The 56,050-nt window shown below is 67.1% G+C and carries 50 protein-coding genes and 2 pseudogenes (2 of these 52 running past the window's edge); 26 read left to right on the top strand and 26 right to left on the bottom strand.

The features are described from left to right. Positions 1-1,143, bottom strand: partial view of a dual-specificity RNA methyltransferase RlmN gene (rlmN, locus tag P0M04_RS17485; protein ID WP_259447883.1) — the 5' portion only. Its footprint begins 30 nt before the window's first position; only the first 1,143 of its 1,173 coding nucleotides appear in the window; its start codon is at positions 1,141-1,143; the stop codon falls past the left edge of the window. A 118-nt stretch (positions 1,144-1,261) separates the two neighbouring features. After that, complete coding sequence (ndk, locus tag P0M04_RS17480) at positions 1,262-1,687, bottom strand: nucleoside-diphosphate kinase (protein ID WP_047824070.1); 426 nt, start codon at positions 1,685-1,687, stop codon at positions 1,262-1,264. A 265-nt stretch (positions 1,688-1,952) separates the two neighbouring features. On the opposite strand from ndk, the gene P0M04_RS17475 reads away from it, so the two are divergent. From P0M04_RS17475 to P0M04_RS17460, 4 genes are all read left to right on the top strand, one after another. Beyond that, positions 1,953-2,636 carry a Bax inhibitor-1/YccA family protein gene (locus tag P0M04_RS17475; RefSeq protein ID WP_259447805.1) on the top strand — a complete coding sequence of 228 codons (684 nt, stop codon included), beginning with the start codon at positions 1,953-1,955 and terminating at the stop codon, positions 2,634-2,636. A 184-nt stretch (positions 2,637-2,820) separates the two neighbouring features. Then, the gene (locus P0M04_RS17470; RefSeq protein ID WP_259447806.1) at positions 2,821-3,171 is read left to right on the top strand and encodes a hypothetical protein; all 351 of its coding nucleotides are present in this window, start codon (positions 2,821-2,823) and stop codon (positions 3,169-3,171) included. 85 nt (positions 3,172-3,256) lie between these two features. Beyond that, positions 3,257-5,257, top strand: coding sequence for a TonB-dependent receptor (locus P0M04_RS17465; RefSeq protein WP_259447807.1), 2,001 nt, complete (start codon positions 3,257-3,259; stop codon positions 5,255-5,257). A gap of 353 nt (positions 5,258-5,610) precedes the next feature. Beyond that, positions 5,611-8,139 (top strand): hybrid sensor histidine kinase/response regulator, encoded by a 2,529-nt coding sequence (locus P0M04_RS17460; protein ID WP_281042036.1) that lies wholly within the window; start codon positions 5,611-5,613, stop codon positions 8,137-8,139. Here P0M04_RS17460 and rlmD read toward each other — a convergent pair. From rlmD to P0M04_RS17415, 9 genes are all read right to left on the bottom strand, one after another. Continuing rightward, positions 8,113-9,528, bottom strand: a complete 1,416-nt coding sequence (rlmD, locus tag P0M04_RS17455; RefSeq protein ID WP_259447809.1) for a 23S rRNA (uracil(1939)-C(5))-methyltransferase RlmD — start codon at positions 9,526-9,528, stop codon at positions 8,113-8,115. The genes P0M04_RS17460 and rlmD overlap by 27 nt on opposite strands. A gap of 168 nt (positions 9,529-9,696) precedes the next feature. Further along, positions 9,697-10,710 (bottom strand): RNA polymerase sigma factor RpoS, encoded by a 1,014-nt coding sequence (gene rpoS / locus P0M04_RS17450; RefSeq protein WP_259447810.1) that lies wholly within the window; start codon positions 10,708-10,710, stop codon positions 9,697-9,699. A 9-nt stretch (positions 10,711-10,719) separates the two neighbouring features. Next, entirely contained in the window at positions 10,720-11,628 is a 909-nt protein-coding gene (locus P0M04_RS17445) for a peptidoglycan DD-metalloendopeptidase family protein (RefSeq protein ID WP_259447811.1), read from the bottom strand. Between the two features lie 32 nt (positions 11,629-11,660). After that, positions 11,661-12,515, bottom strand: a complete 855-nt coding sequence (locus P0M04_RS17440; RefSeq protein WP_259447812.1) for a protein-L-isoaspartate(D-aspartate) O-methyltransferase — start codon at positions 12,513-12,515, stop codon at positions 11,661-11,663. After that, positions 12,512-13,249 (bottom strand): 5'/3'-nucleotidase SurE, encoded by a 738-nt coding sequence (surE, locus tag P0M04_RS17435; RefSeq protein ID WP_259447813.1) that lies wholly within the window; start codon positions 13,247-13,249, stop codon positions 12,512-12,514. Before surE ends, P0M04_RS17440 begins: the two co-directional genes overlap by 4 nt. An 82-nt stretch (positions 13,250-13,331) precedes the next feature. After that, positions 13,332-14,843, bottom strand: coding sequence for a hypothetical protein (locus P0M04_RS17430; protein WP_259447814.1), 1,512 nt, complete (start codon positions 14,841-14,843; stop codon positions 13,332-13,334). A gap of 8 nt (positions 14,844-14,851) precedes the next feature. Continuing rightward, positions 14,852-15,460 (bottom strand): toll/interleukin-1 receptor domain-containing protein, encoded by a 609-nt coding sequence (locus tag P0M04_RS17425; protein WP_259447815.1) that lies wholly within the window; start codon positions 15,458-15,460, stop codon positions 14,852-14,854. Between the two features lie 259 nt (positions 15,461-15,719). Then, positions 15,720-17,765 (bottom strand): DNA repair helicase YoaA, encoded by a 2,046-nt coding sequence (gene yoaA, locus P0M04_RS17420; RefSeq protein ID WP_259447816.1) that lies wholly within the window; start codon positions 17,763-17,765, stop codon positions 15,720-15,722. A gap of 43 nt (positions 17,766-17,808) precedes the next feature. Continuing rightward, positions 17,809-18,009, bottom strand: a complete 201-nt coding sequence (locus P0M04_RS17415) for a YdcH family protein (protein ID WP_056132203.1) — start codon at positions 18,007-18,009, stop codon at positions 17,809-17,811. Between the two features lie 179 nt (positions 18,010-18,188). Here P0M04_RS17415 and P0M04_RS17410 point away from each other — a divergent pair, with 179 nt between their 5' ends. Further along, the gene (locus P0M04_RS17410) at positions 18,189-18,959 is read left to right on the top strand and encodes a PP2C family protein-serine/threonine phosphatase (RefSeq protein WP_259447817.1); all 771 of its coding nucleotides are present in this window, start codon (positions 18,189-18,191) and stop codon (positions 18,957-18,959) included. A gap of 39 nt (positions 18,960-18,998) precedes the next feature. On the opposite strand, the gene P0M04_RS17405 is transcribed toward P0M04_RS17410, so the two are convergent. The 6 genes from P0M04_RS17405 to P0M04_RS17380 all read right to left on the bottom strand — a co-directional run bounded on the left by P0M04_RS17405 (position 18,999) and on the right by P0M04_RS17380 (position 27,096). Continuing rightward, positions 18,999-19,670 carry a hypothetical protein gene (locus P0M04_RS17405; RefSeq protein ID WP_259447818.1) on the bottom strand — a complete coding sequence of 224 codons (672 nt, stop codon included), beginning with the start codon at positions 19,668-19,670 and terminating at the stop codon, positions 18,999-19,001. A 17-nt stretch (positions 19,671-19,687) separates the two neighbouring features. Further along, positions 19,688-20,785 carry a cell division protein ZapE gene (zapE, locus tag P0M04_RS17400; protein ID WP_259447819.1) on the bottom strand — a complete coding sequence of 366 codons (1,098 nt, stop codon included), beginning with the start codon at positions 20,783-20,785 and terminating at the stop codon, positions 19,688-19,690. Positions 20,786-20,864: 79 nt separating this feature from the next. Then, positions 20,865-22,298, bottom strand: coding sequence for a dihydrolipoyl dehydrogenase (gene lpdA, locus P0M04_RS17395; RefSeq protein ID WP_259447820.1), 1,434 nt, complete (start codon positions 22,296-22,298; stop codon positions 20,865-20,867). A gap of 203 nt (positions 22,299-22,501) precedes the next feature. Beyond that, the gene (locus P0M04_RS17390; RefSeq protein WP_259447884.1) at positions 22,502-22,843 is read right to left on the bottom strand and encodes a PspC domain-containing protein; all 342 of its coding nucleotides are present in this window, start codon (positions 22,841-22,843) and stop codon (positions 22,502-22,504) included. Between the two features lie 61 nt (positions 22,844-22,904). Continuing rightward, positions 22,905-24,170, bottom strand: coding sequence for a 2-oxoglutarate dehydrogenase complex dihydrolipoyllysine-residue succinyltransferase (odhB, locus tag P0M04_RS17385; protein WP_259447821.1), 1,266 nt, complete (start codon positions 24,168-24,170; stop codon positions 22,905-22,907). A 70-nt stretch (positions 24,171-24,240) separates the two neighbouring features. After that, the gene (locus P0M04_RS17380) at positions 24,241-27,096 is read right to left on the bottom strand and encodes a 2-oxoglutarate dehydrogenase E1 component (RefSeq protein WP_259447822.1); all 2,856 of its coding nucleotides are present in this window, start codon (positions 27,094-27,096) and stop codon (positions 24,241-24,243) included. Between the two features lie 299 nt (positions 27,097-27,395). Here P0M04_RS17380 and P0M04_RS17375 point away from each other — a divergent pair, with 299 nt between their 5' ends. Genes P0M04_RS17375 through P0M04_RS17355 form a run of 5 tightly spaced genes read left to right on the top strand, consistent with a single transcriptional unit; the run spans position 27,396 to position 31,762 of the window. Then, entirely contained in the window at positions 27,396-28,055 is a 660-nt protein-coding gene (locus P0M04_RS17375; RefSeq protein ID WP_259447823.1) for a PepSY-associated TM helix domain-containing protein, read from the top strand. Positions 28,056-28,078: 23 nt separating this feature from the next. Continuing rightward, positions 28,079-28,591, top strand: coding sequence for a DUF2271 domain-containing protein (locus P0M04_RS17370; RefSeq protein ID WP_259447824.1), 513 nt, complete (start codon positions 28,079-28,081; stop codon positions 28,589-28,591). Positions 28,592-28,601: 10 nt separating this feature from the next. After that, positions 28,602-29,414, top strand: coding sequence for a DUF4198 domain-containing protein (locus P0M04_RS17365; protein WP_259447825.1), 813 nt, complete (start codon positions 28,602-28,604; stop codon positions 29,412-29,414). A gap of 3 nt (positions 29,415-29,417) precedes the next feature. Beyond that, on the top strand, positions 29,418-30,419 hold the full coding sequence (locus P0M04_RS17360; RefSeq protein WP_259447826.1) for an FAD:protein FMN transferase: 1,002 nt from the start codon (positions 29,418-29,420) through the stop codon (positions 30,417-30,419). Then, positions 30,416-31,762, top strand: a complete 1,347-nt coding sequence (locus P0M04_RS17355) for a sulfite reductase subunit alpha (RefSeq protein ID WP_307727051.1) — start codon at positions 30,416-30,418, stop codon at positions 31,760-31,762. The genes P0M04_RS17360 and P0M04_RS17355 overlap by 4 nt, the downstream gene beginning before the upstream one ends. A 4-nt stretch (positions 31,763-31,766) precedes the next feature. Here P0M04_RS17355 and P0M04_RS17350 read toward each other — a convergent pair whose 3' ends face one another. After that, positions 31,767-33,209, bottom strand: a complete 1,443-nt coding sequence (locus tag P0M04_RS17350; RefSeq protein WP_259447828.1) for a carboxylesterase/lipase family protein — start codon at positions 33,207-33,209, stop codon at positions 31,767-31,769. Between the two features lie 214 nt (positions 33,210-33,423). Between P0M04_RS17350 and P0M04_RS17345 the strand changes: the two genes are divergently transcribed. The 4 genes from P0M04_RS17345 (at position 33,424) to P0M04_RS17330 (ending at position 39,215) form a co-directional block, all read left to right on the top strand. After that, positions 33,424-35,139 carry a methyl-accepting chemotaxis protein gene (locus P0M04_RS17345; RefSeq protein WP_259447829.1) on the top strand — a complete coding sequence of 572 codons (1,716 nt, stop codon included), beginning with the start codon at positions 33,424-33,426 and terminating at the stop codon, positions 35,137-35,139. A 1-nt stretch (position 35,140) separates the two neighbouring features. Beyond that, positions 35,141-36,385, top strand: a complete 1,245-nt coding sequence (locus P0M04_RS17340) for a chemotaxis protein CheW (RefSeq protein WP_259447830.1) — start codon at positions 35,141-35,143, stop codon at positions 36,383-36,385. 69 nt (positions 36,386-36,454) lie between these two features. Further along, a complete protein-coding gene (locus tag P0M04_RS17335; protein WP_259447831.1) occupies positions 36,455-37,660 on the top strand; it encodes an SGNH/GDSL hydrolase family protein in 1,206 nt (401 codons plus the stop codon). 142 nt (positions 37,661-37,802) lie between these two features. Then, positions 37,803-39,215, top strand: a complete 1,413-nt coding sequence (locus tag P0M04_RS17330) for an OmpP1/FadL family transporter (protein WP_259447832.1) — start codon at positions 37,803-37,805, stop codon at positions 39,213-39,215. A gap of 63 nt (positions 39,216-39,278) precedes the next feature. Here P0M04_RS17330 and P0M04_RS17325 read toward each other — a convergent pair whose 3' ends face one another. Beyond that, complete coding sequence (locus P0M04_RS17325; protein WP_259447833.1) at positions 39,279-40,718, bottom strand: methyl-accepting chemotaxis protein; 1,440 nt, start codon at positions 40,716-40,718, stop codon at positions 39,279-39,281. Between the two features lie 262 nt (positions 40,719-40,980). On the opposite strand from P0M04_RS17325, the pseudogene P0M04_RS32800 reads away from it, so the two are divergent. The 6 genes and pseudogenes from P0M04_RS32800 to P0M04_RS17300 form a co-directional block, all read left to right on the top strand. Continuing rightward, positions 40,981-41,883 (top strand): annotated as a pseudogene (locus tag P0M04_RS32800) (HAMP domain-containing protein); the annotation flags it as partial. Next, a pseudogene (locus tag P0M04_RS32885) lies at positions 41,766-42,332 on the top strand (ATP-binding protein); the annotation flags it as partial. The pseudogenes P0M04_RS32800 and P0M04_RS32885, both read left to right, overlap by 118 nt. 109 nt (positions 42,333-42,441) lie before the next feature. Next, positions 42,442-43,119: a response regulator gene (locus P0M04_RS17315; protein WP_259447835.1), complete on the top strand. Its 678-nt coding sequence runs from the start codon at positions 42,442-42,444 to the stop codon at positions 43,117-43,119. Positions 43,120-43,207: 88 nt separating this feature from the next. Then, on the top strand, positions 43,208-43,672 hold the full coding sequence (locus P0M04_RS17310) for a hypothetical protein (protein ID WP_259447836.1): 465 nt from the start codon (positions 43,208-43,210) through the stop codon (positions 43,670-43,672). 55 nt (positions 43,673-43,727) lie between these two features. Continuing rightward, positions 43,728-43,931 (top strand): oxidoreductase-like domain-containing protein, encoded by a 204-nt coding sequence (locus tag P0M04_RS17305; protein WP_259447837.1) that lies wholly within the window; start codon positions 43,728-43,730, stop codon positions 43,929-43,931. Continuing rightward, positions 43,928-44,443, top strand: coding sequence for an arsinothricin resistance N-acetyltransferase ArsN1 family B (locus P0M04_RS17300; protein ID WP_259447838.1), 516 nt, complete (start codon positions 43,928-43,930; stop codon positions 44,441-44,443). The genes P0M04_RS17305 and P0M04_RS17300 overlap by 4 nt, the downstream gene beginning before the upstream one ends. On the opposite strand, the gene P0M04_RS17295 is transcribed toward P0M04_RS17300, so the two are convergent. Genes P0M04_RS17295 through P0M04_RS17285 form a run of 3 tightly spaced genes read right to left on the bottom strand, consistent with a single transcriptional unit; the run spans position 44,440 to position 47,419 of the window. Further along, positions 44,440-44,757: an ArsR/SmtB family transcription factor gene (locus tag P0M04_RS17295; protein ID WP_259447839.1), complete on the bottom strand. Its 318-nt coding sequence runs from the start codon at positions 44,755-44,757 to the stop codon at positions 44,440-44,442. The two genes, P0M04_RS17300 and P0M04_RS17295, sit on opposite strands and share 4 nt — an antisense overlap. Before the next feature lie 35 nt (positions 44,758-44,792). Beyond that, entirely contained in the window at positions 44,793-46,001 is a 1,209-nt protein-coding gene (locus P0M04_RS17290) for an MFS transporter (RefSeq protein ID WP_259447840.1), read from the bottom strand. Between the two features lie 11 nt (positions 46,002-46,012). Beyond that, complete coding sequence (locus P0M04_RS17285; protein ID WP_259447841.1) at positions 46,013-47,419, bottom strand: FAD-dependent oxidoreductase; 1,407 nt, start codon at positions 47,417-47,419, stop codon at positions 46,013-46,015. A 176-nt stretch (positions 47,420-47,595) separates the two neighbouring features. Between P0M04_RS17285 and P0M04_RS17280 the strand changes: the two genes are divergently transcribed. The 5 genes from P0M04_RS17280 (at position 47,596) to P0M04_RS17260 (ending at position 50,973) form a co-directional block, all read left to right on the top strand. After that, positions 47,596-47,910 carry an ArsR/SmtB family transcription factor gene (locus P0M04_RS17280; protein WP_259447842.1) on the top strand — a complete coding sequence of 105 codons (315 nt, stop codon included), beginning with the start codon at positions 47,596-47,598 and terminating at the stop codon, positions 47,908-47,910. Between the two features lie 14 nt (positions 47,911-47,924). After that, entirely contained in the window at positions 47,925-48,404 is a 480-nt protein-coding gene (locus P0M04_RS17275) for an arsenate reductase ArsC (protein WP_259447843.1), read from the top strand. Beyond that, on the top strand, positions 48,404-49,684 hold the full coding sequence (locus P0M04_RS17270; RefSeq protein WP_259447844.1) for an arsenic transporter: 1,281 nt from the start codon (positions 48,404-48,406) through the stop codon (positions 49,682-49,684). Before P0M04_RS17275 ends, P0M04_RS17270 begins: the two co-directional genes overlap by 1 nt. Before the next feature lie 11 nt (positions 49,685-49,695). After that, a complete protein-coding gene (gene arsH / locus P0M04_RS17265) occupies positions 49,696-50,403 on the top strand; it encodes an arsenical resistance protein ArsH (RefSeq protein ID WP_259447845.1) in 708 nt (235 codons plus the stop codon). An 84-nt stretch (positions 50,404-50,487) separates the two neighbouring features. After that, entirely contained in the window at positions 50,488-50,973 is a 486-nt protein-coding gene (locus P0M04_RS17260) for a DUF421 domain-containing protein (RefSeq protein WP_259447846.1), read from the top strand. Between the two features lie 3 nt (positions 50,974-50,976). On the opposite strand, the gene P0M04_RS17255 is transcribed toward P0M04_RS17260, so the two are convergent. Continuing rightward, the gene (locus P0M04_RS17255; protein ID WP_281042035.1) at positions 50,977-51,939 is read right to left on the bottom strand and encodes a hypothetical protein; all 963 of its coding nucleotides are present in this window, start codon (positions 51,937-51,939) and stop codon (positions 50,977-50,979) included. A gap of 173 nt (positions 51,940-52,112) precedes the next feature. Between P0M04_RS17255 and P0M04_RS17250 the strand changes: the two genes are divergently transcribed. Then, the gene (locus P0M04_RS17250) at positions 52,113-52,709 is read left to right on the top strand and encodes a CHRD domain-containing protein (RefSeq protein WP_259447848.1); all 597 of its coding nucleotides are present in this window, start codon (positions 52,113-52,115) and stop codon (positions 52,707-52,709) included. A gap of 25 nt (positions 52,710-52,734) precedes the next feature. Here P0M04_RS17250 and gluQRS read toward each other — a convergent pair whose 3' ends face one another. The 3 genes in view from gluQRS to P0M04_RS17235 are tightly spaced (at most 10 nt apart) and all read right to left on the bottom strand, a layout consistent with a single transcriptional unit that may run on beyond the window. After that, positions 52,735-53,628 (bottom strand): tRNA glutamyl-Q(34) synthetase GluQRS, encoded by an 894-nt coding sequence (gene gluQRS, locus P0M04_RS17245; protein ID WP_259447849.1) that lies wholly within the window; start codon positions 53,626-53,628, stop codon positions 52,735-52,737. A gap of 10 nt (positions 53,629-53,638) precedes the next feature. Beyond that, on the bottom strand, positions 53,639-55,657 hold the full coding sequence (locus P0M04_RS17240; protein WP_259447850.1) for a putative bifunctional diguanylate cyclase/phosphodiesterase: 2,019 nt from the start codon (positions 55,655-55,657) through the stop codon (positions 53,639-53,641). Next, positions 55,654-56,050 carry the 3' portion of a heme NO-binding domain-containing protein gene (locus P0M04_RS17235; RefSeq protein ID WP_259447851.1) on the bottom strand. It continues 146 nt past the right edge of the window, so 397 of the gene's 543 nt are visible here — the last part of the coding sequence; the start codon falls outside the window, past its right edge — the gene reads right to left on this strand; its stop codon occupies positions 55,654-55,656. The genes P0M04_RS17240 and P0M04_RS17235 overlap by 4 nt, the downstream gene beginning before the upstream one ends.

The raw sequence follows: 56,050 nt of genomic DNA, 5'->3' as shown, positions 1-56,050 counted from the left end.
GTTAGGGCCGAATTTTTGCTGGTATTCGGCCATCTTGCTCATGCGCTCGTTTACGCGGGTACGGTCCTTGACCTCGCCCGCCAGCTGGCCGCAGGCGGCGTCGATGTCGTCGCCGCGCGTCTTGCGGATCGTCGTGACGAGGCCGGCGTCCATCAGCACCTGGGCAAACGCCTTGATGCGCGGGTTCTTCGAGCGCACGAGGCCGGATTCCGGGAACGGGTTGAACGGAATCAGGTTGAACTTGCACGACACGCCGACGACCGGATCATTGACGAGGGCGACCAGTTCGCGCGCATGCTCGTCCGTGTCGTTGACGCCGTCCAGCATGCAGTATTCGAACGTGATGAAGTCGCGCGGGGCAAATTCCAGGTAGCGCTTGCACGCGGCCATCAGCTCGCGCAGCGGGTATTTCTTGTTCAGCGGCACGAGCATGTCGCGCAGCGGGTCGTTCGAACCGTGCAGCGACACGGCCAGCGCCACCGGGCATTCCTGCGACAGCTTGTCCATGTTCGGCACGACGCCCGACGTCGACACGGTCACGCGGCGGCGCGACAGGCCGTACGCGTTATCGTCCAGCATCAGCTTGAGCGCGGTGACGGTCGGATCGAAGTTCAGCAGCGGCTCGCCCATGCCCATCATGACGACGTTCGTGATCTGGCGCTCGCCCTTCGGCCCCGGCTCGATGCCCTTCGTGCGGCGCAGTTCGAACTCGGCCATCCACAGCTGGCCGATGATCTCGGACACGCTGAGGTTGCGGTTGAAGCCCTGCTTGCCCGTCGAGCAGAAGCGGCAGTTGACGGCGCAGCCGGCCTGCGTGGAGATGCACAGCGTGCCGCGCGTCTCTTCCGGGATGAACACGGTTTCGACGGCATTGCCGTTGCCGACGTCCACGAGCCATTTGCGGGTGCCGTCGCTCGACGTGTGGTCGCTGATGATCGCCGGGGAACGGACTTCGGCGCGCGTCTTGAGTTTTTCGCGCAGCGACTTCGCCAGGTCGGTCATGTCGTCGAAGTTGGCGACGCCGAACTGGTGGATCCAGCGCTGCAGCTGTTTCGCGCGGAACGGCTTCTCCCCCAACTCGGCGCAGTAAGCGACGAGCTGCGCGGGATCGAAGTCCAGCAAGTTGGTGAGAGTTGCCATGATTGAATCCTGTGCCTTCAAAATAAGTCCCGCCCGCCGGGCTCTTCGAGCATGGGCGAGCGGGATATTGCAATGTTAAACCGGCCTGAGGCCGATCAACACAAATAATTGCTACTAAAGATTAACGCGAGTAGACGTTCAGTGCCGGGAAGTAGTAAGCGATCTCGACAGCTGCGGTCTCGGCGGCGTCCGAACCGTGCACGGCGTTGGCGTCGATCGAGTCGGCGAAGTCGGCGCGGATGGTGCCCTTGTCGGCTTTCTTCGGATCGGTTGCGCCCATCAGTTCGCGGTTCTTGGCAATCGCGCCTTCGCCTTCCAGCACCTGGATCATGACCGGGCCCGAGATCATGAAGTCGACGAGATCCTTGAAGAACGGACGCTCTTTGTGGACAGCGTAGAAACCTTCGGCTTCGGCGCGCGACAGCTGGGCCATACGGGCAGCGACGATCTTCAGGCCTGCGCCTTCGAAACGGCTGTAGATTTGGCCGATCACGTTTTTAGCGACTGCGTCAGGTTTGATGATCGACAGGGTGCGTTCGATTGCCATTTAAAAACTCCAATAAAAAGAAAGGTTTAAATCGAGATTTGGGAACTCAATCAACCTTCTATTTTACCATACATCCGTCATCCTACCGATATTGCGTGGGAGGGAGGCCGGATGATACAGTGACAATGATGAGTCCTCGTCCATATGGGGCGCGCGCCGGACCTTATGCAAGACTTAAAACTTGCGTTTCCGGCACATTGCCCCTGTTGACGCCAGGTCCAGTCCCCATATGGGGAGCAAAGCGATTTCTTCCAACGGAGGCATTATGATTCCCAGCCTGCAGAAAACCTACGACGTCTCGGCCATCCAGGCCACGCGTCACCGCGTGCTGCGCAACACTTACTGGTTGCTGGCACTGTCCATGGTCCCGACGGTGCTCGGCGCATACATCGGCCTGCAAATGGCCCTGCCGATCTTTGCCGGCGGCATGGGCGTGATCCTGTTCCTCGCCATCGCGTTCGGCTTCATCTTCGCGATCGAGAAGACCAAGAACTCGGCGGCCGGCGTACCGATCCTGCTCGGCTTCACGTTCTTCATGGGCTTGTGGCTGACCCCGCTGCTGCGCTTCACGCTCGGCTTCAGCAATGGCGGCACCCTGATCATGACCGCGTTCGCCGGTACCGCGGCCGTGTTCGCCACGATGGCGACGATCGCGACGGTGTCCAAGCGCGATTTCTCGGGCATGGGCAGCTGGCTGTTCGCCGGCGCCATCGTCGTGATCCTGGCCGGCCTGGCCAACGTGTTCCTGCACCTGCCGGCGCTGATGCTGGTCGTGTCGGTGCTCGCGATGGTGATCTTCTCCGCCTTCATCCTGTTCGACGTGAACCGGATCGTGAACGGCGGCGAGACCAACTACATCAGCGCGACACTGGCCATCTATCTGGACATCTACAACGTGTTCACGAGCATGCTGCAACTGCTGGGCATCGGCTTCGGCAACCGCGACTGATCCCCACCGCTCGCATCGACGAGCCGGCCTGCGGGCCGGCTTTTTTATTGCCCAAGACCGGGGTCAGAGCCCGGTTTTTGGAAACATCCGGCGCGCAATGGGCGGACAGCAGCTTACCGAAAGTATGATTGGCAGAACCGCACGGCCCTGCGTACAATATCCGTTCGCTTTCGATCCCGTCCCCATGTCCCGTAGCCTGGTCCACGTATTGCTGTCGCTGCTGCTGCTCGTTTCGCAGCAGTTGTCGGTCGGACACGGCTATACGCACTGGGCGGAGGCCGCCGACACGCTCGTCCAGCAGACCGCAGCCACGGCGGACACCGACGACGGCACCGGCAAGCTGCCCAAGCCCGGCCTGCACGACCTGTGCGGCCAGTGCGCGGCCAGCGCCCAGATCGCGTTTGCGCTGCCTTCCTCGCTGCGGCAATTCGTCCCGGCCGAGCTGGCCTATGCCGCGCCCGCCGTGCCGGCCACTCCGGGCATCTGCCTGCTCACGACCTGCCCGTTCCAGTCGCGCGCACCCCCTCAAGCCTGATAACACCTCCCGCTGTTTCCCGTACCGCCCGGCACGTCCCGGCGGTATGGGCCGTTATCCATTCGCTTGAGATTGTAGAAAAATCATGAAAATCGAACGTACGCTGCTCGCCAGCGCGCTCCTGCTCGCCTTCCACCCGGCCGTCCGCGCCGACGATCAAGAAACCATCAACGACGGCAAGATCCAGCAGGTCGTCGTCACGGCCAGCCCGTTGCGCAACGGCGAAGGCGACCAGATCCTGACGCCGGCGAAAGTGCTCGCGGGCGACGAGTTGCGTGACAAAGTCGGCAGCTCGCTGGGCGAGACGCTGCAGAACGAACTGGGCGTATCCGCCTCCGCATTCGGCGCAGGTGCGTCGCGCCCCATCATCCGCGGCATGGAAGGCTCGCGCGTAAAGATGCTGGAAAACGGGATGGCGACGTCCGACGTGTCCGGCCTGTCGAACGACCACGCCGTCGCGTCCGAAGGGGCCGTCGCGCGCCAGATCGAGATCCTGCGCGGCCCCGCCGCCCTGCTGTACGGCTCGGGCGCCATCGGCGGCCTCGTCAACGTCGTCAACGAACGCATCCCGACCGCGCTGGAACCGAAGGTGACGGGCCAGGTCGAGTCGCGCCTGAGCACGGTCGACAACGGCAAGGACATGTCCGGCACGCTGGACGGATCCGTCGGCAAGTTCGGCCTGCACCTGGACGGCAACCTGCGCAATACGGACGACTACCAGATTCCCGACCTGCGCGTGGCGAACGACCCGACGTCGCGCATGAACCGCCTGCCGAATTCCGATACGAAGGAGCGCAACATCGGCATCGGCGGTTCGTACATCGACGACTGGGGCTATGCGGGCCTGTCGGCATCGCACCTGACCAATTTCTATGGCATCCCGACCAACGAGGGATCGCACATCGACCAGCGCCAGAACCGCTACGACTTCGACAGCGTCATCAAGAACCCGCTCGCCGGCTTCGAAAGCGCGCGCGTCAAAGCCGGCTATACGGACTACCACCACGCCGAGCTGGACGATGGCGTGCCCGCCACGCTGTTCTCGAACAAATCGTTCGAATCGCGCGTCGAGCTCACGCACCAGCCGATCACGCCCCTGGGCCTGCACGGCACGTTCGGCGTGCAGACGGAAAACACACACTTCTCGGCGCTGAGCGCGGAAGGCGGACCGGACACCGTGCCGGTCACGCACTCGACCACGCAGGCTGCCTTCCTCGTCGAGGAATGGAGCCAGGGTCCGCTGCGCTGGAACGCGGGTCTGCGCTATGAAAACGTCGACCGCAAGCCGGTCGGCAACCGCGAACGCAGCTTCGACCTCGGCTCCGGCTCGATCGGCGCGCTGTGGCCGTTCACGAAAGGCTATTCGTTCGGCGCGACGGTGTCGTATGCCCAGCGCGCGCCCGCGACGGAAGAACTGTATTCGGGCGGTCCGCACGACGCCACGCTCACGTTCGATGTCGGCGATCCGGACCTGCGCAAGGAAATCTCGCGCAACATCGAGCTGTCGCTGCAAAAGACGAGCGGCCTGCTGCGCTGGCGCGTGAACGCCTACCGCAACAACGTCAACAACTTCATCTACGGCCATATCACGGATACGTCGTTCGACGAGGACGGCAACCCGGGCGGCGAGTTCCGCCAGCGCATCTTCCAGCAGGCGAAGGCGCACATCCAGGGCGCGGAAGCGGAGCTGACGTGGAACCAGATCGGCATGGGCTGGAACGGCCGCGTGTTCGCGGACATGTCGCGCGGCTACCTCGACGACGCCGGCAACCTGCCGCTGCAGCCGGCCGACCGCGTGGGCGCCGCCATCGGCTACCGCCAGCCGCACTGGCGCGCCGGCCTCGACTGGACGCACGCCCGCGGCCAGGACCGCCTCGCGGCGTTCGAGACGTCCACGACGCCGTCGTACAACCAGGTCAACGCCAATGTCTCGTACACGCAGAAGCTCGAGCACGTGGACCTGACGTATTTCATCGCGGCGAAGAACCTGCTCAACGAAGACATCCGCCTGGCGACGTCGCTGCTGAAGGACATTGCGCCGCTGCCGGGGCGGAATATCACGTTCGGCGTGCGCGCGAAGTTCTGACGGCGTATTGACGTCCCGTGCGCCACGCGTGCGGGACGTCCGTTATAGTCTTGCCATCAACCCCGATCCCATCGGCATTTGCAGTACGTTGCCGTCGAAATGGTCCTTCGGAGACATTTTGTTCTCCAGGTATCAACGGTGTTTCTCGCTCGGAAAATGTATTTTTTTTCATACCTGTTCCAGCTTATGCATTTGCGCATAGAATGACCGCTTTCGGACTCGGAAGCGATCGGCATGGAAGCAGCGACGCGCGACTTTCATCTCCTCGGCAGCACCGGCGCCGTTCGCGCCGGTTACCACGTCCATGACTGGTCGGCGTCGCCTCTCGGCCCCCGGACCGGTGGAGCCCCGCATTGCGCAATGCGGCCAGCCTGATCCTCGAATCCGAATTCCCCATGTATCTCGCGTGGGGCCCACACCTCGCGCTGCTGTACAACGCCGCCTTCATTCCCCTTCTCGACGGCACCCACCCCGTTGCACTCGGTCGTCCGCTGGCGCAGGCCTGGCCCGACCGCTGGCCCGGCCTGAAGCCGCTTGTCGAACGCGCCCTCGGCGGCCACGCCACGTACGGCGAGGATGTGCCGAGCCCGATCGACCGCAACGGCAAGCCGTACAACGCCTGGTTCACGCTGGCCTATTCGCCGGTGCGCGACGATACCGGCACCGTGCGCGGCGTGCTGTGCGTGACGAGCGAAACGACCCAGCGCGTGCAGCTCGAGCGGCGCCACGCCGTGCAGCTGCAGGTGGTGGACAGCCTGCGCCGCCTGCACCACCCGTCCGACATCATCGAAGGGGCGTGCACCCTGCTCGGCAAGCACCTGGAACTCGAGCGCGCCTGCTTTGTCGAAACTGACGAGGCGGACGGCAGCTTCGAAGTGATGCACGACTGGGCCCGCGACGCGAGCACGCCGCTGATCGGCCGGCGCGCCCGCCTCGACGATTTCGGCCCGCAGGCGCTAGCCCTGCTGCGCACGGGGTCGCCGCTGGCCGTGCGCGACGCAACGGCCGACCCGAGACTCCCCGCGCGCGGCGCGCGCTACGCGGCCGCGGGCGCGCGCGCGATCCTCATCGTGCCGAAGATCCGGCGCGGCCAGCTCGTGGCGGCCCTCGTCGGCTATTCGACCCAGCCGCGCGACTGGGACGAGGAGGCGCAGCGCCTCGCCACCGACATCGCCGAGCGCAGCTGGGAAGCGCTCGACCGCGTGCGCGCCGAGCAGGCCTTGCGCGACGCCGTGGCGCGCCAGACGACGCTGCTCGACATGAACGAATTCCGGCTCGAAGTATCGGACCTGCTGCGCCGCCTGAACGACCCGACGCAGATCTTCGTCCAGACGGGCGCCATGCTGGGCCGCTTCCTGCAGGCCAGCCGCGTGCTGTACGGCGACTACGACGCCGACAAGCAGCTCGTGACCTTCCACTCGAACTACACGGACGGCATCGTCGCCGAGTTGAACGGCACGTTCCCCGCGGCCCTGTTCGGCGTAGCGAATTTCAGTACGCTGAACCTGGGCACGTGGGTGTCGAGCGACCTGCAGCGCGACCCGCGCACGAGCGGTGCCGACACCTGGCCGAACTACGCGGCACTGCAGATCCGCTCCGCCGTCGTCGTGCCGCTGAACCGCAACGGCGCGCTGACGACCTGCCTGTTCATCAACGACAACCTGCCGCGCGTGTGGAGCGCCGACATCGTGCGCCTGATCGAGGACGTCGCCGAGCGCGCGTGGAGCGCCGTCGAGCGCGTGCGCGCGGAAGACGCGCTGCGCCTCGCCGACCGCCGCAAGGACGAATTCCTCGCGATGCTGGCGCACGAGCTGCGCAACCCGCTGGCGCCGATCTCGGCCGCCGCGCAACTGCTGAACATGGGCCCGCCGGACAGCGCCCGCGTGGAGCGCACGAGCGCCATCATCGCGCGCCAGGTCGCGCACATGACGGGCCTGATCGACGACCTGCTGGACGTCTCGCGCGTCACGCGCGGGCTCGTCGTGCTGGCACGCGAGGAAGTCGACCTGCGCCGCGTGATCGGCGACGCCGTCGAACAGGTGCGCCCGCTGATCGAGGCGCGCCGCCACGAGCTGGCGCTGCATCTGTCGACGGAACCGGCGATCGTCGAAGGCGATCCGAAGCGCCTCGTGCAGGTGATCGCGAACCTGTTGAACAACGCGGCCAAGTACACGCACGAAGGCGGCCGGCTGTCGGTCTGGATGGGCATCACGCCCGAGCAGGTGCTCGTGAGCGTGTCGGACAACGGCATCGGCATCTCGGCCGAACTGCTGCCGACCGTGTTCGACCTGTTCTCGCAGGCGGAGCGCACGCCGGACCGCTCGCAGGGCGGCCTCGGGCTCGGGCTCGCGCTGGTGAAGAGTCTCGTGGAACTGCACGGCGGGATGGTGACGGCGGCCAGCGAAGGCCGCAACCTGGGCTGCGAATTCACGATCCGCCTGCCGCGCCTGCACAGCGCTGCCGCACCCGCCGGCGGCACGGCCGCGACCGGTCCCGCGGCGCCGGGCACGGCGCGCGGGCTGTCGCTGATGCTGGTGGACGACAATGTCGACGCCGCGATGACCCTGGGCCTGCTGCTGGAATCCGGCGGCCACCAGGTAACGGTGATGCACCACCCGGGCGAAGCGCTGGAACGGGCCGCACAGGAGCATTACGATGCCTTCCTGCTCGACATCGGCTTGCCCGGCATGAACGGCTACGAACTGGCGCGCCGGCTGCGCAAGCTGCCCGGCTGCGGCGAGGCAACCCTCGTCGCGATCACGGGGTACGGCCAGCAGTCGGACCAGGCCAGCGCGGCGTACGCCGGCTTCGACAGTTACTTCGTCAAGCCGGTCGATCCGGCCGGCCTGTTCGCGTTACTGGACCGCGTCGCCGCCCGCTGACGCAGTGTCCTTGACGTCCGGTGCCGCGAATTCGCGCGGCTGGAAATTCTCGAGGCGCTCGAACACGCCGATCGATTCCACGTGCGACGTGTGCGGGAACATGTTCGCCACACCTGCCTTCTTGAGCACGTAACCGGCGCGGTGCGTCAGGATGCCGGCATCGCGCGCCAGCGTCGACGGGCTGCACGACACGTACACGATCCGCTGCGGCAGCAGGTCCGGGTTCGTCAGGCGCAGTTCGGCCAATGCGATCGCCAGCGCGACGGCGCCGTCGCGCGGCGGGTCGACCAGCATGCGGTCGAATTTGCCGAGCGCGATCAGGTCGTCCTTCGTCACCTCGAACAGGTTGCGCGTATAGAACGTCGTCTTGTCGGCGAGGCCGTTCGCCTTCGCGTTTTCCAGCGCGCGCGTCGTCAGCGCCGTGCTGCCTTCGATGCCGACGACTTCGCGCGCCTGCGTGGCCAACGGCAGGGTGAAGTTGCCGAGGCCGCAGAACAGGTCGGCCACGCGGTCGGTCGGCTGCACCTCGAGCAGGTTCAGCGCCTTGTGCACGAGCAGGCGGTTGATCTGGTGATTCACCTGCGTGAAATCGGTCGGCTTGAACGGCATCCTGATGCCGAATTCCGGCAGCGTGTAGTACAGCTCCTTGCCGAGCGGGTAGTACGGCGCCGCGGTGTCCGGTCCCTTCGGCTGCAGCCACCACTGGATGTTCCATTGGTCGGCGAACGCTTTCACCAGCGTCTCGTCGGCGGGCGAGAGTGGCGCCATGATGCGCAGCACGAGCACGGTCGTTTCTTCGCCGACGGCGATCTCGATCTGCGGCATCTGCTGGTAGATCGACAGTGCGCCCACCAGCTCGCGCAGCGGCACGAGCATGGCCGACAGGTGGTCCGGCAGGATCTCGCAGCTCGTCATGTCGGCCACGTACGACGAGTGACGCTCGTGGAAACCGACCAGCACCGTGCCCTTCTTGGCCACCCAGCGGACCGACAGGCGTGCGCGGTAGCGGTAATCCCACGTGGGGCCGTACATCGGGCGCATGATGTTCTCGGCCTTCGTCTTCCCGATGTGCCACAGGTTGTCTTCCAGGACGCGCTGCTTCATCGCGACCTGGGCCGACGGCTCCAGGTGCTGCATCGAGCAGCCGCCGCAATGCCAGAAATGCGGACATTTCGGTTCCACGCGCATCGACGATGCCTTCTGCAGCGTGACCATGCGGCCCGATTCCCAGTTCTTCTTCTTGCGCAGGGTCTCGAAGCTGACGCGCTCGCCCGGCAGCGCGCCTTCGACGAAGATCACTTTACCCGGCGTGCCGTCCTCGTTCTCCAGGTGGCCGACGCCGCGCGCGTCCATGTCGAGGGATTTGATGTTGATGAAGGTTTCTTGCATGGGAATAGAGAGCTGATCGCGCAACCAAACAACGTCGTCCCCGTGAAAACGGGGACCCATGCTGAAGATCACGGAGCCGGGGTGCCTGCGGGTCGACTGCGGTTGCTCAGTATGGATTCCCGCGTGCGCGGGAATGACGACTTGCGGCCGATGCCGGCCAGCCGGGCATCATAGCAAGGAATCGCGGACGACGCCACGGGCGGCCATCGCCCGTTTCAGTTTGACGAGAGCTTCCTGCTGGATCTGGCGCACGCGTTCGCGCGTCACGCCCATCTCCTCGGCCAGCGTTTCCAGCGTGGCCGGGTCGTCGTTGTCGAGGCCGAAGCGGCGCATCACGACGACGCGCTGCTTGTCCGGCAGCTTCTGCAGCCAGTCGCGCACGAGCACCGTCATCTCGTGCTGTTCGGCGTGGGCGTCCGGGCTGACGTCGCCCTCGTCCGGCAGCATGTCCATCAGGCTGCTCTGCGGATCGTTGTCGAGCGGCGCGTCGAGCGACGTCGCGTGCTCGGACAGCGCGAGGATGTCCTGCACTTCTTCCACGGGCCGGCCGACGAGGCTGGCGATGTCTTCCGCGCTCGCTTCCTTGCCGTCGTGGTGCTGGGCTTCGAGGTGGTATTTCGCACGGAGCACCTGGTTCAGTTCGCGCACCATGTGCACGGGCAGGCGCACGGTGCGGGCCTGGTTCATGATCGCGCGCTCGATGCTTTGGCGGATCCACCACGTCGCGTACGTGGAAAAGCGGAAGCCGCGCTCCGGCTCGAACTTGTCGATCGCGCGCATCAGGCCGATGTTGCCCTCCTCGATGAGGTCGAGCAGCACGACGCCGCGGTTGATGTAGTGCTTGGCGATGGAGACGACGAGCCGCAGGTTATGCTCGATCATCTTCTGGCGGGCGTTGAAGTCGCCCGCCTTGGCGAGGGTCGCGTAGTGCGCTTCCTGCTCGGCGGTGAGCAGCGGCTTGGCGCCGATGCGGTTCAGGTAGTGCTGGGTGGTGTCCGTCGACAGCTCGGCCTGCAGGACGCTTTTCAGTTCGTCGACGGTGTCGACGACGGCCGGTGTGCCGCCGTCCGGCAGCATCTCGGCGCGGTCGGCGCCATCCACCCCGAACTCGCCGTCGTCCAGCGGTTCATCCGGATTGTCTTCCGGCGTGTCGTGGTCCAGCGGGTCGGGGGGCAAGGTCATCGGCTCTCTCTAGCGACTGGGCAGGAACTTGGCCGGGTCGACCGGCTTGCCCTGCTGGCGTATCTCGAAATGCAGTTTGACCGTGTCGGCATCGGAATCACCCATCTCCGCGATGGCCTGGCCCTTGGTCACGTTCTGACCTTCCTTCACCAGGATGGTGCGGTTGTGCGCATATGCCGACAACAGGCTGTTGCTGTGCTTAACAATCACGAGATTACCATATCCGCGAATGCCGCTGCCGGCATACATCACCTTACCGGAACCCGCGGCCATGACTTGCTGGCCCATCTTGCCGGCGATGTCGATGCCCTTGTTCTTGCCTTCGTCGAACGTGGCGACGATCTTGCCGTCGGACGGCCACATCCAGCTCAGTTTCTCGTCGTCGTTCGCGGTGACGGTGGTGCCCGGGGTCACGCCTGCCGCGATCACTTTTTCCGCCTTCGGATTGTCTTCCTTCGCGCTCGCCAGGTTCGATTCCGTGTACGGCTTCTTGGCACCGCTCGGCTCGGTCTTCTTCGGCACGGCCGGCGCCTTCTCGGCGCCCGGCATCGCGATCGGCGACGTCACGACGGCATTGCCGTTGCCGTTGCCGTTCCGCTCGGACGGCGCCACTTTCAGCACTTGCCCGACCTTGATGTCGTCCGGATCGGACAGATTGTTCCACGCGACGAGATCGCGGTAGTTCTGGCCGTGGTCGAGGGCGATGCGCAGCAGCGTGTCGCCGCGGCGCACGGTGTAGGTGCCGCGCGCGTCGGGCTTCGTCTCCTCGACGGCCGGCGCCGGTTGCGGACGGGGACGGAACGTGGATGCGGTCGGCGCCGGACGGTCGATCACGGGGGCTACGCGGGTCTCGGTGCTGCAGGCGGACAGGATGCCGAGACTGAGGGTCAACAGGGCTAAGCGGGGCGTAAGTTTCATTCTCTCTATAATTCTTTTACAACAACTGGCATTCAAGCGATGCCTGGCCGCAGCGGGACAAAATGGCAGGCTTCCAGCGTTTCGCTGGTCCATTCCGCCTTGCCTTTACGGGTAATGCGCTGCAGGTGCTGGACCTGAGCACCGACGGGCGCCACCAGGTGGGCGCCAATGGCCATCTGCTCGAGCAGTGCACGCGGCACCTCGAGACCGGCCGCCGCCAGGATGATGCCGTCGAACGGGGCCACCTGCGGGAGCCCTAGCATACCATCTCCGTACTGCAAGCGCAGATTGGCGATACGCAACGGGCGCAGATTGGCCTTCGCCAGCTCATGCAGCGGCTTGATGCGCTCGATGGAATACACCTCCTGCGCCACGCACGACAGCACGGCCGCCTGGTAGCCGCACCCCGTGCCGATCTCGAGCACGCGGCGCAGCGGTTGGTTACTACCCTTGAGCAACTCGATCATGCGCGCGACGATGTACGGCTGCGAAATCGTCTGGTTGTGGCCGATCGGCAGCGAGATGTCGACGTAGGCCTGGGCCAGCATGCCCGGCTCGACGAACATATGGCGCGGCACGATTTCCAGCGCGGCCAGCACCTGCGCATCCTTGACGCCCTGGCGCGCGGCCCGGGCCGCCATCGCGCGGCGTGGCGCTTCCGTGGCCGCCAGGTCGGACCGCACGACGGTCTGCTGCGGCTGGGCCGGCTTGGTTGGTCCCGGCACGCCGGGCGCCGGGCCGCCGCGCGGCTGCGTCTGGCTGTTCTGGCGCGCGTTCTGGGTCGCCGTCTGCGGCGTGGCGACCGGCGCCGGCGCAGCGGGCTTTCGGGTGCTGCCGCCCGTCACGGACGAGAGCGGCAGAGGAAACTGGCTGCGCTTTTCGCTCATCCCAACCCTCGCCGCAGCAGGTCCAGCTGGTCGCGGTGCGTGAGGTCGACCTGCAGCGGCGTCACCGACACGCAGCCCTTGCTCGTCGCATGGAAATCCGTGCCCTCGCCCGCGTCGCGGCACGCGCCCGGCGCGCCGATCCAGAAGATCTCGCGCCCGCGCGGATCCTGGCCGCGGATGACGGGCTCGGACTGGTGGCGCCGGCCCAGGCGGGTCGGCACGAGCGGCCCGATCTGCTCGTACGGCAGGTTTGGGATATTTACGTTCAGCAAAAACGGCGACTCGAGCATCTCGAAGCGGCGCAGCACGATGTCGCGCGCCACCCGCGCGGCCGATTCCACCTCCGCCCAGCCGCCATGGACCTGGGAAAAGGCGATCGCCGGGATACCGAACAGATAGGCTTCCGTCGCCGCCGCCACCGTGCCGGAGTACAGCGTGTCGTCGCCCATGTTCTGGCCGTTGTTGATGCCGGAGACGACCAGGTCCGGGCGTGCGTCGAGCATCCCCGTCAACGCGATGTGCACGCAGTCGGTGGGAGTGCCGTTGACAAAATAAAACCCGTTGGCAGCCTTCGACACCGACAGCGGACGGTCCAGCGACAACGAATTGGACGCGCCCGAGCGATTGCTGTCGGGCGCGACCACCACGATGTCGGCGACTGTCGAGAGCGCTTCGGCCAGGGCGTTGATGCCGGGGGCGAGATAGCCGTCGTCGTTACTGATTAGGATACGCATGCCGCGATTTTACCTGAAGCAACGGCGAGATCGACCAATCGGACGTCACATTTATTGCCCCTCGCCCCCTCCCGGCGCGGCCTCAGCCGGTCACCAGCGGACGCCCTTCCGCCGCCTGGATCAGGGCGCCTTCGAGGGACGAGACCTCGTCCAGGGTAAAGGCCAGCAGCGCGTCCTTGTCGCCTTCCTGCAGGTACACCTGCTTGATCATCGCCGCGCCGCGCCGTCGTAGCGGATGCGCCACACTCGGCCGCAGGATCGTCGAGCGCAGGCTGTCCGCCAGCGCGCGCGCCTCGCGGGGGCTGCGGCTGTCGATCAGTTCCTGCAGGCGCGACAGCTTGTCGTCCAGCGCGTCCGGCGACGGTTCGCCGGGGCGGCGCGGCGAACCATGCCCCCGCTTGCCCTCCTCCATCGCGTGCAGGCCCTGCTCCAGCGCGATCACGTGCTGTTCGATGCGGCGCGCGGCCTCCAGCTCGCTTTGTTGTCCTAAATACAATTGCGCCAGCCGGGCCAGTTCGCGCACGAGGCTCGGCGCCTGCGGATCGGCGGCCCGTTCGCGCAGGGATTCGACGGCCTGCACGAGCCGCACCTCGGGCAGCGGGCGCCACGGGAAATGGCCGGGTTCGAGCCATTCGAGCAGCGCCTCGACGGCGCGCTGGGGCCCGAGCCGGTCGTGCTCGCCCGCCTGGGCCCGGCCGCCGGCAGGCACCATGCCGCTCACGGCCGCCTGGGGCAGCTGTACTTCGTCGAGGTAACTGTCGAGCATGACGCTGGACAGGCCGTAGCACTCGGCCAACATCTGTTCCAGTCGGACCTGGTAGCCGGACTGGCTCCGTGGCGCGTCGCCGAAGCGCCAGCGCAGCCGCCCTTCGCCCGTCCCGTCGACCGGACAGGGCAGCGGATAGACGAGCAGCGGGCGCTGCTCGTCCTCGTGGCTGCAGCGGTAATCGAGCGCGCGACCGACGACGCCCTGCAGGCCGTCCAGGCTGCGCGCATCGGGCGTGAACACGCCGACGATCTTGTCCGGCAACAGCGCCGTGCAGACGCTGGCCGCCGCCGAGCGTCCGCTGCGGCAATCGATCAGCACGTGGGCGAAGCGCCGTGCCACCCTCGCCGCGAACGTGCGGAACAGGGCCGGACAGGCGCAGAACAGCGCGTCCCAGTCGAGCCGGTCGACGCGCTCGCCATAGCTGTCGTCGAAGCGGCCGGCGCGCATCAGGTACAGCGGGCAGGTGTCGTCGACGCGGACGATGAAGTCGTCCCAGTCCAGCGTATCGAGCACGCGCGCGGCCAGCGCCTCGGCGTCGTCGTTCGACGTATTGCCGTGCAATTGATCACGACAACTCTCGAACAATTCGAGCAGGCCGCTGGCGTCCGGGCCCTCGTCTGCGCGGGAAAAATAGTGATGCAGGCCGGGGGCTTCCAGGTCCCAGTCGATCATCAGCACCGGTGTCTTCGCATGCGCCCGCCCGGCAAGCAGCCGGCCGGCATGGGCCAGCGCAAGGCTGCGCACGGGTGCGCTGTCGTAGGAGTAGAACGTCGTCACCTCGCCGGCCTTTCCGGCCGGTACTGCGGTGATGCGGTTGGTTTCCATAAGGCTCCTCATTTTTTGGGGAAGGTTGGATCCGGTAACTCACGCCATGCGGGTGGGACAGCGGGAAGCTCGAATTGGTTGCAGTCATGCGCCGGCGGCATGGTTTTTTTCTGATATTGGTAATGCGTGACGATGCGCCGGACCATCTTGTCGATGTCCGGCAGGAAATCGGGGTTCGACTTCAGGTCGGCCGTGGCCATCGTGAAGCGCGAGAAGTCGACGTAGAACGTGGATTCGCTGATCTGCGGGGGCAGGCTGACGGGGTGCTGCGTCATGATGACGGGAATGATCAGCTGGCTGGGCAGCGTGTACCACGTGCTGCGCTCGGCCTCGATCAGGCGCATGGCGGCGTACTCGCGCCGGGTGTAGGGATGGGCCTCGTATTTGGGCGTGTAGATCAGGACCATGCACGCGCTTTCGCACAGCGCGCGGGCGATCTTGCGGTCGAGGTCGTCACCGCCGCCGAGTTGTTCGGTGTCGATGAACAGTTCGTCTTCGTTGTCGAAATACGGTTCGAGGTAACAGCGCAGTGCATCGGCCAGCGTGGCCTTGAAGCGCTGCATCAGCTCGTGCCGCCCATGGGCATAGCTGAAAAAGCAGCCATAACGTATCGCCATTGCTCCCCCTTGTAGTCTGCCACCGGCCGGGCCTGTGAGACTCTAAACAAGTCACCCATCCTGCATGTTGTGGGAGCACAAGCGATAGCCCGGGACGCGCAGCGTACCGGGATACAAGCCAAAAGGTAGCGTAAAACGAAGCGAAGCAGACACGCAGCGGCTAACGAAGCCGGCAAGCGGACACGGAACGATTAACGAAGCCGGCAAGCGGACACGGAACGATTAACGAAGCCGGGGGTCAGAGCCCGAATTTGCTTTTTTAGGGCTCTGACCCCGAATCTCCACCCCGCGGCGTATTCGAAGTCGCAAAGAACTCGATCACATCCGCCTGCACCCGCGTCCGCCTGAACGGCGGCAAACTCTGCCAGATACGCCGCCCATACGGCTTGCTGATCACCCGCGGATCGCACAGCATCAGCACGCCCCGATCCTCGACGTCGCGGATCAGGCGCCCGGCGCCCTGCTTCAGGTTGATGATGGCTTCCGGCAGCGTGTGGTGGACGAAGCCGTTCATGCCCTTCTTTTCCATCACTTCGATGCGCGCGGCCAGCACCGGGTCGTCGGGCGGCGCGAACGGCAGCTTGTCGATGATGACGAGCGACAGCGCCTCGCCGCGCACGTCGACGCCTTCCCAGAAACTCTGGCTGCCCACGAGCACGGCATTGCCCGCGTTGCGGAAGGAATCCAGCAATTCCGTGCGGCCCCGTTCGCCCTGCACGAACAGCGGGAAGTCGAGGCCGCGCGCGGCGAATTCCTCGCGCAGGCGTTCGGCCACGCGGTTGACGGCGCGGATCGTCGTGCACAGGAAGAAGCAGCGGCCACCCGCGGCCTCGATCACGGGCAGCGCCATGTCGACGACGGCGTCCGTGTAGCCGAACGTGTTCGGTTCCGGCAGGCCGGTCGGCACGTACAGCAGCCCCTGGTCCTGGTAGTTGAACGGGCTGGGCCAGCTCTGGGCCGGTTCGCCCGTCATGCCCAGCTGGGCACTGAAATGCTTGAAGTCGTTTTTTACCGCCAGCGTCGCGGAAGTAAAAATCCAGCTGCGCGGCGTTCCCGCGCGTTGGCCCGCGAAGATCGGCGCGATCGACAATGGCGTCTTGTGCAGCTGCAGCGACGAGGAAAACGCCTCGACCCACAGCACGGCGTCATCACCCTCGACTTCCTTCCCCTTTTTCGGCTCGGACTTCCACGCCTTGTACTGCTCCAGCAGCTCGACGGCGCGCACGCGGCACTGCTCGATCGTCTCGGCGCGCTCGGCCTGGGCCTCCAGCACGTCGATCAGGCCTTCCAGTTCTTCCTTCAGTTTTTCCAGCGCCGGGAAGAATTCCGAACTGGGCGGAATCTGCGGCAGCGACAAACGCGTGCCGCCTTCCGGGAACGTCAGGCGCAGGTCGCGCGCCGCCTTCTCGACGACGGTCACGACCTTCGCCCAGTCCACGCCGCCGCGCGCATGCGCGAGGCCTTCGGCCAGCACGTCGCGGCACAGCTCCAGCACCTGGCCCGTCGACACGGTCGTGCCGAAGAACAGGGTCGCCACTTCCGGCAGCTGGTGCGCCTCGTCGAAGATGATCGTGTTCGCGGATGGCAGCAGTTCGGCCATGCCGCCTTCCTTCAGTGCCACGTCGGCGAAGAACAGGTGGTGGTTGACGACGACGACATCCGCCTGCTGCGCTTCGCGGCGCGCCTTCATCACGAAGCAGTCCTGGTAGTACTGGCATTCCTGGCCGACGCAGTTCTCGCGCGTGGACGTCACGAGGTTCCACACGGACGCCGTTTCCGGGACCTTGGTCAACTCGGCCTTGTCGCCCGACTGGCTCATCTTGATGAAGCGCGAGATCTCGCGCAGATGGCCCACGTCGTCGCGCGACGTCAGGCGGCCGTTCGACAGCGTGCGTTCCAGGTGGTAGTGGCAAAGGTAGTTCGAACGGCCCTTCAGCAGCGCCACCGAGACCGGGGCGCGCAACGCGGCGCGCACGGTCGGGATGTCGCGCGAGAACAGCTGGTCCTGCAGGTTCTTGGTACCGGTCGAGATGATCGTCTTGCCGCCCCACAGCAGCGCGGGAACGAGGTAGGCGAAGGTCTTGCCCGTGCCTGTGCCGGCCTCGGCGATCAGCGTGCCCTGCTCGCTGATGGCGTGTGCGATCGCCTTCGCCATCTCGGTCTGCGACTGGCGCGGCTTGAACGTGCCGACGGCGGGCGCGAGCGGACCGCCGGCGCCGAAGATGCGGTCGACTTCGGCGTCGTACTTGCCGGCAGGTTCGGAGGGCGCGGCGTCGGGGCCGGCGTCGATGTCGGCTTCAGACAAGGGAAGATGGTCGGTCAAAATGGGACTGCGTAAAAATGTGGGCTTATGCCGGCACGTCCGGCACCAACTGCATTTTCAGCAGTGTGATGTGGTCCTTCAACTGCAGTTTGCGTTTCTTCAGACGGCGCAACTGCAACTGGTCGGCGTGACCGTCGCGGGTCAGCATGTCGATGACAGCATCGAGGTCGCGATGTTCCACGTCGAGTTCAATAATACGGCGGTGGATCTCCTGGACGTCGATCATGTTAGGCATTTCCGAACAGTTAAGCGTAAAGGGGTGGGAAGACGCATGCCCGCTGACTCGGGGCGGCGCGCTATTCATTGTTACGGCTTGCAACTAAAGTGCAAACCGGTGCATAGTTTAAACTACACCGTCGTTGCCGCCAACAAAGTCCGGCATGGCGGCATCGGAAAGCCACGTTTATGACCTCATACAAGTTAGAAGCGGGAACCGCCCAGCATATCGGTAACCGCCCCCAGCAGAACGACCGCGTCGCGCTCATGACCGGCGCCCGCGCGCCCGGCTACGCCCTGGCCGTGCTGTCCGACGGCATCGCCGGCGCGGCCGGCGCGGAACAGGTCCTGCACACGGCCAAGCAGGTGTTCGACGAATTCAAGCCGGGCGACCGACCGTCCGTGGAGCGCCTGCAGCAACTGTTGCGCGACATCGTGCAGGAAACCCACCTGGTCATCAACATGAATGCCGTCACGACGCAGGTCCAGGCGCATGCCAGCTTCGTCGGGCTCATCCTGACGCCGCACGGCGAGGCCGTCTGGGCCCACGTGGGCGATTCGCGCCTGTATTACTTCCACGACGGCAGGTGCCTGGCGCGCACGAGCGACGCCGCCTATGTCGAGCACCTCGTATCGAGCGACCGCCTGCCGCCGGATGCGGCCAAGAACCACCGCAAGTCCAAGCTGTTGCTGAATGTGATGGGCAATAGCCGCAAGGATCCGTTCATTACGTTCGGCCAGCGCCTGGATCTTGCGGCGAACGATGTGTTCCTGCTGTGCTCGGATGGTCTGTGGCATTTCTTCACGGATGCCGAGCTGGCGACCGTGACCGCGAAGGCCAGCCCCCGTCAGGCGTCCGAGATGCTGATCAACAAGGCCGGCGAGCGGTCGCAGGGCAAGGGCGGGAACTGCAGCATGGCCATCGTCAAGCTCGTCAAGCCGGTCGGCGACCGGCCATAAGGCACGTTTCATTTGAGGCCCCGGCCTCAAATGCCTACCCTACTTGTTGGCGTCCGCGGCCTCTTTCGCTGCTTTCGCCGCCTTCTCCGCCTTGCGCTCGGCGACCTTGCGCTGGCGTTCTTCCGACTGGGCCTTGCGCGCCTCATAGTCGCGCACGTTCTGCGCACGCTTGCCGGCGTTCGCCGCCTCCTGCTGCTGCTGCGCGCGCAGGCGGGCGTCGCGCTCGGCCAGGCGTTGGGGCGCCGTCGGCTTGCGCGGCGGCGGCACCGGCACCGGTTCGGGCGCGGGCTTCGGCGGTTCGGCCTCCAGGCGCGCTTCCTGTTCCTTGAAGCGGCGTTCCGCCTCGGCCAGGTTGCGGTCGCGCTCCTCGACGATTGCCTGCCGCTTGAAGCGCTCGGCCTGCACCTCGATCGCGCGCTGGGCGGCAAGCGCGCTGCGGCGGCGTTCCTTCGCCTCGTCGAGGCAGTTATTCACGAAAAACTTGTCGTAGCAGACGTGTTCCCGTTCCGCGAAGCGGGCCTCGATCGCCTTGCGCTCGAGCGCGACGGCGGCCAGCTGCTGGTCGGCCTGCGCGACGGACGTCACGGGCGGCGGCGGCACCTCGCGCGGCACCACGTCCTGGCTGGCGCACGCGGCAAGCAACGCAGCGGACAAGGCGACGGCGAGCGCGCGCAAGCGGGTACGGGTGTCTGTGACGAAGTCTGCTTTCATTCGGTTCCTTTGATCGTTCAGGCCAGCGAGTCGGCCGCGCCGCGCCGCTCGGCGAGCATGTATTCACGCGACTGCATCTCAATGATACGCGACACCGTGCGATGGAACTCGTTCGACATCGCGCCCTCGGTGTACAGCAGTTCCGGCTCGACCTCGGCCGACATGATCAGCTTGACCTTGTGATCGTAGAACACGTCGATCAGCCACGTGAAGCGGCGCGCCTCCGACGACATCGCGGCCGACATGCGCGGCACGCCCGACAGGATCACGGTATGGAATTGGCTCGAGAGTTCCAGGTAGTCGTTCTGCGAGCGCGGGCCGCCGCACAAGGTGGCGAAATCGAACCAGATCACGCCGCCCGCACGCCGCAGCGCACGCAGCTCGCGCTGCTCGATGTGCACGCGCGGATCCTCGTCGGCCGTGTCGGCGAGGTTCGCATACGTCTCGCGCAGCGCATGGTCGGAGGTCGCGCCCAGCGGCGTGTAATAGGCCTGCACCTGTTCCAGCGCGCGGTGGCGGTAGTCGATGCCGGCGTCGACGTTCATGACGTCCAGCTTGTCCTTGATCAGCGCGATCGTGGGCAGCATGCGGTCGCGGTGCAGTCCGTCCGGGTACAACTTGTCGGGGTCGTAGTTCGACGTCATCACGAACGACACGCCGTTGGCGAACAGCGCGGACAGCAGGTTGTACATGATCATCGCGTCGGCCACGTCGCTGACGTGGAATTCGTCGAAGCAGATCAGGCGGTATTTCTTCGAGATGCGCCTGGCGACCTCGATCAGCGGGTCTTCCACACCTTTCAGCTCGTCGAGCTGGCGGTGCACCGCGCGCATGAATTCGTGGAAGTGCAGGCGCGTCTTGCGCACGACCGGCACGACCGAGTAGAAGCTGTCCATGAGGAAGGACTTGCCGCGTCCGACACCGCCCCACATGTAGACGCCCTGCGGGACGTCGGGACGGTTGATCAGGCGCTTGAACGCGGACGAGCGCTGCGACTTGTACGCGACCCAGTCGTCGTAGGCCTCCTGCAGGCGGTCGACGGCGCGCTGTTGCGCGGGATCGGACTTGAATCCGCGCTCGGTCAGCGCGTGCTGGTAGTACTCTTGGACGTTCATGAAAAGAGCCGCATAAAGATGGGGGTGGACAGCGCTGCCGTCCACCCCCAGTCGGGCCGAAGCCCGGGTCATACAGGTATTAGAAGTTCAGCGAACGCTTGTCGACGGCGAGCGCGGCTTCCTTGGTCGCTTCGGACAGCGACGGGTGGGCGTGGCAGATGCGGGCGATGTCTTCCGACGACGCGCGGAATTCCATCGCGACGACGGCTTCCGAGATCAGCTCCGATGCGACCGGGCCCACGATGTGGACGCCCAGGATTTCGTCGGTCGCCGCGTCGGCCAGGAATTTCACCATGCCCGACGTGTCGCCCAGCGCGCGTGCACGGCCGTTGGCCATGAACGGGAACGTGCCGGCTTTGTAAGCGACGCCTTCCTTCTTGAGCTGCTGCTCGGTCTTGCCGACCCACGCGATTTCCGGCGAGGTGTAGATGACCCACGGGATCGTGTTGAAGTTGACGTGACCGTGCTGGCCGGCGATACGCTCGGCGACGGCGACACCCTCTTCTTCCGCCTTGTGCGCCAGCATCGGGCCGCGCACGACGTCGCCCACGGCCCAGATGCCCGGGACGTTGGTGCGGCATTCGTCGTCGACGGCCACGAAGCCGCGCTCGTCCAGCTGCACGCCGACGGTCTCGATGCCGAGGCCGTTGGTGTTCGGCACGCGGCCGATCGAGACGATCAGGCGGTCGAACGTTTCGCTCTTGGCGGCGCCCGCTGCATCGGCGTAGTCCACGGTGACGTTGTTGTCGCCCTTGGTGACGCTGTTGATCTTCACGCCCAGCTGGATATCCAGGCCCTGCTTGGTGAACAGCTTGTGCGCTTCCTTGGCGATCTGCTCGTCGACCGCGCCCAGGAACGTCGGCAGGCCTTCCAGCACGGTGACCTTGGCACCCAGGCGGCGCCACACGGAACCCATCTCCAGGCCGATCACGCCGGCGCCGATGACGCCCAGCTTGGCCGGGACGGCGTCGACGGTCAGTGCGCCGGTGTTCGACAGGATGACTTTCTCGTCGAACGGTGCGCCCGGCAGTTCGCGGGCGTTCGAGCCGGTCGCGATGATCACGTTTTTCGCGCTGATCGAATCGGTGGTCGGGCCCGAGACGTTGATGGCGTAGCCTTCGCCTGCCTTGCCGGCGAGCGTGCCGCGGCCGTGGAAGAAGGTGACCTTGTTCTTCTTGAACAGGTAGACGATGCCGTCGTTGTTGGCCTTGACGACGCCCTCTTTGCGCTTGAGCATCTGGCCCAGGTTCAGCGACAGGCCGGCGACGTCGATGCCGTGCTCGGCAAACGCGTGACCGGCGTGCTCGAAGTGTTCCGACGATTGCAGCAGTGCCTTCGACGGGATGCAGCCGACGTTCGTGCAGGTGCCGCCCAGTGCCGGGCCGCCCTTGGCGTTCTGCCATTCGTCGATACAGGCGGTCTTGAAGCCCAGCTGCGCAGCGCGGATCGCGGCCACGTAGCCGCCAGGACCGCCGCCGATCACGACGACGTCGAATTGTTTTTCAGTGCTCATCTAAGGTTTTCCTTTTTGTTCCCGAGGTGCCGAACAACACAGGGTTGCTCGTGCACTCAACCAACGTCGTCCCCGCGCAGGCGGGGACCCAATTTGTGCCGAGCGAAGCCGCACTGTTTGCGGCTCCGATCACTGAACTTGGGTTCCCGCCTTCGCGGGAACGACGTTGTCTTGGGTTTCGTATTCGTTCTTCGCCCGAAAATTCACTCTTCCGGCACGAAAATCCACAACAACAGGTAAATCACGATCCCGAATCCGAACGTGATGGTGAACAAGGTGAACACGAGCCGCCACACCCACGCATCCACGCCCGAGACTCGGGCGAGGCCGCCGCAGACACCGCCCAGCCAGCGGTCGGTGCGCGAGCGGCGCAAGGTGTTCAGCTCGGACGCGAACGTGCCGTCGGCACTCGCGGTCTTGTTCAGGTTCACGGTCGACGAGGCGCCGGACAATACCTTCGCCTTCGCCTGTTCGAATTCGGCGTCGGTCAGGGCGCCGGCCTGGTGCAGTTCGTGCAAACGCTTGATTTCATCGGAGATCATGATCATTCCCTTCCATCAGACAACCGCACGGGCGCACCAGGCGGGCGCGCCCTTCCGAAAGTGATTACAGGTCGAGCAGCAGGCGGGCCGGATCTTCCAGCGCATCCTTCATCGCGACCAGGCCCAGGACGGCTTCGCGGCCGTCGATGATGCGGTGGTCGTACGACATCGCCAGGTAGTTCATCGGGCGGATGACGATCTGGCCGTTCTCGACGACGGCGCGGTCCTTGGTCGCGTGCACGCCCAGGATTGCCGACTGCGGCGGGTTGATGATCGGGGTCGACAGCATCGAACCGAACGTGCCGCCGTTCGAGATCGAGAACGTACCGCCGGTCAGGTCTTCCAGCGTCAGCTTGCCGTCCTTGGCTTTCTGGCCGAATTCGCCGATCTTCTTCTCGATCTCGGCGATCGACATCTGGTCGGCGTTGCGCAGGATCGGGACGACCAGGCCGCGCGGCGAACCGACGGCGATACCGATGTCGAAGTAGCCGTGGTAGATGATGTCGTTACCGTCGACCGACGCGTTCAGGATCGGGTACTTCTTCAGTGCGGCAACGGCGGCCTTGACGAAGAAGGACATGAAGCCCAGCTTGACGCCGTGCTCTTTCTCGAACTTGTCCTTGTACTTGGCGCGCATTTCCATGACCGGCGCCATGTTGACTTCGTTGAACGTCGTCAGGATGGCGTTGGTCGACTGCGACTGCAGCAGGCGCTCGGCGATACGGGCGCGCAGGCGGCTCATCGGCACGCGCTCTTCCGGACGGTCGCCCAGGTTGACGGCCGGTGCAGCCACTTGCGGCAGGGCTGCCTTCGGTGCGGCTTGCTGCAGCGGTGCCGGAGCGGCGACTGCAGGCTTGTTCGCAACGGCGGCCAGGGCGTCGCCCTTGGTCACGCGGCCGTCACGGCCGGTGCCGGTGGCGTCGGCGGCGGTCAGGTTGTTGTCGGCCAGGATCTTGGCGGCGGCCGGCATGGCGACGTCGCCTTTCGAACCCGTGGCGGCAGCGGCAGCAGCCGGTGCGGCAGCGGCAGCGGCTTCAACGCCGGCGGCCGGAGCAGCGGTCACCTGCAGCGGGCTCACGCCGGCCGAGGCTTCGGTATCGATGATGGCGATGACTTCACCCGACACGACGGTACCGCCGTCGTTCTTGATGATTTGCACGATCACGCCGGCGGCCGGGGCCGGCAGTTCCAGGACCACCTTGTCGGTCTCGATGTCGATCAGGTTCTCGTCGCGCGCGACGGCTTCGCCGACTTTCTTGTGCCACGACAGCAGGGTCGCTTCCGCGACCGATTCCGACAATTGGGGGACCTTGACTTCGATTTGTGCCATTTAAAAAACTCCGTTTTTGTATTCTGTGCAAAAAACCCCGCGCCGTGGGCGCGGGGTCAATGAGCGCTGCTTATTTGGTCAGGACGAAACCCTTGAGTTTCGAGAACGCCGTGTCCAGCAGTTCCTTCTGCTGCGCAACGTGCTTGTCGGTGTAGCCGACAGCCGGCGACGCGGAAGCCGGACGGCCGGCGTACGCCAGGCGCTGGCCTGCTTCCATGCTTTCGAACACGTTGTGCTGGATCTGGAACCACGGACCCTGGTTCTGCGGCTCGTCCTGCGCCCACACGACTTCCGTCGCGTTCGGGAACTTCTTCAGTTCGGCCTGGAACGCCTTGTGCGGGAACGGGTACAGCTGCTCGATACGGACGATGGCGGTGTCCGTCGTGCCGCGGGTCTTGCGCGAGTTGACCAGGTCGTAGTACACCTTGCCCGAGCAGACGATCACGCGCTTGACCTTGTTGGCGTCGATCTTGTCGTCCAGTTCGCCGATGACGGTCTGGAAGCCGCCCTTGGCCAGGTCGGTCAGCGGCGAGCCGGCGTCCTTGTTACGCAGCAGCGACTTCGGCGTGAAGATGACGAGCGGCTTGCGGAACTGGCGCACCATCTGGCGGCGCAGCAGGTGGAAGATCTGCGCGGCCGTGGTCGGCTGCACGACTTGCATGTTGTGGTCGGCGGACAGCTGCAGGAAACGCTCGATACGGGCCGACGAGTGCTCCGGACCCTGGCCTTCGTAGCCGTGCGGCAGCATCATGACGAGACCCGACGCGCGGCCCCACTTCACTTCGCCCGAGGCGATGAACTGGTCGATCACGACCTGCGCACCGTTCACGAAGTCGCCGAACTGGCCTTCCCAGATCGTCAGCGTGTTCGGCTCGGCGGTCGAATAACCGTATTCGAAGCCCAGCACCGCTTCTTCCGACAGCACGGAGTCGATGACGGTGAAGTTGGCCTGGTTGTCCGACACGTTGGCCAGCGGCAGGTAGATGCCCTGGTCCCAACGCTCGCGGTTCTGGTCGTGCAGCACGGCGTGACGGTGCACGAACGTGCCGCGGCCGGCGTCCTGGCCCGACAGGCGGACGGCGTAGCCCGAGGCCAGCAGCGACGCGTAGGCCAGGTGTTCGCCCATGCCCCAGTCGAGGTTCAGCTCGCCCTGGCCCATCTTGGCGCGGTCGGCCAGCACTTTCTCGACGAGCGAGTGCAGCTTGAAGTTTTCCGGCACGGTCGTGATGCGCTGGGCCAGGCGTTTCAGCTCGGTCAGCGGTACGGCGGTGTCGGCGGCGTCGGTCCACTTCTTGTTCAGGAACGGTGCCCAGTCGACGGCGTACTTGTTCTTGAAGTCGGTCAGGACCGGATCCACGGTGTGCTTGCCGGCGTCCATCGCGGCGCGGTACGCGGCCACGAGCTGGTCGCCACCGTCGGCGGCAATGGTGCCCTGCGCGGCCAGCTTGTCCGCGTACAGCTTGCGGGTGCCCGGGTGCTTGGCGATCTTCTTGTACATCAGCGGCTGGGTCAGGGCCGGGGTGTCCTGCTCGTTGTGGCCCAGCTTGCGGTAGCAGATCACGTCGACGACGATGTCTTTATGGAACTCGGTGCGGTAGTCCATCGCCAGCTGCGAGGCCAGCACGACGGCTTCCGGATCGTCCGCGTTCACGTGCAGCACCGGTGCCTCGATCATCTTGACGACGTCGGTGCAGTACAGCGTCGAGCGCGCGTCGCGCGGGTCGGACGTGGTGAAGCCGATCTGGTTGTTGATGACGATGTGAACCGTGCCGCCCGTGCCGTAGCCGCGGGTCTGCGCCAGGTTCAGCGTTTCCATCACGACGCCCTGGCCTGCGAACGCGGCGTCGCCGTGCACGAGGATCGGCAGGACTTCCTTGCCCTGGCGGTCGCCGCGGCGCTCCATGCGCGCCTTGACCGAACCTTCCACGACCGGGTTGACGATTTCCAGGTGCGACGGGTTGAACGCCAGCGACAGGTGGACCGGGCCGCCCGGGGTCGAGATGTCGCTCGAGAAGCCCTGGTGGTATTTGACGTCGCCGGCCGGCAGGTCGTCGGCGTGCTTGCCTTCGAATTCCTCGAACAGGTCGGACGGGGCCTTGCCCAGCGTGTTGACCAGGACGTTCAGGCGGCCGCGGTGGGCCATGCCGATGACGATTTCCTGCACGCCGTGCTCGCCGGCGCGGCGGATCACTTCGTCCATCGAGGCGATGAACGATTCGCCGCCTTCCAGCGAGAAGCGCTTGGCGCCGACGTACTTGGTGTGGAGGTAGCGCTCCAGGCCTTCGGCCGCGGTCAGGCGCTCGAGGATGTGCTTTTTCTTTTCAGCGGTGAAGGTCGGGGTCGAGCGGATCGACTCGAGCTTCTCCTGCAGCCAGCGCTTCTCGGTCGGATCGCTGACGTACATGAATTCTGCGCCGATGGAACGGCAGTAGGTGTCGCGCAACATGTTCAGCAGGTCGCGCAGCGAGGCTTCTTCCTGGCCGAAGTAGGTGTTGCTGATGTTGAACTTGGTGTCCAGGTCGGCTTCGGTGAAGCCGTAGAAGGCCGGATCGAGTTCCGGGATCGGCGGACGTTCCTGGCGCTGCAGCGGGTCCAGGTTGGCCCAGCGCGAGCCGAGGTAGCGGTAAGCGGCGATCAGCTGGGTCACGGCGACGCGCTTGCGGCCGAGTTCAGCGTCCGGCGATGCGGTCACGGTGCGGATCGGGCCCTGCTTGGCGCGCTCGGCGAACGAAGCGATCACGGACGAGTGATCCACGTCCGGCTTGGCGGTACCGTCGACGGCAGGCATGTGCTGCATCGCGTCGAAATAGGCGCGCCAGTTGTCCGGCACGGAACCCGGATTGTTCAGGTACGCTTCGTACAACTCTTCCACGTACGGCGCATTACCGCCGAACAGGTACGAGTTGGCGTTATATTGTTGCATCATTCTTGCTCACCTTTCTTCGCGTTTCGCGATTTTAGGGCGGGTTAATCTAACCTTCCGCGACACGGCCTGACCGGTTAGCGGATCGCACTTACTTCATATCAAGTTGTGGGGGAAGGACTCTAAAGGCAAATCAATGCGGCCGACCTGCCCATTGGCGCACGGTATTGTAACGCAAGGATTCGCCGGCCGCCGACCCCGCATCGACATTTTATTCATTCCGATATTACTTTTTTTCACCTTGTCAACTAAATCATGAACCAGCGGTTGACCTGCTAAATGATAATCGTTATCATTTGCGTATGCACCCGACCGGCTCGACCTCCTCCCCTTCCACTGCGCTCCCAGGCGTGCGCCGCGCCACATTCCTGCGCCAGTTGCATCAATGGCACTGGATCAGTTCCGCCCTGTGCCTGATGGCCATGCTGCTGTTCGCGATCACCGGTTTCACCCTGAACCACGCCTCCCAGATCGAAGCAAAGCCGGCCGTCACGCGCCAGAAGGCGACCTTGCCACCGTTGCTCCGCACCCAGATCGGGGAATTCGCCGCCGGCCATGCGGACGCGAATGTCCCGCTGCCCGCCCCGCTGGCAGACTGGGCCGAGCAGACCTTCCCCGTGCAAGTGCGCGGTGTGCGCGCCGAATGGAGCGAGGAAGACGCCTACGTCGCCCTGCCCCGCCCCGGCGGCGACGCCTGGCTGCGCATCGGCGTGGACGGCAATGCCGAATTCGAATCGACCGACCGCGGCTGGATCTCCTGGCTGAACGACATGCACAAGGGCCGCAACGCGGGTCCTGTGTGGGGCTGGTTCATCGACATCTTCGCCATCGCCTGCGTCGTCTTCTGCGTCACCGGTTTCCTGATCCTGAAATACCACGCGGCCAACCGGCCGTCGACGTGGCCCGTGATCGGCCTCGGCATCGTGCTGCCGATCGTGCTGGCCCTGCTGTTCGTTCATTAATCATCTCCGACCCGAAAGCCCACATGAAACTGTCCCACTCGCTCGCCCTGACCCTGCCGCTCGCTTCGAGCTGGGCGATGGCCGCCGACCTCACCGTCAAGTTCGAACTCCCGCAGCTGAACGTGGCCGAGTATCACAAGCCCTATGTCGCGATCTGGATCGAGCGCGCGGACCAGAGCGTCGCCAACACGCTGGCCGTGCTGTACGACGTCAAGAAGCGCGACAACGCGGGCACCAAGTGGGTCAAGGACCTGCGCACGTGGTGGAGGAAGGCGGGCCGCGACGTCACGCTGCCGATGGACGGCGTGAGCGGCGCCACGCGCGCGGCCGGTGTGCAGACGCTGACCTTCCCGGCCGCCCGCGCCGGCCTGGACAAGCTGCCGGCGGGCGACTACAAGCTCGTGATCGAAGCCGCGCGCGAAGCGGGCGGCCGCGAGCTGGTGCGCGTGCCGTTCCACTGGGAGCCGAAATCGAACGTGGCCGCCGCGTTCGCGGGCAAGGAAGAACTGGGCGCCGTGTCGCTCAGCATCCAGTAAGGAGACCAGCATGCACATCAAACAAATCGCCATCGCCCTCGCCCTGGCCGGCATCGCCTGCGCCGCGCAGGCGCACCGTCCGTGGATGATCCCGAACACGAGCCTCATCGAATCCGACCGCGGCGAAGCCTGGGCGACCATCGACGCCGCCATCTCCGAAGGCCTGTTCGAAGACGACTTCATGCCGCAGAAGCTGGACGGCCTCACGGTCACCGACCCGGACGGCAACACGGTCCCGGCGCCGGCCGCGACGCTCGGCAAGCACCGCTCCACCGTCGACATCCGGCTGCCGAAGGACGGCACCTACCGCGTCACCCTGGCGGCCGTGAGCGTGATGGGCTCCTATAAACTGAACGGCGAGACGAAGCGTTTCCGCGCCACCGAGCAGACGGTCAAGGACGAAGTCCCGGCCGGCGCCACCGAAGTGCGCAGCATGACGATGGTGCAACGCCAGGACACGTTCGTCACCCTGAACAAGCCGACGGCGGGCGCACTGAAGCCCACCGGCTCGGGCCTGGAACTGGTCGCGCTGACGAATCCGACCGAGTTGCGCGCCGGCGAAAAAGCGAAGTTCCGCTTCCAGCTGGACGGCAAGCCGCTCGCGAACTTCCCGTTCAGCCTGATCCCGGGCGGCGTGAAATACCGCGGCACGCTGAACGAAGTGCGCCTGACGACGGACGCGAACGGCGACGCCAGCTTTACCCTGCCCGCGCCGAACATGTACTGGCTGAGCGCCGCGTACCCGGCCAACGCCCCGCGCGGCATGGACGGCCCGGCGAAGCGCTACAGCTACTCGGCCACGTTCGAGATCCTGCCGGAGTAATCGTTGGCTGACCGTGCCGTTTTGATTCCGCAGGATTTGAGCCCGGCCGTGCCGCCGCCGGGCAGCCGCATCCACGTGTTCGAAGGCACGAGCATGGGGACGACGTGGTCGGCGCGCGTGGCGGCGGGTCATGTGGGCGATGTGCAGCCCGCGCTGCAGGCCGAACTGGACGCGATCGTCGCGCAGATGAGCCACTGGGACCCGGATTCCCTGCTGTCGCGCTATAACCGCGCGCCGGCCGGCACGTGGATAGCCCTGCCCGCGCAATTCTTCGACGTGGTCGACTACGCGCTGTGGGCGCACATGGCCAGCGGCGGCGCGTACGATCCGGCCGCGGGGGCGCTCGTCGACCTGTGGGGCTTCGGCGCCGCGCGGCGCTACGATCACACCGGCTTCTATGCGCCGGACGAGACAGCCATCGAACGCGCGCTGGACGAACGCGCCGCCGCGCGCCTGTCGTTCGACCGCGATGGACGCCGGCTGCTGCAGCCGGGCGGCCTCCGGCTCGACCTGTCGTCCATCGCGAAGGGTTACGCCGTCGACTGTCTCGCGCAATGCCTCGAGCGGCGCGGCTTGTCCCACTACCTCGTCGAGGTGGGCGGCGAGCTGCGCGGCGCGGGCGTGAAGCCGGACGGGCATCCGTGGTGGGTGGAAATCGAGGGTGTGCCGGACAGCGCCACGCCGCAGGCCGTCGTCGCGCTGCATGGCGTAGCGATTGCCACGTCCGGCGACTACCGCCAGTATTTCGAGCACGGCGCGCGCCGCGTGTCGCACACGCTGGACCCGCGCACGGGCCGGCCGGTCGACAACGACATCGCATCCGTAACCGTGCTGGCGCCCACGTGCATGGAGGCCGACGCGCTGTCGACCGTCCTCGCCGTGCTCGGTCCCGACGACGGCCTCGCGTTCGCCGAGGCGCGCGCGCTGGCCGCACGAGTCCTCGTGCGGCGTGCGGGAATGCTGGAAGAGACCACGACACCCGCGTGGAAAGCGCTGCTGCAATGACGGCGGAACCGCTGCGCCTTGCGGGCGCGCTGGCGTTGTCCCTGGGCTGGTTCGGGCTGTCGTACCGCATGTGGCGCGTCCACCGCAACGGCAACATCGCAGACACGAACGATGCCGACTGGCTCGTCGTCCACGCCAGCCAGACGGGCAGCGCGGAAGTGCTCGCAAAGCGCAGTGCCGAACTGCTGGCGACGGGCGGGCTGGCCGCGCGCGCCGTGTGCATCTCCGCGCTCGACCGCGAGCGGCTCACCGCCGCCACGCGCGTGCTGTTCATCGCCAGCACGTACGGCGAAGGCGACGCGCCCGACACGGCCGCGCAGTTCGCGGGCCGGTTCATGGCGGCCGGTCTCGACCTGTCGCACCTGCACTATGCCGTGCTCGCGCTGGGCGACAGGAACTACGCCAATTTCTGCGGCTTCGGCCGCGCGCTGGACGCCTGGCTCGCGCAGCAGGGCGCGACGCGCCTGTTCGACCGCATCGACGTCGACCGCGGCGATGCCAAAGCGCTGGCCGAGTGGCAGCATCACGTGGGCCGCCTGGCCGGCACGGACGACGCACCGGACTGGGACGCGCCGGCCTACGGCGACTGGCGCATCGTCGCGCGCACGCTGGAAAATCCCGGCAGTGCGGGCGCACCCTTGTACCGCGTCGCACTGGCACCGGTCGGCGGCGCGCTGCCGGCGTGGGAAGCGGGCGATCTCGCCCAGGTCAGTCCACCGGCGGACCCGGAGCACCCACGCGAATACTCGATCGCATCGTTGCCGACGGATGGCCGGCTGGAACTGCTCGTGCGCCTGCAGCAGCGGGAAGACGGCAGCCCGGGTGCGGCATCCGGCTGGCTGTGCGTGCAGGCCGGCGCGGCCGCCAACGGTGACCTTGTGCGCCTGCGCCTGCGCGCGCACGAGCGCTTCCGCCTCGGCGCGAATGCCGGACGACCCCTGATCGCGATCGGCAACGGCAGCGGCCTCGCCGGCCTGCGCGGCCTGCTCAAGGCCCGCATCGCCGCGGGCCGGTTCGATAACTGGCTGCTGTTCGGCGAACGCAACCAGATCCACGATTTCCTCCTGCGCGACGAGCTGCAGGCGTGGAGGGATAACGGCCAACTGACCCACCTCGACCTCGCGTTCTCGCGCGACCAGGCCGAGCGCCGCTACGTGCAGGACGTGCTGCGCGACCGGGCCGACCGGCTGCGCGAGTGGGTGGAACGCGGCGCCGCGATCTATGTCTGCGGCAGCCTGCAGGGCATGGCCGGCGGCGTGCACGAGGCGCTGCAAAGCATCCTCGGTGCGCCGCGGCTGGAGCAGCTTGCGGCCGAGGGCCGCTACCGCAGGGACGTGTACTGAGCGTTTATTGAGCGCCCGCCGCCACGGTCGCCGCCGCCGTGGCTGCATCTATCTCCGCACCCCACGGATCGCGCAGCGCGGCCGGCTTGCCGTCCGCGGCGAAATCCATGATCACGTCCTTGTCACCCGCATAGCGCGGCCATGCGGGCAGCTTGCGGCCGTTCGGATCGCCCTTCTTCGCGAAGTTCACGAGATAGGCGCTCATCGCGCGGCCCATCGCCACGTCCTTCTTCGTGACGGCGTCGCCGTACTTGACGTCCACCGTGTCGAAGAAATACGGGATGTCGCTCGCGTGCTGCGCGCCGGTCTTGCCGATGCTGTCGGCCACGTACGAGAAGCGGTATTCGTACACGGGCACGCCCTGCGCGGCGAGGCGGCTCGCGAGGCTGCGCGCGCCCGCGACCATGAAGCCCGTCTTGCCGCCGATGTCCGCGCTGGTCGCGCCGATCATCACGGGCACCTTGGCAAACTGGCCGGACGCGAACGCGGCACCCGTCTCGACGGCCACCTTGCCGTCCGCGAACGGACCGGAATACGTCGCCGGATTCTGCGGCGCGCGGTTGGCCAGGTTCATGCCGTCGACGACCTGCTCGGCCGGCAGCGCGCGAAGTTTATCCAGCGCCTGCGGGTCGTCCGCCGCGATGCCCTTGGCTTGTGCGAAGTTGACGCCGATCTGCTCCACGCCTGCCAGGCCCGGGTCGGCCGACTTGCCGTCGCCGCCGGACAGCACGACCGCCTTCGCGAACAGGCCCTGCGCCTGCGGTGACGTCAGCAGCGCGTTGACGGACATGCCGCCGGCCGATTCGCCGATGATCGTCACGTTGGACGCATCCCCACCGAACGCCGCCACGTTGCGCTTGACCCACTGCAGCGCCGCGATCTGGTCCATGTAGGCGTAGTTACCCAGCGGCTCGCCGTTGGCTTGCCGGGTCAATTGCGGGTGGGCGAAAAAGCCGAAGCGGCCCAGCCGATAGTTGAAACTGACCAGCACGACGCCCTGCTTCGCGAGCGCGGCACCCGCATACGTCGGCGGCGACGATCCGCCGTTGACGAAACCGCCGCCATAGATCCATACGATCACGGGCAGCTTCGCGGTCGCTTTCGCCTTCGCGGGACGCCACACGTTCACGTACAGGCAATCCTCGGCCGGCGGCGTGCCGAGCGGCGCGGCGTCGCTGGGGAAAGGCAGTTGCATGCAGTCGTGGCCGTACGCGGTCGCCTCGCGCACGCCGGACCAGGCGGCCGCCGGCTGCGGCGCGCGCCAGCGCAGGTCGCCGACCGGCGGCGCGGCGAACGGGATGCCCTTCCAGCTCGCCACGCCTTTGTCGACGGCGCCCTGGACCTTGCCGGACTCCGTGGTCACGACGGGGCCAGTGGCGGCATGCGCGGCACAGGCGAAAGTAGTTAGCGCTAACACGAGCAGGGATGGCAGGATCGGGCGTGGCATGGTGTCTCCTTGTTGTGGGTATGGAATGCATCCCGATGCTAATGACCGCATGGCAACCAGTCAATGGAAACCTCGCCCTGCGCCGTAAGTACGGCACAACAAACAATCGAATTCATCAAAATTATCTCGCATTCTCAGGCTAAAAATGATTAAATCGTCAAATCGATTGCCATAGGGCAATATTATGAACATCATGACGCCACCACGAGACACCATGCATATGATCGCTCCTGCCCCGGTCACTTCCCGGGACGACCTTGCCCATGCCGCACTGGATGCCATCAACCGCGCCCAGGCCGTGATCGAATTCGGCCTCGACGGCCGCATCCTGCACGCCAACCAGAACTTCCTCGACGCGCTCGGCTACGAGCTGCACGAAGTCGTCGGCCAGCCGCATGCGCTGTTCTGCGAACCAGAGTACGTGCGCTCGCAGGCCTACCGCGATTTCTGGAAGCATCTGGCCGCGGGCGAATATCACGCGGGCGAATTCAAGCGCGTGGCCCGCGACGGCAGCCCGGTGTGGATCCAGGCGACCTACAACCCGATCCTCGACGGGGACGGCAAGCCGGCCAAGGTCGTGAAGTTCGCCACCGACATCACGGCGGCCAAGCTGCGCAACATCGACTTCGAGGGCAAGATGGCCGCGATCGACCGCACCCAGGCCGTCATCGAATTCGATTTGCAGGGCAACGTGCTGCATGCGAACGCCAACTTCCTCGCCGTGACGGGCTACACCCTCGACGAGGTGCGCGGCCGTCACCACCGCATGTTCTGCCTGCCGGAGCACGCCCGCTCGGCCGAGTACCTCGCGTTCTGGGAACGGCTGGGACGCGGCCAGGCCGACACCGGCGAATACCAGCGCGTGACGAAGGATGGCCGCACGGTGTGGATCCTCGCCGCGTACAACCCGATCTTCGACGCCGACGGCAAGCCCGTCAAGATCGTCAAGTTCGCCACCGACATCACGGCGCGCAAGCGCCTCGCCGCCGAGACCCGCGGCCAGCTGGATGCCATCGGCCGCTCGCAGGCCGTGATCGAGTTCGACCTTTACGGCAATGTGCTGGCCGCGAACGACAACTTCCTGCGTACCCTGGGCTATCTCGAGGACGAAGTGGTCGGCCGCCACCACAGCATGTTCTGCGACGAGGCGCTCATCAAGAGCGCCGAATACCGCAACTTCTGGTCCGACCTGGCGCGCGGCCAGTTCCAGTCCGGCCGCTTCCGCCGCCGCGGCAAGCACGGCGCCGACATCTGGATCCAGGCCACGTACAACCCGATCCTCGACGCCGACGGCAGGCCGTACAAGGTCATCAAGTTCGCGATGGACGTGACGGAGCAGGTGCACCGCGAAGAGCAGCTCGGCGCCAAGATCAAGGCGATGTCCGCCGTACTGGCCGACCTGTCGCAATCGATCGCCTCCATCGCCGCCGGCTCGCAGCAGTCGGCCGGCCTCGCCGTGCAGACGCGCGACCAGGCCGCCGAAGGCAGCACCCTGCTGTCACGTTCGAAGGAGGCGATCCTCGCGATCCAGAAATCGTCCGACGACGTGCACGAGATCATCGACACGATCAGCGATATCGCCAGCCAGACGCACCTCCTCGCGTTCAACGCGGCGATCGAGGCGGCGCGCGCGGGCGAGCACGGCACCGGCTTCTCCGTCGTCGCCAACGAAGTGCGCAAGCTGGCCGAGAAATCCGCGCTGGCGGCGCGCGAGATCGCGAAGCTGATCAACGAGACGGCAACCCGCGTGGGCGAAGGCACGCGCCTCGCGGGCGACGTGGAAGACGCGTTCGGCCGCATCGTGCGCTCGGTCGCGGCGACGAGCGAATCGATCGCCCGCATCCACGCCTCGACGAGCGCGCAGGCCAGCGCGACGCGTGACGCATCGGCCCTGCTGGCCGAGCTGGAACGCGTCGCGACGGAGCACTGACATGCAGCTGGCGGAAGTGCGCATCGACGCCGTGGACGTGGGCATCGCGGCGGCGAGCGTCGCGCAGGCGTTGCCGCTGCCGGACGCGTTGGCCGCCCCGCCCCGCCGCACCGGTGCGCTGGCGGGCGTCGTGGACCACGGCGGCGTGCTGGTGCCCGTCGTCGACCTCGCGCGCTGGGTCGGCACGGGCGAACGGCAGGATGGACCGCACACGCGCATCCTGATCCTGCGCGACGGCGCACGCATGCTGGGGCTGCGCGTGTCGGCCGTCGGCGGCCTCGTCGACGTGGCGCCGGACCGCATCACGCGCCTGCACCACGACGACGATGCGGACGAAGTGTTCCACAGCGTCGCGCGTTCGCCGGAGACGGGACGTGTTCTCAGCGTGCTGGACGTCGGCCGGCTGGCCGCGCTGGCCTGCGCGTGGCACGGCGGCGCGCCGACCGTGACCGAAGCGCCGCCGCCGCCGGCCGCGCGTGACAGGCACACGTATGCCGTGCTCGATGCGGGCACGCTGCGTCTGGGCGTGCCGGCCGGCGTGCTCGCGGAAGTGATCGCGATGCCGTCGCGCACGGCGATCGGCGACGGCGCGTGGTGCACGTGGCGCGGCCGGCACCTGGCGATCGTGCCGCCGGCAGCGGTCGATCTGGCCCTCACGGATGACGGGGCGGGTCTGCTCGCCGTGCTCGAACACGACGGCCTCGCGCTCGGCGTGCCCGTGCGCGCGACTCTGCACCTGGCGGATTTCGTGCCGGCCGCGACGGTCTACGACGACGATGGCGCCGAAGTGCGGCTGGTCGACGTGGCGGCGCTGTTCGCGCGCCGTCCCGAGGCGGGCCTGTCGCGGTCCGCGCACGCCGCCGCGCCGACGCCGGCGGGCGCCGGCAAGCCGAACGACGCCGCATACGTCGTGTTCGACGCGGACGGCCTGGCCGCCACGCCGCTCGACGCGCTGGAACGCGTGCTGCCGCTGCTCGACACGCCAGGCGCGACGATGCGCTGGGGAGACGCCGCCATTCCTGTCGTCGACCTGCGCCGCCCCGGCCACGCGCCGGCGGAAGAAGGCCAGGTGCTGATCGTGCGCGCGGGCGAGCGCCGCGCCGCGTGCGTGGTCGCGCGCGTGCACGTGATGATTCCGGCCGGCGGCGGGCAGATATACCGCCTCGGTGCGGGGGCGTTCATCGCGACGGACGACGGCCGCGAACGGGCCAGCTACCGCACGGTGGACCTAACCACGTATTGCTAACACAAGTGCCAGTTGCGCCGGCGAGGGGCGGATGCGAGCATCGCCGTCCACCCTTTCGCTGGAGTCACCATGACCGGACGCGCGCTTGCCGCCCTGCTGTTTTGCACCCTTCTCACCGCCACCGCGGCCGCATCGGACCAGGGCTGGCGCACCGCCTGGTCGTCCGCGCCCGATTCGGCGGGACCGGCGCTGCCGGCGCAGACGCTGCGCCAGGTCGTGCGCACGAGTACCCAGGGCACGCGCGTGCGCATCCGCCTGTCGAACCTGTTCGGCACGCAGCCGCTGACGGTGGGCGCCGCGCACGTGGCCCTGTCCGCGGGCGGTGCGCGCGTCGCGGCGGGCAGCGATCGTCCGCTGCTGTTCGGCGGCCGGCCCGCGGTCACGATCGCGCCGGGTTCAAGCGCGCTGTCCGATCCCGTCGCCCTCACGGTCGCCGCGCTGCAGCCGCTGGCCGTCAGCCTGTACCTGCCGGCGCCGGTGGCCGTGTCGACGATCCACGGCTTCGGGCTGCAGACGGCGTACCTGAAGGCATCCGGCGACGCAACGGGCGCCGCCGACTTCCCCTCCACCGCCACGGACGACAGCCGCTACTTCCTCAGCGACGTCGAGGTCCTCGGGCCGGACGCGGGGCGCACGCTGGCCATCGTCGGCGACTCGATCGCGGATGGCGTAGGCACGAAGAACGACCAGGACGCCCGCTGGCCGGACGCGTTGGCCGCGCGCCTGCAGGCCAATCCGGCCCTGGCGACGATCGGCATCGCGAACGGCGGCATCGCGGGCAACCGCCTGCTGCACGACGCATCGGATCCATATGTCGGACCGGGCGCGCTGTCCCGCTTCGAACGCGACGCGCTGGACAAGCCCGGCGTGCGCTGGATCCTCGTGCACGAGGGCGTGAACGACATCACGGCCTCGCTGCTGCTGGCCGACCCGCGGCAGCACGTCACGGCCGAACAGATCGAAGCCGGCCTGCGCGCGCTGGTGGACCGCGCGCATGCCCGCGGCATCCGCATCTGGGCCGGGACATTGACGCCGCTGGCGGGCACGAAGCGGTTTTATTCGGAGGCGGTCGAACGCCAGCGCCAGGCCGTGAACGCATGGATCCGGACGTCCGGCGTGTTCGACGCCGTGGTCGACTTCGACGCCGCCCTGCGCGACCCGACGGAACCGACGCGCCTGAACCCCGCCTACGACAGCGGCGATCACCTGCACCCGAACGAGGCGGGCTACCGCGTGATGGCCCAGCAGGTCGATTTGCGTCTCCTGGATCATTAAATAAGCGTTAAATACGCGAATTGGTATCTCTCACACAACACGAATAGAACGGTCGTGCGAAATGGTGTATGCTTCGGCTCCCGCCGACCCCGACCTTTCCGGTCCGGGGGCGGGCTACGAATCGATACTTGGAGTGAGACCGATGAACCAGAAACACCTGACCCTGCTCGTCGCCCTGGCCCTGGGCGCGTCGCTTGACGCGAGCGCCTCCGGCTACCGCTTCGGCTCCCAGAGCGTGTCCTCCCAGGGCACGGCGGAAGCCAACGGCGCCGAAGCCGCCGATGCATCCACCATCTTCGCCAACCCGGCCGGCCTGACGCGCCTGGAAGGCCGCCAGATCGTCGGCGGCATCACCGCCGTCGTCCCGCACTCGACGTTCCAGGATGCCGGCTCGACCCGCTTCACCAAAACGTCCACCGGCGGCGTGAAGTCGCAGGACGACTACGCGCCGAGCGTCGTCGCCGCCCCGACGCTGTACTACAGCCAGAAGATCAACAGCCAGTGGACGGCTGGCGTCGGCGTGTTCGTCCCGTACGGCACCAAGCTGGATTACGACGACAACTGGTCGGGCCGCTACTCGCTCACCAACATCAAGCTGGAGTCCATCAACATCAACCCGTCGGTGGCATTCAAGCTCTCCGAGCAGCACAGCTTCGGCTTCGGCATAGACATCGAGCACATGAAGGCCAGCCTGCGCCAGGGCGTGGACGTGCCGGGCTCGATCGCCGCCGCGCAGGCCGCCGGCAGCGGCGCCGCGCTGGTGCGCCAGATCGCCGCGCTGGGCGGCAACCCGGCCGCGCTGGCGACCGCGGGCGACGCGCACGCGGGCGTGGAAGGCAAGGACTGGGGCTATGGCTTCAACCTGGGCTACCTGTACTCGCCCACGCCGGATACCCGCTTCGGCATCGCCTACCGCTCGTCGATCAAGCATGAGCTGAAAGGCGGCGCGGTGTGGGACTTCTCGACCGTCACGAGCGACGCCGTCGTGAACAAGGTCCTGCAGGGCGCTTCGCACCACGTGAACTCCGCCGCGCGCGTGGACGTCACCACGCCGGAGACGTTGTCGCTGAACGCCTTCCACCAGTTCGACGCGAAATGGGCCGGCATGGCCGACGTGACCTGGACGCGCCATTCGCGTATGGGCAACATCGACATCAAGTTCGTCGACACGAACGCGGGCGACCTCGTGATCCGCCAGCAGTGGAAGAACACCGTGCGCGTGGCACTGGGCGCGAACTACGCCCTGAACGACGCCGTGACGCTGCGCGGCGGCATCGCGCACGACGACTCGCCGGTGCAAGGCGACACGCTGCGCCACGCCGCACTGCCGGACGCCGACCGCCTGCAACTGTCGTTCGGTGCGAACTGGAAGCTGTCCCCGGCCTCGTCGCTGGACCTGGCCTACAGCTGGCTGCATTTCAGCGATGCGAGCGGCAACTACACCAACAACTGCAATCCGGTGATGGCGGGCTGCACCGGCAACGGCGAGACGACGCGCGGGACGTGGAAGACCCGCATGCAGTTGATCGGGCTGGCGTACAACTACAAGTTCTGATGCGCGACATGCGCGGATGACAGGGCCGGCGCCTCACAAGGGCGCCGGCCTTTTTGTTGGACGTTACAACTTGGAGGAATCGAACCCGACGCGCACCGCACCCCAGTGCCGGCCGCCGATCTCGAGCGGCATCGACAGGTCGTTGATCACCTCCCCCGTATCGCGCAGATAGGTCTGGAACAGGAAAGGCTTGCGGTTCGCGGCCAGCTTCGCGCCCACCGGGTCGTCGAAGATGCGCTTGTTGCGGCAGTAGACGAGATCGTGCTCGCGCCGGCCCGTCGGCGTCTGCGAGAACTTGCTGTTATGCGTGGGCGCGTACCCGCGCGTGTCCACCGCGAGCGCATACGTGCACCCCGGCAGGTCGGACAGGACCCGATCGAACAGCGCCTGCAGGTCGCGCTCCACGGTGCGGTCGTAACCCGTCGTGAAGCGCGGCGGATCCGAGCCCTCGATCGGGCGGTAGGCCTGGTCGAAGATGTCCGCGCCGCGCGCCAGGTGGCCGGCAAGGCTGCGGCCGACGGCGTCGCGCAGCTGCGTCGTCGCTTCGACGAGGCCGTCGAACGTCGTGCCGCCCGTGCGGAACTCGGCCAGCACGCCCTGCATTTCCTCGGTGGTCGCGCGCACCTCGTCGACGCGGCGCGACGCGTCGGCCATCGACTTGCCCGTCTCCGACGCATTCGTCGCCATGTCGGTGACCTGGCGGCCGATCGACTGGCTGATGCTGTCCAGGGACTGCATCGCCACGGCCATTTCGTTGACGGTGCCCGTCATGCGCTCGAAATCCGCGACGAAGGTCTTGAAGTGGCCCGCCGCCGACCCGATCTCGCGCGCCGACGCGTTCACGCCTTCCAGGATCTCCTGGGTGGCGCCGGTGGTCGACTCGACGAGCGTGCGCATCTCGCTGTTGACGCCCGCGATCTTGCTCGTCTCCTCGTTGACCAGCTGCGACAGGCGCCGCACCTCGGCCGCCACGACGGCGAAACCGCGGCCGGCCTCGCCCGCGCGTGCCGCTTCGATCGCGGCGTTGATGGCCAGGAGGTTGGTCTGGTTGGCGATGCGCTGGATGATGCCGCCGAACTCGCTGATCGAGCGGGCGTGGTGGTCCAGCTGCCCGACGGTGCGCGCGAAGCCGTCCACCTTGTCCTCGATCGCGCGCATGCGCGCTTCCAGGTGCGACAGTTCGTCCATCGACGCGCGCGCCACGGCGAGGTTACGGTCCGCCGTGCCCGCGATGTCGTCCGTGCCGGCCTTGACGCTGGCCGACAGCGCCGTCACCTCGCGCGCCGACGCCGCCAGTTCGCGCGACGCGGTGTACTGCTGGCGCGCCTTGTCGAGCGACTGGTCGACCTCCTTGCGCAGGCGCGCCGCGTTGATCGCCGTGCGGATGCTGCCGTCGCGCGCATTCAGCACGAGGCTGCGCACGCGGGCGGTCATGCCGGACCGGCCGGTCGGCGCGAACGCCGACGCGGACGGTATCAGCGTCGTTTTTAACCAATTCAACATGACTTGTCTCCCGGGTAGTCGGCTCTAATAGTTCGACGGCCGATTTTTATTTGAGGAAAATATAGCTGCATTCTGGACACATGTCATCATTCGCGAAAAATCAATGCGCTGTCCAGCCAAATTGGGTAGACGCGCGCTATCACGTCGTATTTACCACACTAATTTGTCCTAAAATGCCTCTTCGTCAATTCCTGCACATTCCACCTTGAAGTTCTCGATCGGTCATCGCTTGTTTGCCTCCGTCCTGCTGGCGATCCTCGCCGTGGCCGCCTGTGCCGTCCTGCTGCTGCGCCAGAACGTGCTGGCCGGCTTCGGCGACTACGCCGCCGGCATCGAACTGGACCGCCTGGAAGAGCTGTCGACGACGCTCGCGCGCCGTTACCGCGCGGGCAACGGCTGGGGTTTCATTCCCGCCACCGACCGCCAGGACTGGATCGCGCGGGAGCTGGCGCGTCTGCAGCGTCTGCGCGAAGTTGGAGCAGCTTCCGTCACGCCGGTCGCGCCGGTCGCGCCCGTACCGCCTGCGCCGCCCGCACCGCCGGCCCCGCCGCTGCCGCCGCTGCCCGGACCGCGCGTGGCGGACGTTCCCGTCGTACCGGACCTCCCTGCCCCCGGCCCGTTGCCGCTGGCGCGCCGCGTCTCGCTGCTCGACGCGCAGGGCGCCTGGCTCGCGGGCCGCCGTCCCGGTCCGGACGCCGCCACTGTCCGGCGCGCGGTCGAGGTGGATGGCCGCACGGTGGGCTACCTGGCTGTCGTCCGCGACGCCCGCCCCGGCGACGCGCTGGCCTATGCCTTCCTGCAGCAGCTCACCAGCAGCCTGTGGCAGATCGTCGCGCTCGCGGTGGGGCTCAGCGCTCTCGCCGCCGTGCTGCTGGCGCGCCACTTCCGCAGTCCGATCCGGCAACTGGCGGCGGGCAGCCGGGCGCTGTCCGAAGGCCACTTCGACCTGCGCCTGCCCGCGCACCGCAGCGACGAACTGGGCGACCTCGCGCGCCATTTCAATGCCCTCGCGGCCCGCCTGGCCGGCGCCGAACAGGCGCGCCGCCAATGGGTCGCGGACACGTCGCACGAACTGCGCACGCCGCTCGCCGTGCTGCGCGCCCAACTGGAAGCACTGCAGGACGGCGTACGCAGCGCCACGCCGGACACCCTCGACGCCATGCTGCGCCAGGTGCTCGCGCTGAACAAGCTGATCGACGAGCTGTACGCGCTGGCCAGGGCCGACGTCGGCGCGCTCGAATGCAAACCGGTCGCGCTCGACCTGTGGGCGCTCGCGTGCGCCGAGGCGCGCGGCTGCGAAGCACGTTTTACACAGGCCGGCCTTGCGCTGGAACTCGGCCCCGGCCCGACGTCTGCCCCCAACATGGCGCAAGTGAGGGCGGACCCGACCGCATGCGCCAGGTGCTCGCCAACCTGTTCGAGAACAGCCTGCGCTACACGGCGGCCGGCGGCCGCGTCCAGCTGCACGCGCAGGTCGACGGCGCTCGCGTGCACCTGCACCTGGACGACACCGCGCCCGGCGTGCCGGACGACGCGCTGGCGCACCTCGGCGACCGGTTCTACCGCGTCGATGCGTCGCGCAGCCGCGCCCACGGCGGCGCCGGCCTCGGACTCGCGCTGTGCCGGCGGCTGGTGGAAGCCCAGGGCGGCACGCTCGCCTTCGCGCATGCGCCGCCTGGGGCCTGCGCGCGACGATCACGCTGCCGCGCGCGGAAGGCCAGGCATGAGCGATCGCATCGTCATCGTCGAGGACGAGCCGGAACTGGCCGCGCTGGTGGCCGACTATGCGCACGCGGCCGGCTACACGGCCGACGTATTCGGCGACGGCGCCGCAGCGCTGGACGCGTTGCGCCGCGATCCGCCCGCGCTGGTCGTGCTGGATTTGATGCTGCCGGGGCTCGACGGCCTGGCGCTGTGCCGCGCGCTGCGCGCGGACGCGAACCCGCTGCTGGCCGACCTGCCCGTCGTGATGGTGACGGCGCGCGTGGAAGAAATCGACCGCCTGCTGGGCCTCGAGGCAGGCGCCGACGATTACCTGTGCAAGCCGTTCAGCCCGCGCGAACTCGTCGCCCGCATCAAGGCGATCCTGCGCCGCGCGGGGCGGCCGGCGCCGGTCGTCGCCGTCGACACGCTGGCCCGCCGCATCGCCGTCCACGGCAAGGCCCTCGACCTGACGCCGACGGAATACGGCATCCTGGCCGCGCTGGCGCGCCGTCCCGGCCAGGTCTTTTCGCGCGCCCAGCTGCTCGACCTCGCGCGCGAGGGCAACGCGAGCCTCGACGTGACGGACCGCGCCATCGACACCCACGTCAAGAACCTCCGGCGCAAGCTCGACGCCGCGCTGCCGGGCGTGGACGCCATCCGTTCGATCTACGGGCTCGGCTACCGCTTCGACCTGTGAATCGCGATCTTCATTTTTTCTCCACAATCGGAAGGCAGGATACCGACATGGCCCGCCGCGTCGTGCGGGCCACGACAAGGAGAAGACAATGAAAGCAATGAAAGCCACCACCCTCGGCATCCTGCTGGGCGCCTTCATGCTGCCCGCGCTGGCACAGAACACGGACGATTCCGCGGACCAGCACGTCCACGTGAGCATCCACTGCAAGACCAACACGGGCAAGTGCAAGGCCCCGCCGGTGCCCCCTGTCCCGCCTGCGCCTCCCGCACCACCGGCACCGCCCGCACCGCCCGTGCCGGACCCGCACGAAGCCGGTGTGCCGCCCGCCCTGCCGGCCATTCCCGCCGTGCCCGGCGTCCCGGCCGTGCCCGCACCGCCGCCGACGCCGAAGCTGCCGCCCGTCCCCGCCGAGGCGCACGCGGCATGCGCCAGCAAGCCGGCCGGCAGCGCGCTCACGTGGGACCTGGGCGGCGGCGAAGTCATGAAAGGCGTCTGCGCGAAGCGCAACGGCAAGACGGTGTTCGTGCTGCGCAGCTACGAGCTGAACGGGTAACGAGGACGGCCGGCATACTCGACGCGCACACCGCGTTTGCGGTATGCTGGCCCGCATGTCCGATCCCGTCACACCCCTGCCCGACCCGCGGCCGCTGCCACCCATCGAACCTGCGCTGGAAGATTGCTGCGGCTCCGGCTGTCCGAACTGCATCTTCGACGTCTACCAGATGCTGCTTGCCAACTACAAGGAAGCGCTGGCGGCGTGGGAGGTGCGGCATCCGGAAGCCGCTGGCGAGGCACCTTCTTCCCAACCATGACATCTACCCACATCCGCCCCGCTACACCGCAGGACGCCGCCCGCATCTGTGCCATCTACAACCACTACGTCACGACGACGACGGTCAGCTTCGAAGAAGACGCGGTCGGCGAACCGGAGATGGCCCAGCGCATCGCCGACGTCGGCGCGGCTGGCCTGCCGTGGCTCGTGCTGGAAGCCGACGGCACGCTCGCCGGCTATGCGTATGCAACGAAATGGCGCGTGCGGCCGGCCTATCGCTATTCCGTGGAGAGCACGGTCTACCTGGACAAGGATTGCACCGGCCGGGGACTGGGACGAATTCTCTACGGGGCGCTGCTGGACGAGCTGCGCAAGCGCGAACTGCGCCTGGTCATCGGCGGCATCGCGCAGCCGAATGAAGGCAGCGTCGGCCTGCATGAAGCGCTGGGCTTCCGCAAGGTCGCCCACTTCACGGACGTCGGCATGAAATTCGGCCGCTGGGTCGACGTGGGCTATTGGGAGCTGAACCTCGGCAAGGACGGCGCGCGCTAAAGCGCCCCGATCGCCAGCTTCAGCTGCTGCAGCCGGTCCCGGTTGACGCAGTAGCAGACCCGTTGCACGTCCGACGAGCCTTCGATCAGGCCGGCCTCCTTCAGGATCGTGACGTGCTGCGAGATCGTCGACGGCGCCAGCGGCAACACGTCGGCCAGGTTCCCGAAATAGCATTCACCGTGATCGATCAGGTGCCGCAGCAGCTGGACGCGCGCGGGATGCGACAACGCCTTGCACATGCGCGCAAGGTCATCGGCATCGATTTCCGTCGTGCGGGCGCGATCGGTCGCCGGGGGGCAGCAGGACTTTGACATGGTTCGTTCGTCGTTGGGCGAACGCAGGATAGACGTCAGACGGCACGCTTGTCAAAAGTTTCCTCGGGCCGCGCCCCGACGCCGACGGCGCGCAGGTACAGCGCGAGGGACGCGATCGACATGGCCAGCAGCACGGACAACAGCAGCGCCGCGCCATCCACACGCCGCAGCAGCGCGGCTGCGATCAACGGTCCCGCCGCCTTCGACACCAGTGCGGGCCCGGCCATGGCGCCAGCGATGGCGCCATAGTGTTCACGTCCGAACAACGCCCGGGGCAACGATCCGCGCAGGATCGTCAGAATGCCGTTGCTCAGGCCATACAGGGCACAGAAGGCGGCCACCGACCAGGCCTGCGCACCGCCCAGCGCGATGACGGCCAGGGCCGCCGGCAGCATGGCGAACGTCAGCTTGCCGACCGTTTGCGGTGCCGTATGTCGCGCAAACGCCATCTCCCCGACGCGTCCCGCCACCTGCATGGGACCGATCAGCGCGGCCAGCAGGACCGCGGTGCCCCTTGCCTGGCCGAGACGCTCGAACAGCGGAATCAGGTGGACTGCCATGGCCGAGAAGACGAAGGTATTGGCCGCGAATGCCAGCGCCAGCGTCCAGAATGCGGGATGACGCACGGCTTCCGCCAGAGTGTGTCCCCGCGCCGGGTCATCGCGTTGTTGCGGACCGGCCCGGGGAACGTCGGCGCCAAGGCACAGGTGCAGCGGCATGCACACGGCAAGTTGCACGATCCCGTACAACAGGTATGTATCGCGCCACCCGTACGACGTCTCGAGCCAGGCCGTCAACGGCCAGAACAGCGTGCTGGCGAAGCCGCCGAACAGTGTCAGCGTCGACATCGCCTGCCTGGCGCCCGCGTCGAACCGCCGCTGGATCGCGGCAAACGCGGCTTCGTACAACGTCAGCGCCATCGCCAGCCCGATCAGCGTCCAGGCGGCGTAATACGACGCCACGTCCGTGCAGCGGGCGAGCCAGGCCATGCCCAGGAAGCACAGGAACGAGCCCGCAGCCATCACATGGCGGCCGCCGTGGCGGTCCAGCAGGATCCCGACCGGCGTGGCGGCCAGCCCGGCGACGAGCAGCGCCCACGAAAACGCGCCGAACACCAACTCGGGCGCGAGGCCGAGGTCGCGCCGGATGCCGGGCGCCAGGATGGTGAAGGCATAGTACAGCGAACCCCAGGACACGATCTGGGTGACGGCGAGGATGCCGATGGTCGTCGATGGCCGGTGCATGCGGTCTCCGGTCAGGCGCAGCAGCCTGCCGCGGCGGGTGTACGGCAGCCGCACGTGCCGCCCGCACCCGGCGCCGGCACACAGCAGGCAGCGGCCACCGCCGGAGCCACGCCGCAGCAGCCGTCCGCCGTTCCGGATGCGGCATCGTCGTAGGTGAGCCGCGTATTGCAGACGCCCGTTTCCGGGAGGTCGAGCTGCACGTCGTCGGCGGCCGCCAGGTCGCCCGCCAGCGCGGCGACGACGGAACGCACCTGCTCGTACCCGGTCGCCAACAGGAAGTTCGGCGCGCGGCCGTAACTTTTGGCGCCGACGACGTAATAGCCAGGCTCCGGGTGCGCCAGCTCGCGGTGTCCGTGCGGCCGGACGGTGCCGCAACTGTGTTCGTTCGGGTCGATCAGCGGCGCCAACGCATCCGTGCTCTCGAGCCAGGGGTCGTGGCGCACGCGCAGTTCGCGGGTCAGGCTCAGGTCGGGCCGGGCACCCGCCGCGCAGACGATGCGGTCGATCCCGTCGATCACCGGCACCGTGCCGGCGACCGGTGCGCCCGTCACCCGCAGCCGCCCATCGATCTCGCTCAGTGCATGGATGCGGAAGCCCTGCCGCAATTCCAGGCCGCCCGCGTCGCGCAGCGCCTTGAGACGCATCCCCAGCTGGCCGCGCGCCGGCAATCCGTCCGCGTCGCCGCCGCCGAACACGCGGTCGAGCCGGGCACCGCGGGTCGCCCACACGATGCGCGTTCCCGGGTCGTCCTGCGCCAGCCGGGCGAGCGCGATCAGCGTGCCGGCTGCGGAGTGGCCCGCACCCACGACGAGGATCCGCTTTCCTGCGAAACGGGCGCGCGCACTTCCCAGCACGTCGGGCATGCCGTAATCGATACGCGCCGCCAGCGCCGCTTCGCCGAGCGCGGGAATGCCGTCCGCGCCCAGCGGATTCGGATGCGACCACGTACCGGTCGCATCGATCACCGCGCCGGCCAAGTACTGGCGCGGGCCCTCGGCCGTGTCGGCGCGGATGAGGAACGGCGCACCGTCGCGGCCCTTCGTCCTGACCTTGTCGAAGCCGGCGCGCGTGATGGCGGTCACGCGGTGTCCGAGCAGCAGGTGCGGCGCGATCTCGGGCGTGGCCGCGAGCGGCGCCAGATAGTCGTCGATCAGTTCGCCGGCGGTCGGCAACGCATCCGCAGCCGGCGCCGTCCACCCGTGGCGCTCCAGCAGCTGTCGCGCCGCCTTGTCCACGTCGTACTGCCACGGCGAGAACAGGCGTACGTGGCGGTAGCTCGCGAGGTTGGCGCCCGGCACCGGTCCGGCCTCGAACACCAGGGGTGTCAGGCCGCGCCCGATCAGGTGCGCGGCTGCCGCGAGTCCCACCGGACCGGCTCCCAGTACCGCGACCGTGCGTTGTTGTTCGTTCGTATTCATTGTCGTTCTCCCGATCTGGGCCGGCCAGGCCGGCAGTTATTATCGCTGTTCGTCGAATAACGAATTGATGGGCGCACTCATTCGTTATTCGACGAATATAGAATATTGCTCGCCGTTCCATGATGTCAAGTCATTTCGACTATAATCGAAATATGGAATTGAATAATGGAGCGTCCATGGACGACAAGAAAGCGGTGACAGCCCTCGCCGCCCTCGCGCAGGAATCGCGACTGGCAACCTTCCGTCTCCTCGTGCAGGCCGGCCCGGACGGGCTGGCCGCCAGCAGGATCGCGGAAGCGCTCGGCGTCCCGCCCTCCTCGCTCTCGTTCCACCTGAAAGAACTGACCCACGCCGACCTCATCGTGCCACGCCAGGAAGGCCGGTTCGTCATCTATGCCGCCAGGTTCGACACGATGAGCACGCTGCTCGGCTTCCTCACCGAAAACTGCTGCGGCGGCACGCCCTGCTCGCGCGACACCTCCTGCTGCTGACATCCCCCACCACCATGAACGTACTTTTCCTCTGCACCGGCAACTCCTGCCGCTCGCTGATCAGCGAAGCCGTCTTCAACCACCTGGCCCCCGCCGGCTGGCATGCCATCAGCGCCGGCAGCCACCCGACGGGCCGCCTGAACGCACGGGCACTCGCCCTGCTGGCCGACAAGGGCATCCCGACCGACGGCTATTACAGCAAGTCGTGGGACGACCTGCCCGTCACGCCCGACATCGTCGTCACCGTGTGCGACAGCGCGGCCGGCGAGACGTGCCCCGCCTACCTCGGCCAGGTGCTGCGCACGCACTGGGGCGTGGAAGATCCGAGCCACGTGTCCGGCACGGATGACGAGATCGGCGCCGCGTTCGAGCAGGCTTACGCGATCCTGCGCGCCCGCATCGAAGCATTCCTGGCGCTGCCGCCCGAGCAACTGGCCGGCGACCGCGCGGCATTCAAGACGGCGCTCGACCGCATCGGCAGCCTCCTACCGTGATGCTGCCGGCGCTACTCATCTTTCTCGCCACGCTCGTCCTCGTCATCTGGCAGCCGCGCGGCCTCGGCATCGGCTGGAGCGCCGCCGCCGGCGCCGCCGTCGCGCTGCTCGCGGGTGTGATCCGCGTGGACGACATCCCCGTCGTCTGGCACATCGTCTGGAACGCCACCGGCGCGTTCGTCGCCATCATCGTCATCAGCCTGCTGCTCGACCGCGCGGGATTCTTCGAATGGGCCGCGCTGCATGTCGCGCGCTGGGGTGCGGGTGACGGCAGGCGGCTGTTCGTGCTGCTGGTGCTGCTCGGCGCGGCCGTCGCGGCACTGTTCGCGAACGACGGCGCGGCGCTGATCCTGACGCCGATCGTGATCGCGATGCTGGCCGCGCTGCGCTTCCCGCCGCGCGCCACGCTCGCGTGCGTGATGGCGGCCGGCTTCATCGCCGATACGTCCAGCCTGCCGCTGGTCGTCTCGAACCTCGTCAACATCGTGTCCGCGGATTATTTCGGCATCGGCTTCGCACGCTACGCGGCCGTGATGGTGCCGGTCGATATCGTCGCGGTGCTGGCGACGCTCGTCGCGCTCCTCGCGTATTTCGGCCGCGACCTGCCCGCCCGCTACGACCTCGCCCAGCTGAAGCGCCCGGTCGACGCCGTCCGCGACCGCGCGACCTTCATCGCCGGCTGGTACGTGCTGGCGCTGCTGCTGGCCGGCTTCTTTTGGCTGGAACGCGCGGGCGTGCCGATCAGTGCGGTGGCCGCGACGGGCGCGCTCGTGCTGCTGGCCGTCGCGGCGCGGGGCCATGTCATTTCCGTGCGCGCCGTGCTGCGCGGTGCGCCCTGGCAGGTCGTCGTGTTCTCGCTGGGGATGTACCTCGTGGTCTATGGCCTGCGCAACGCCGGCCTCACGGACGGCCTGACCGCGCTGCTGGCGCGCAGCGCGGCACACGGCACCTGGGGCGCCGCGCTCGGCACCGGTTTCGTCACCGCGCTGCTGTCGTCCGTGATGAACAACATGCCGACCGTGCTGGTCGGCGCGCTCGCGATCGATGCCGTTCCGGTCACCGGCGCCGTGCGCGAAGCGATGGTGTATGCCAATGTGATCGGCTGCGACCTCGGTCCGAAGATCACGCCCATCGGCAGCCTGGCCACGCTGTTATGGCTGCACGTGCTGGCGGACAAAGGCATCCGCATTTCCTGGGGCCAGTACTTCCGCACCGGCATCGTGCTGACCCTGCCGATCCTGCTCGTGACGCTGGCCGCGCTGGCGCTGCGGCTTTCCTGACACGACCCATCATGAATGACCTGCCCAACATCGATTTCGAACGCCTCGACCTGCCGACGCCAGCCAGCCTGGAACCCGTCGGCAGCCTCGATCATCCGCCGCGCATCCTGATGCTGTACGGTTCGCTGCGCGAGCGCTCGTTCAGCCGCTTCCTCACCTACGAGGCGGCGCGCATCCTCGAACACTTCGGCGCCGACGTCAAGATCTTCGACCCGATGGAACTGCCGATGGTGGGCAGCGTGCCGGAGACGCACCCGAAAGTCGTCGAACTGCGCGAACTGTGCCTGTGGTCCGAGGGCCAGGTCTGGTGCAGCCCGGAGCGCCATGGCGCCGTCACGGCCGTCATGAAGAACCAGATCGACTGGATCCCGCTCGAACAGGGTGCGGTGCGGCCCAGCCAGGGGCGGACGCTCGCCGTGATGCAGGTCTGCGGCGGTTCGCAATCGTTCAACGTGGTCAACACCTTGCGCCTGCTGGGCCGCTGGATGCGCATGTTCACGATCCCGAACCAGTCCTCGGTGCCGATGGCGTACAAAGAATTCGACGAGGCCGGCCGCATGCGCCCGTCCGCCTACTACGACCGCGTCGTCGACGTGATGGAAGAACTTTTCAAGTTCACGCTGCTGCTGCGCGGCCGCACGGATTACCTGACCGACCGCTACAGCGAACGCAGCGAACGGGCCCGCAAGGCCATCGACCGGCAGATCGGCAAGCTGTAGAGCACGCTACGTTCCCCACCGAACAGTCACCCGCCGGCCCCGTCATTACGATGGATGCATCCGCTGCATTCCAGAGAGGCCGCTATGTTCGATATGGATCTTCCCTGGTGGGAATTTGTTGCGCGAGGCGCGATGGTCTACGTCGCCCTGCTCGTCATGGTGCGATTGTCCGGACGGCGCACGATCAGCCAGCTGACGCCGTTCGACCTGCTCGTCGTGATGCTGTTGTCGGAAGCCGTGTCGAACGGCCTGTCGGGCGGTGACGATTCCGTAAGCGGCGGCCTGATCATCGCGGCCACGCTGCTCGTGCTGAACGCGGGATTCGGCATGCTTGCCGCCAACAGCCATCGAATGGAAACCTTGCTCGACGGTGACTCGCTGCTCATCGGCCGCGACGGCGTGTTCTTCGACAAGGTTTTGCGCCGCAACCGCGTGGGCGAATCCGACATCCAGCAGGCCCTGCGCCAGGCCGATTGCGCGCAGCACGAGATGCAGTGCGCCTTCCTCGAAGCCGACGGCAGCATCACGATCATGAAGCGGCCGCTGGCGACGGATCCGGTGCGCACCTGACCGTCAGAACGCGTAGCCGGCGCCGAGCAGGAACACGTCGGAATCGCGCTCGTAATTCGTGATGACGCGGCTCCACGTGAGCTGGGCACGCCAGTGGTCGTCGATGCGGTAGCGCATGCCGATCGACGCGATCGGCGCCACGTGATTCTCGCGCTCGGCGTGGGGATCGGTGCGGTCCAGCTGGTCGCGCATGGCGTAGGCGCCGAAGCCCATTTCGAGCACCGTGCGTTCGGTGAACGGACGCAGCAGCCATACCTGCGCCGAGACGCCCTTGCGCTCGGCCGCATCCACCTTTCCTTCGTTCATCAGGATGACGCTGCCTTCGACGTTCGGTGTGAACGTGCGCCGGTATTCAAGGCCCGTCGACGTCGACGTCTCCGACTTGAAGCTGTTCACGATCGAGCGGCCCGCGAGCAGCATGATGAGGTTGTCGCCGCGGTCGGCGTTTTCGAGACGGATCGCGCGCGGCACGCTGCCCAGTTCATAGCCCATGCCGACCATCAGCATCGAGCTGTCGTGCGACGTGATGCCGTGCGTGTGCGACAGGCGCGCCTCGACGTAGGCACGCGAATGCAGGTGGTAGATCGCGTTCACGCTCATCAGCTGGCCCCAGCCGTGTTCGTTGCGGTAATCGCCCAGGGAGCCATTGCCCGTCGTCGTGTCGAAGTAATAATAGGGACCGAAGCCGGCGCCGAACGACCAGCCCCGTTCAGGAATCGCCGTGTGCGCCCACAACTGCGCCCCGAGGCCATCGCGATGGTGGAACTTCGGATGGCCCTCGTTCAGGTAATCGGCGCTCACCGAGAAATACTTGTGCAGGTGCTGCGTATAGCCGACGTTGACGGCGAACGAGGTATTGTCGGCATCCGTGTCGGCGCGCATGGCGCCGGCCAGCAGGGAAGCGTCCTGCGCATGAACGACAGAGGAAATAGTGAGAAGCGTAAAGATGCTGTAAAGATAGCGCATGTAAGGGCTCAGTTCGGGTCTATTGGTCATTATGCCAAGCTTTCCGAATCTCAGTCGCCCAGGGGCATTATCTCAGCCGTATGGTGTGAGACCGCTCATGTCTTCGGTGCTAAGTTTTTGCGCAGCACCCCAGGACGGGGTGCACGCAGGACTTTTGCTTAAAGGAGGTACTCATGAAACGTGTTCTGTCAGTCCTCGCGCTGGCGGCGGCGTCGACCGCCCTCGCCGTGCCCGCCGCCGCCGCCCCGGCCGACCCGAGCTACCGGGCCGTCGCCAGCGGGGCGCTGGAAAGCCCGCCCAACGCCTCGCCCGGCACCAGCCTCGTGACGATCGACCTGGGCGGCACGCAATTGTTGGTCGACCTGCCGTTCCGCGACCTCGTCGGCACCACCACTGCGGCTCACATCCATTGCTGCACCAGTACGGCCTTCACGGGCACGGCACCGGTGGCGGTACCGTTCCAGGACTTCCCGCTGGGCGTCACCGCGGGCAGCTACAACCAGGCCATTCCGCTGGATGACCCTTCGTTCTGGGATCCCGCCTTCGTGAGCGCGCACGGCGGCACGGTCGCGGGCGCCACCTCGGCCTTCGTCGACGGCGTCAACGCCAACGAGGCCTACGTCAACATCCACACGGATCTTTATCCGAACGGGGAAATCCGTGGCTGGCTGGTGGCCGCACCGCCGGTGCCGGAGACGGCCGAATGGTCGATGCTGGCCGTGGGCCTTGCCGGGTTGATGTGGATGAGCCGGAGGCGGCCGACGGTGTGAGAAGTCTGATTGACGCGGGGAGGCGTCAATCGCAATGCAACGCGGCCCACGCGGGCACCGCGGCCCGCCAGAATTCAGCCAACGACTTGACCTCGCCCACCTCCAGCCCAAGAAACCCCGCCGCCTGCCGCAACGCGGCCACGGCACCCGCCTCGTCTCCCGGCCGCACGGCCAGCGCCCCTGTCTGCTTCGACAGCTTTTCGCCATTCTCATTGCGCACCACCGGCACGTGCAGGTAGCGCGGCGTCGGCACGTTCAACAGCCGCTGCAGGAAGATCTGGCGCGGCGTGGAATCGAGCAGGTCGGCGCCGCGCACGACGTCCGTCACGCCCTGCTCCGCATCGTCCACGACGACGGCCAGCTGGTACGCCCAGTAGCCATCCGCACGTTTTAAAACGAAATCGCCCGACTCGCTGGCCAGCCGCTGCGTGACGACGCCGGCCAGGCGGTCCTGGAACGTGATGACGTCGTCGCCCGCCTCGGGCACGCGCAAGCGCAGGCTGCGGGGGCTGCGGCCGGGCGCGAGGCCGTGGCGACACGTGCCCGGGTAGATGGCGGCGCCGTCGGGCGCGACGCCGAGGCGCGAATCGGCGATCTCGCGGCGGTTGCAGCCGCACGGGTAGACGTGGCCGGCGAGGCGGTCGTACGCGGCCTCGTACACATGCTTGCGGCGGCTCTGCCACACGACCTCGCGGTCGGAGTCCATGCCCAGACGGTGCAGCAGGTCGAGGATCTCCTCGGCGGCGCCGGGCACGCTGCGGCCCTCGTCGATGTCTTCGATGCGGATCAGCCAGGTGCCGTGGTGGGCGCGCGCATCGAGATAGCTGGCCACTGCGGCGACGAGCGACCCGGCGTGCAGCGGGCCCGTGGGCGATGGAGCGAAGCGGCCGACGTAGCCGCCGTTGGATCGGGTGTTCATCGGCGCAACCTTAGCACATCGCGCCTTGCCCCTGTTCCGCCAGGGCCCGCGCGGCGTCTTCCGGCGCGAGCGGCCGATAGTAATAGTAACCCTGCACGAGGTCGCTCCCCATGTCCCGCAGCAGGTCCAGCTCGGCCTCGGTCTCGACACCTTCCGCCACGACGTCCAGGCCCAGTGCGCGTGCCAGCATCAGTACGACCTCGACGATCTGGCGCTTGTCGTCAAAACAGTCGAGCTTGCTGACGAACGAGCGGTCGATCTTCAGCGTATCGATGGGCAGCCGGCGCAGATAGCTGAGCGAGGAATAGCCGGTGCCGAAGTCGTCCAGGCTGACGAGCACGCCCAACGCCTTCAAGGCGGCGAACACGGCGAGCGCATGCTCGGCATCCGCCATGACGGCGCTCTCGGTCAGCTCGAGCTTCAAGGAAGCCGGGGGAATGCCGGTGTCGGCCAGGACACGCGTGACGGTGCCGACCAGATCCTCGCCCGTGAACTGCACGGCCGACACGTTCACGCTCATGGTGAGCTGCGGGTCGTAGGTGCGCTGCCAGTCGCGCAACTGGCGGCACGCGGCGTCCAGCACCCAGGCGCCGACCGCGTCGATCATCCCGGTTTCTTCCATGACGGGGATGAATTCCGCGGGCGGTACGAGGCCGTGCACGGGATGGCGCCAGCGCAGCAGAGCCTCGAAGCCGCGCACGCGGCCGTCGCGCGGCGCGACGATCGGCTGGAAGTGGAGGAAGAACTCCTGCCGCGCCAGCGCATCGCGCAGGTCGGCTTCCAGCTGCAGGCGGCGCACGGCGGCCAGCTGCATGGTCTGGTCGAACATCACCCAGCGCGCACGGCCCGTCTGCTTGGCGTGGTACATCGCGATGTCGGCGTCGCGCAGGATGTCTTCCACGTCGGCGTAGCCGCTCGCGCTGAGGGCGATGCCCACGCTGGCCGTCACGAACACGCGCTGGCCGGCGACTTCGAACGGCTCGGCCAGCACGCCCATGATGCGCTCGGCAACGACGATCGCGCGTTCGGCGCTGGCAACCCGGTCGAGCAGGATCACGAATTCGTCGCCGCCGAGGCGCGCGACCAGGTTCTCGCGCGCGAGCGCACGGTCGCGCACCACCAGGTCGGTCTGGCGCAGGCAGGCCGACAGGCGTTGCGCCGTGGCGATGATCAATTCGTCTCCGGACTGGTGGCCGAGCCCGTCGTTGATGGACTTGAAGCGGTCGAGGTCGACGAACAGCACGGCGAAATGATCGTCGGGCGTGCGCTGCGCGCGCTTGAGCATGTGCGCCAGGCGGTCCAGGAACAGCTTGCGGTTGCCGAGCTGGGTCAACGGATCGTGCAGGGCGTCGTGCACCAGCTTGTCCTGGGCGCGGCGGCGCTCGATCACGCGCCCGAGCTGGGTGCCGATCTGCGCCATCAGCCTGAGCAGCGAATCTTCCGGCGCGACCCGCTCGCGGCTGAAGAATTCGAGCACGGCGACCACTTCGCTGCCGATCATCACCGGGAAGGCGAACAACGAGGCAAAGCCGGCGTCCACGATCAGGGACAGGCGCGGGATCTCCACCGTATCCGTCGCCGCCGTGTCGATCCATACCGGCGCCCCGCTGCGCACCACCGCGCCCGGCAACCCGACGCCCGCCACGAAGGCTGCCGCCTCGGTGCGAACGCGCAGTGCCTGGACGGGATCGGCGTCGTCGCGCCTGGCCTCGTCGTACCAGGTACCCGTCGAGTCGAACTGCTCCTGTCCCGGCGCGCCTGTCACGAGCCACAGGTGCCCGATGGGCCAGTGCGTGTAGCGGCAGACGGCCTCCAGCGCGCGTGCCATGGCGTCATGGACACCGTCGGCCTCGTTCGCCGCGACGGCGATGTTCTCCAGCAGGGCGATCTCCTGCTGGCGCTGGAACAGGTCGCGCAGGCCGCGCTCGGCGATCGACTCGGCTTCGTGGCGCGCCGCCGTTTCGCGCCGCAGGCGGCGTTGGAGACGTGCGATCTCGGCCGGGGCGTCCGGCTGGTCGGGTGCGTTCATCGAGACTGGAAGCGCACGTCGAAGACGCAGCGGCCGCCGCCGCGGTGCATGCATTCGGTCTGCACGATCTCGACATCCTCGCCGAAGTGGCCGGCCGCGCCGCGCATGAAGCCTTCGGCCAGCGCGCACAGGCGGCGCGGCGAGTTGTAGCCGATCCGCAGTACGTCGGCGAGGCTGGTGTCGAAATCGAACACCGGCGTCTGCGCGCCCGGATACAGCTTGCGCACTTCCGGATGGATGATGCTGTTCAGCGTGAGGAGAAAGCCGCGGGTATTCGCATGGTTCGCGAAGAACGCCGGATAGCGCCGCGCCAGCAGGGGCATCGCCTGCTCGCCGAACCAGCGCAGCACGTCCTCCGGCGGCATGCCGAGCGTCTCCGAGGCCACGCGCACG

This window comes from Telluria mixta, assembly GCF_029223865.1.
GTDB classification, from domain to species: Bacteria; Pseudomonadota; Gammaproteobacteria; order Burkholderiales; family Burkholderiaceae_D; genus Telluria; species Telluria mixta.
Note: the sequence above shows the minus strand (reverse complement) of the source record. Positions and strands in the feature narration are given on the sequence as shown.

Bases quoted from the DNA above. Each gene is read 5' to 3' on its own strand.
- ndk (WP_047824070.1), bottom strand. From the start codon at position 1,687: ATGGCAATCGAACGCACCCTGTCGATCATCAAACCTGACGCAGTCGCT.
- P0M04_RS17475 (WP_259447805.1), top strand. From the start codon at position 1,953: ATGATTCCCAGCCTGCAGAAAACCTACGACGTCTCGGCCATCCAGGCC.
- P0M04_RS17470 (WP_259447806.1), top strand. From the start codon at position 2,821: ATGTCCCGTAGCCTGGTCCACGTATTGCTGTCGCTGCTGCTGCTCGTT.
- P0M04_RS17465 (WP_259447807.1), top strand. From the start codon at position 3,257: ATGAAAATCGAACGTACGCTGCTCGCCAGCGCGCTCCTGCTCGCCTTC.
- rlmD (WP_259447809.1), bottom strand. From the start codon at position 9,528: ATGCAAGAAACCTTCATCAACATCAAATCCCTCGACATGGACGCGCGC.
- rpoS (WP_259447810.1), bottom strand. From the start codon at position 10,710: ATGACCTTGCCCCCCGACCCGCTGGACCACGACACGCCGGAAGACAAT.
- P0M04_RS17445 (WP_259447811.1), bottom strand. From the start codon at position 11,628: ATGAAACTTACGCCCCGCTTAGCCCTGTTGACCCTCAGTCTCGGCATC.
- P0M04_RS17440 (WP_259447812.1), bottom strand. From the start codon at position 12,515: ATGAGCGAAAAGCGCAGCCAGTTTCCTCTGCCGCTCTCGTCCGTGACG.
- surE (WP_259447813.1), bottom strand. From the start codon at position 13,249: ATGCGTATCCTAATCAGTAACGACGACGGCTATCTCGCCCCCGGCATC.
- P0M04_RS17430 (WP_259447814.1), bottom strand. From the start codon at position 14,843: ATGGAAACCAACCGCATCACCGCAGTACCGGCCGGAAAGGCCGGCGAG.
- P0M04_RS17425 (WP_259447815.1), bottom strand. From the start codon at position 15,460: ATGGCGATACGTTATGGCTGCTTTTTCAGCTATGCCCATGGGCGGCAC.
- P0M04_RS17415 (WP_056132203.1), bottom strand. From the start codon at position 18,009: ATGATCGACGTCCAGGAGATCCACCGCCGTATTATTGAACTCGACGTG.
- P0M04_RS17410 (WP_259447817.1), top strand. From the start codon at position 18,189: ATGACCTCATACAAGTTAGAAGCGGGAACCGCCCAGCATATCGGTAAC.
- P0M04_RS17405 (WP_259447818.1), bottom strand. From the start codon at position 19,670: ATGAAAGCAGACTTCGTCACAGACACCCGTACCCGCTTGCGCGCGCTC.
- zapE (WP_259447819.1), bottom strand. From the start codon at position 20,785: ATGAACGTCCAAGAGTACTACCAGCACGCGCTGACCGAGCGCGGATTC.
- lpdA (WP_259447820.1), bottom strand. From the start codon at position 22,298: ATGAGCACTGAAAAACAATTCGACGTCGTCGTGATCGGCGGCGGTCCT.
- odhB (WP_259447821.1), bottom strand. From the start codon at position 24,170: ATGGCACAAATCGAAGTCAAGGTCCCCCAATTGTCGGAATCGGTCGCG.
- P0M04_RS17380 (WP_259447822.1), bottom strand. From the start codon at position 27,096: ATGATGCAACAATATAACGCCAACTCGTACCTGTTCGGCGGTAATGCG.
- P0M04_RS17375 (WP_259447823.1), top strand. From the start codon at position 27,396: ATGCACCCGACCGGCTCGACCTCCTCCCCTTCCACTGCGCTCCCAGGC.
- P0M04_RS17370 (WP_259447824.1), top strand. From the start codon at position 28,079: ATGAAACTGTCCCACTCGCTCGCCCTGACCCTGCCGCTCGCTTCGAGC.
- P0M04_RS17365 (WP_259447825.1), top strand. From the start codon at position 28,602: ATGCACATCAAACAAATCGCCATCGCCCTCGCCCTGGCCGGCATCGCC.
- P0M04_RS17355 (WP_307727051.1), top strand. From the start codon at position 30,416: ATGACGGCGGAACCGCTGCGCCTTGCGGGCGCGCTGGCGTTGTCCCTG.
- P0M04_RS17350 (WP_259447828.1), bottom strand. From the start codon at position 33,209: ATGCCACGCCCGATCCTGCCATCCCTGCTCGTGTTAGCGCTAACTACT.
- P0M04_RS17345 (WP_259447829.1), top strand. From the start codon at position 33,424: ATGCATATGATCGCTCCTGCCCCGGTCACTTCCCGGGACGACCTTGCC.
- P0M04_RS17340 (WP_259447830.1), top strand. From the start codon at position 35,141: ATGCAGCTGGCGGAAGTGCGCATCGACGCCGTGGACGTGGGCATCGCG.
- P0M04_RS17335 (WP_259447831.1), top strand. From the start codon at position 36,455: ATGACCGGACGCGCGCTTGCCGCCCTGCTGTTTTGCACCCTTCTCACC.
- P0M04_RS17330 (WP_259447832.1), top strand. From the start codon at position 37,803: ATGAACCAGAAACACCTGACCCTGCTCGTCGCCCTGGCCCTGGGCGCG.
- P0M04_RS17325 (WP_259447833.1), bottom strand. From the start codon at position 40,718: ATGTTGAATTGGTTAAAAACGACGCTGATACCGTCCGCGTCGGCGTTC.
- P0M04_RS17315 (WP_259447835.1), top strand. From the start codon at position 42,442: ATGAGCGATCGCATCGTCATCGTCGAGGACGAGCCGGAACTGGCCGCG.
- P0M04_RS17310 (WP_259447836.1), top strand. From the start codon at position 43,208: ATGAAAGCAATGAAAGCCACCACCCTCGGCATCCTGCTGGGCGCCTTC.
- P0M04_RS17305 (WP_259447837.1), top strand. From the start codon at position 43,728: ATGTCCGATCCCGTCACACCCCTGCCCGACCCGCGGCCGCTGCCACCC.
- P0M04_RS17300 (WP_259447838.1), top strand. From the start codon at position 43,928: ATGACATCTACCCACATCCGCCCCGCTACACCGCAGGACGCCGCCCGC.
- P0M04_RS17295 (WP_259447839.1), bottom strand. From the start codon at position 44,757: ATGTCAAAGTCCTGCTGCCCCCCGGCGACCGATCGCGCCCGCACGACG.
- P0M04_RS17290 (WP_259447840.1), bottom strand. From the start codon at position 46,001: ATGCACCGGCCATCGACGACCATCGGCATCCTCGCCGTCACCCAGATC.
- P0M04_RS17285 (WP_259447841.1), bottom strand. From the start codon at position 47,419: ATGAATACGAACGAACAACAACGCACGGTCGCGGTACTGGGAGCCGGT.
- P0M04_RS17280 (WP_259447842.1), top strand. From the start codon at position 47,596: ATGGACGACAAGAAAGCGGTGACAGCCCTCGCCGCCCTCGCGCAGGAA.
- P0M04_RS17275 (WP_259447843.1), top strand. From the start codon at position 47,925: ATGAACGTACTTTTCCTCTGCACCGGCAACTCCTGCCGCTCGCTGATC.
- P0M04_RS17270 (WP_259447844.1), top strand. From the start codon at position 48,404: ATGCTGCCGGCGCTACTCATCTTTCTCGCCACGCTCGTCCTCGTCATC.
- arsH (WP_259447845.1), top strand. From the start codon at position 49,696: ATGAATGACCTGCCCAACATCGATTTCGAACGCCTCGACCTGCCGACG.
- P0M04_RS17260 (WP_259447846.1), top strand. From the start codon at position 50,488: ATGTTCGATATGGATCTTCCCTGGTGGGAATTTGTTGCGCGAGGCGCG.
- P0M04_RS17255 (WP_281042035.1), bottom strand. From the start codon at position 51,939: ATGCGCTATCTTTACAGCATCTTTACGCTTCTCACTATTTCCTCTGTC.
- P0M04_RS17250 (WP_259447848.1), top strand. From the start codon at position 52,113: ATGAAACGTGTTCTGTCAGTCCTCGCGCTGGCGGCGGCGTCGACCGCC.
- gluQRS (WP_259447849.1), bottom strand. From the start codon at position 53,628: ATGAACACCCGATCCAACGGCGGCTACGTCGGCCGCTTCGCTCCATCG.
- P0M04_RS17240 (WP_259447850.1), bottom strand. From the start codon at position 55,657: ATGAACGCACCCGACCAGCCGGACGCCCCGGCCGAGATCGCACGTCTC.